50 protein-coding genes and 2 pseudogenes (1 of these 52 running past the window's edge) are annotated in these 56,126 nt (G+C 71.6%); 21 read left to right on the top strand and 31 right to left on the bottom strand.

What is annotated here, in order from left to right:
• From ACZ4TV_RS19875 to ACZ4TV_RS19825, 11 genes are all read right to left on the bottom strand, one after another.
• Positions 1 to 340: the 5' portion of a polysaccharide pyruvyl transferase family protein gene (locus tag ACZ4TV_RS19875; protein ID WP_468135986.1), read on the bottom strand. 905 nt of this gene lie to the left of the window's left edge; 340 of the gene's 1,245 nt are visible here — the first part of the coding sequence; its start codon is at positions 338 to 340; the stop codon falls past the left edge of the window.
• Complete coding sequence (locus ACZ4TV_RS19870; protein ID WP_468135985.1) at positions 337 to 1,716, bottom strand: lipopolysaccharide biosynthesis protein; 1,380 nt, start codon at positions 1,714 to 1,716, stop codon at positions 337 to 339. The genes ACZ4TV_RS19875 and ACZ4TV_RS19870 overlap by 4 nt, the downstream gene beginning before the upstream one ends.
• On the bottom strand, positions 1,709 to 2,890 hold the full coding sequence (locus ACZ4TV_RS19865; RefSeq protein WP_468135984.1) for a glycosyltransferase family 4 protein: 1,182 nt from the start codon (positions 2,888 to 2,890) through the stop codon (positions 1,709 to 1,711). Before ACZ4TV_RS19865 ends, ACZ4TV_RS19870 begins: the two co-directional genes overlap by 8 nt.
• Positions 2,887 to 5,178 carry a DUF2206 domain-containing protein gene (locus ACZ4TV_RS19860; RefSeq protein ID WP_468135983.1) on the bottom strand — a complete coding sequence of 764 codons (2,292 nt, stop codon included), beginning with the start codon at positions 5,176 to 5,178 and terminating at the stop codon, positions 2,887 to 2,889. The genes ACZ4TV_RS19865 and ACZ4TV_RS19860 overlap by 4 nt, the downstream gene beginning before the upstream one ends.
• Positions 5,175 to 6,293, bottom strand: a complete 1,119-nt coding sequence (locus ACZ4TV_RS19855) for a glycosyltransferase family 4 protein (RefSeq protein ID WP_468135982.1) — start codon at positions 6,291 to 6,293, stop codon at positions 5,175 to 5,177. Before ACZ4TV_RS19855 ends, ACZ4TV_RS19860 begins: the two co-directional genes overlap by 4 nt.
• A complete protein-coding gene (locus ACZ4TV_RS19850) occupies positions 6,293 to 6,718 on the bottom strand; it encodes a hypothetical protein (protein WP_468135981.1) in 426 nt (141 codons plus the stop codon). The genes ACZ4TV_RS19855 and ACZ4TV_RS19850 overlap by 1 nt, the downstream gene beginning before the upstream one ends.
• Positions 6,715 to 7,431 carry a glycosyltransferase family 2 protein gene (locus tag ACZ4TV_RS19845; protein WP_468135980.1) on the bottom strand — a complete coding sequence of 239 codons (717 nt, stop codon included), beginning with the start codon at positions 7,429 to 7,431 and terminating at the stop codon, positions 6,715 to 6,717. The genes ACZ4TV_RS19850 and ACZ4TV_RS19845 overlap by 4 nt, the downstream gene beginning before the upstream one ends.
• Before the next feature lie 310 nt (positions 7,432 to 7,741).
• A complete protein-coding gene (locus ACZ4TV_RS19840; protein WP_468135979.1) occupies positions 7,742 to 8,851 on the bottom strand; it encodes a LamG domain-containing protein in 1,110 nt (369 codons plus the stop codon).
• Positions 8,852 to 9,009: 158 nt separating this feature from the next.
• Positions 9,010 to 10,350: a ricin-type beta-trefoil lectin domain protein gene (locus ACZ4TV_RS19835; RefSeq protein ID WP_468135978.1), complete on the bottom strand. Its 1,341-nt coding sequence runs from the start codon at positions 10,348 to 10,350 to the stop codon at positions 9,010 to 9,012.
• A 196-nt stretch (positions 10,351 to 10,546) separates the two neighbouring features.
• Entirely contained in the window at positions 10,547 to 11,914 is a 1,368-nt protein-coding gene (locus ACZ4TV_RS19830; protein ID WP_468135977.1) for a pyridoxal phosphate-dependent decarboxylase family protein, read from the bottom strand.
• Positions 11,915 to 12,264: 350 nt separating this feature from the next.
• On the bottom strand, positions 12,265 to 12,849 hold the full coding sequence (locus ACZ4TV_RS19825; protein ID WP_468135976.1) for a TetR/AcrR family transcriptional regulator: 585 nt from the start codon (positions 12,847 to 12,849) through the stop codon (positions 12,265 to 12,267).
• A 99-nt stretch (positions 12,850 to 12,948) separates the two neighbouring features.
• On the opposite strand from ACZ4TV_RS19825, the gene ACZ4TV_RS19820 reads away from it, so the two are divergent.
• The 3 genes from ACZ4TV_RS19820 (at position 12,949) to ACZ4TV_RS19810 (ending at position 16,204) form a co-directional block, all read left to right on the top strand.
• The gene (locus ACZ4TV_RS19820; protein ID WP_468135975.1) at positions 12,949 to 13,932 is read left to right on the top strand and encodes an aldo/keto reductase; all 984 of its coding nucleotides are present in this window, start codon (positions 12,949 to 12,951) and stop codon (positions 13,930 to 13,932) included.
• Between the two features lie 40 nt (positions 13,933 to 13,972).
• Entirely contained in the window at positions 13,973 to 14,440 is a 468-nt protein-coding gene (locus ACZ4TV_RS19815) for a hypothetical protein (protein WP_468135974.1), read from the top strand.
• A 324-nt stretch (positions 14,441 to 14,764) separates the two neighbouring features.
• A complete protein-coding gene (locus tag ACZ4TV_RS19810) occupies positions 14,765 to 16,204 on the top strand; it encodes an alpha/beta hydrolase family protein (RefSeq protein WP_468135973.1) in 1,440 nt (479 codons plus the stop codon).
• Positions 16,205 to 16,397: 193 nt separating this feature from the next.
• Here ACZ4TV_RS19810 and ACZ4TV_RS19805 read toward each other — a convergent pair whose 3' ends face one another.
• Together ACZ4TV_RS19805 and ACZ4TV_RS19800 are read right to left on the bottom strand one after the other, a co-directional pair.
• Positions 16,398 to 17,159, bottom strand: coding sequence for a GNAT family N-acetyltransferase (locus ACZ4TV_RS19805; protein WP_468135972.1), 762 nt, complete (start codon positions 17,157 to 17,159; stop codon positions 16,398 to 16,400).
• 162 nt (positions 17,160 to 17,321) lie between these two features.
• Positions 17,322 to 17,933: a DUF4232 domain-containing protein gene (locus tag ACZ4TV_RS19800; RefSeq protein ID WP_468135971.1), complete on the bottom strand. Its 612-nt coding sequence runs from the start codon at positions 17,931 to 17,933 to the stop codon at positions 17,322 to 17,324.
• A 358-nt stretch (positions 17,934 to 18,291) separates the two neighbouring features.
• Here ACZ4TV_RS19800 and ACZ4TV_RS19795 point away from each other — a divergent pair, with 358 nt between their 5' ends.
• Both ACZ4TV_RS19795 and ACZ4TV_RS19790 read left to right on the top strand, forming a co-directional pair.
• Positions 18,292 to 18,822, top strand: coding sequence for a GNAT family N-acetyltransferase (locus ACZ4TV_RS19795; protein WP_468135970.1), 531 nt, complete (start codon positions 18,292 to 18,294; stop codon positions 18,820 to 18,822).
• A 162-nt stretch (positions 18,823 to 18,984) separates the two neighbouring features.
• The gene (locus ACZ4TV_RS19790) at positions 18,985 to 20,403 is read left to right on the top strand and encodes an IS4 family transposase (protein ID WP_468135969.1); all 1,419 of its coding nucleotides are present in this window, start codon (positions 18,985 to 18,987) and stop codon (positions 20,401 to 20,403) included.
• A gap of 34 nt (positions 20,404 to 20,437) precedes the next feature.
• Here the strand turns inward: ACZ4TV_RS19790 and ACZ4TV_RS19785 are convergent, their stop codons facing one another.
• Positions 20,438 to 20,902 (bottom strand): DUF4262 domain-containing protein, encoded by a 465-nt coding sequence (locus ACZ4TV_RS19785; protein WP_468136017.1) that lies wholly within the window; start codon positions 20,900 to 20,902, stop codon positions 20,438 to 20,440.
• Positions 20,903 to 21,467: 565 nt separating this feature from the next.
• Here ACZ4TV_RS19785 and ACZ4TV_RS19780 point away from each other — a divergent pair.
• Positions 21,468 to 22,337 carry a hypothetical protein gene (locus tag ACZ4TV_RS19780; RefSeq protein WP_468135968.1) on the top strand — a complete coding sequence of 290 codons (870 nt, stop codon included), beginning with the start codon at positions 21,468 to 21,470 and terminating at the stop codon, positions 22,335 to 22,337.
• A gap of 13 nt (positions 22,338 to 22,350) precedes the next feature.
• Here ACZ4TV_RS19780 and ACZ4TV_RS19775 read toward each other — a convergent pair whose 3' ends face one another.
• The 4 genes from ACZ4TV_RS19775 to ACZ4TV_RS19760 all read right to left on the bottom strand — a co-directional run bounded on the left by ACZ4TV_RS19775 (position 22,351) and on the right by ACZ4TV_RS19760 (position 28,256).
• Positions 22,351 to 22,587, bottom strand: coding sequence for a hypothetical protein (locus ACZ4TV_RS19775; RefSeq protein WP_468135967.1), 237 nt, complete (start codon positions 22,585 to 22,587; stop codon positions 22,351 to 22,353).
• A 254-nt stretch (positions 22,588 to 22,841) separates the two neighbouring features.
• Positions 22,842 to 23,342, bottom strand: coding sequence for a hypothetical protein (locus ACZ4TV_RS19770; RefSeq protein ID WP_468135966.1), 501 nt, complete (start codon positions 23,340 to 23,342; stop codon positions 22,842 to 22,844).
• Between the two features lie 101 nt (positions 23,343 to 23,443).
• Complete coding sequence (locus ACZ4TV_RS19765; RefSeq protein ID WP_468135965.1) at positions 23,444 to 26,134, bottom strand: SpoIIE family protein phosphatase; 2,691 nt, start codon at positions 26,132 to 26,134, stop codon at positions 23,444 to 23,446.
• Positions 26,135 to 26,309: 175 nt separating this feature from the next.
• Entirely contained in the window at positions 26,310 to 28,256 is a 1,947-nt protein-coding gene (locus ACZ4TV_RS19760; RefSeq protein ID WP_468135964.1) for a VanW family protein, read from the bottom strand.
• Between the two features lie 197 nt (positions 28,257 to 28,453).
• On the opposite strand from ACZ4TV_RS19760, the gene ACZ4TV_RS19755 reads away from it, so the two are divergent.
• On the top strand, positions 28,454 to 29,149 hold the full coding sequence (locus ACZ4TV_RS19755) for a DUF4389 domain-containing protein (RefSeq protein ID WP_468135963.1): 696 nt from the start codon (positions 28,454 to 28,456) through the stop codon (positions 29,147 to 29,149).
• Between the two features lie 53 nt (positions 29,150 to 29,202).
• Here ACZ4TV_RS19755 and ACZ4TV_RS19750 read toward each other — a convergent pair whose 3' ends face one another.
• Together ACZ4TV_RS19750 and ACZ4TV_RS19745 are read right to left on the bottom strand one after the other, a co-directional pair.
• A complete protein-coding gene (locus ACZ4TV_RS19750; RefSeq protein WP_468135962.1) occupies positions 29,203 to 29,556 on the bottom strand; it encodes an ArsR/SmtB family transcription factor in 354 nt (117 codons plus the stop codon).
• 106 nt (positions 29,557 to 29,662) lie between these two features.
• Positions 29,663 to 30,037 carry a roadblock/LC7 domain-containing protein gene (locus ACZ4TV_RS19745; protein WP_468135961.1) on the bottom strand — a complete coding sequence of 125 codons (375 nt, stop codon included), beginning with the start codon at positions 30,035 to 30,037 and terminating at the stop codon, positions 29,663 to 29,665.
• Positions 30,038 to 30,351: 314 nt separating this feature from the next.
• Here ACZ4TV_RS19745 and ACZ4TV_RS19740 point away from each other — a divergent pair.
• Positions 30,352 to 30,771, top strand: a pseudogene (locus tag ACZ4TV_RS19740) (GlxA family transcriptional regulator); the annotation flags it as partial.
• A 25-nt stretch (positions 30,772 to 30,796) separates the two neighbouring features.
• On the opposite strand, the gene ACZ4TV_RS19735 reads toward ACZ4TV_RS19740, so the two are convergent.
• Together ACZ4TV_RS19735 and ACZ4TV_RS19730 are read right to left on the bottom strand one after the other, a co-directional pair.
• Positions 30,797 to 32,251 carry an alpha/beta hydrolase gene (locus ACZ4TV_RS19735; protein ID WP_468135960.1) on the bottom strand — a complete coding sequence of 485 codons (1,455 nt, stop codon included), beginning with the start codon at positions 32,249 to 32,251 and terminating at the stop codon, positions 30,797 to 30,799.
• Positions 32,252 to 32,262: 11 nt separating this feature from the next.
• Positions 32,263 to 34,422, bottom strand: coding sequence for a CHAT domain-containing protein (locus tag ACZ4TV_RS19730; RefSeq protein ID WP_468135959.1), 2,160 nt, complete (start codon positions 34,420 to 34,422; stop codon positions 32,263 to 32,265).
• A 264-nt stretch (positions 34,423 to 34,686) separates the two neighbouring features.
• Between ACZ4TV_RS19730 and ACZ4TV_RS19725 the strand changes: the two genes are divergently transcribed.
• Entirely contained in the window at positions 34,687 to 36,522 is a 1,836-nt protein-coding gene (locus ACZ4TV_RS19725) for a serine/threonine-protein kinase (protein WP_468135958.1), read from the top strand.
• On the opposite strand, the gene ACZ4TV_RS19720 is transcribed toward ACZ4TV_RS19725, so the two are convergent.
• The 3 genes from ACZ4TV_RS19720 to ACZ4TV_RS19710 all read right to left on the bottom strand — a co-directional run bounded on the left by ACZ4TV_RS19720 (position 36,519) and on the right by ACZ4TV_RS19710 (position 42,440).
• On the bottom strand, positions 36,519 to 37,847 hold the full coding sequence (locus tag ACZ4TV_RS19720) for a M1 family metallopeptidase (protein WP_468135957.1): 1,329 nt from the start codon (positions 37,845 to 37,847) through the stop codon (positions 36,519 to 36,521). The two genes, ACZ4TV_RS19725 and ACZ4TV_RS19720, sit on opposite strands and share 4 nt — an antisense overlap.
• 35 nt (positions 37,848 to 37,882) lie before the next feature.
• Positions 37,883 to 41,800, bottom strand: a complete 3,918-nt coding sequence (locus ACZ4TV_RS19715) for a Pls/PosA family non-ribosomal peptide synthetase (protein ID WP_468135956.1) — start codon at positions 41,798 to 41,800, stop codon at positions 37,883 to 37,885.
• 157 nt (positions 41,801 to 41,957) lie between these two features.
• Positions 41,958 to 42,440, bottom strand: coding sequence for a DUF6328 family protein (locus ACZ4TV_RS19710; protein ID WP_468135955.1), 483 nt, complete (start codon positions 42,438 to 42,440; stop codon positions 41,958 to 41,960).
• A gap of 140 nt (positions 42,441 to 42,580) precedes the next feature.
• Between ACZ4TV_RS19710 and ACZ4TV_RS19705 the strand changes: the two genes are divergently transcribed.
• Positions 42,581 to 43,387, top strand: a complete 807-nt coding sequence (locus ACZ4TV_RS19705) for a ribonuclease BN (RefSeq protein WP_468135954.1) — start codon at positions 42,581 to 42,583, stop codon at positions 43,385 to 43,387.
• A 32-nt stretch (positions 43,388 to 43,419) separates the two neighbouring features.
• Here ACZ4TV_RS19705 and ACZ4TV_RS19700 read toward each other — a convergent pair whose 3' ends face one another.
• The gene (locus ACZ4TV_RS19700; protein ID WP_468135953.1) at positions 43,420 to 44,127 is read right to left on the bottom strand and encodes an HAD family hydrolase; all 708 of its coding nucleotides are present in this window, start codon (positions 44,125 to 44,127) and stop codon (positions 43,420 to 43,422) included.
• A gap of 185 nt (positions 44,128 to 44,312) precedes the next feature.
• Between ACZ4TV_RS19700 and ACZ4TV_RS19695 the strand changes: the two genes are divergently transcribed.
• From ACZ4TV_RS19695 to ACZ4TV_RS19655, 9 genes and pseudogenes are all read left to right on the top strand, one after another.
• Positions 44,313 to 44,966, top strand: coding sequence for a nucleotidyltransferase family protein (locus ACZ4TV_RS19695; RefSeq protein ID WP_468135952.1), 654 nt, complete (start codon positions 44,313 to 44,315; stop codon positions 44,964 to 44,966).
• The gene (locus ACZ4TV_RS19690) at positions 44,963 to 45,217 is read left to right on the top strand and encodes a hypothetical protein (protein ID WP_468135951.1); all 255 of its coding nucleotides are present in this window, start codon (positions 44,963 to 44,965) and stop codon (positions 45,215 to 45,217) included. The genes ACZ4TV_RS19695 and ACZ4TV_RS19690 overlap by 4 nt, the downstream gene beginning before the upstream one ends.
• Positions 45,214 to 45,960, top strand: coding sequence for a metallophosphoesterase family protein (locus ACZ4TV_RS19685; protein ID WP_468135950.1), 747 nt, complete (start codon positions 45,214 to 45,216; stop codon positions 45,958 to 45,960). Before ACZ4TV_RS19690 ends, ACZ4TV_RS19685 begins: the two co-directional genes overlap by 4 nt.
• Before the next feature lie 104 nt (positions 45,961 to 46,064).
• Positions 46,065 to 46,751, top strand: a complete 687-nt coding sequence (locus tag ACZ4TV_RS19680) for a HemK2/MTQ2 family protein methyltransferase (RefSeq protein ID WP_468135949.1) — start codon at positions 46,065 to 46,067, stop codon at positions 46,749 to 46,751.
• Positions 46,735 to 46,968, top strand: a pseudogene (locus tag ACZ4TV_RS19675) (CDGSH iron-sulfur domain-containing protein); the annotation flags it as partial. The gene ACZ4TV_RS19680 and the pseudogene ACZ4TV_RS19675, both read left to right, overlap by 17 nt.
• A gap of 116 nt (positions 46,969 to 47,084) precedes the next feature.
• Positions 47,085 to 48,032, top strand: coding sequence for an iron-containing redox enzyme family protein (locus ACZ4TV_RS19670; protein ID WP_468135948.1), 948 nt, complete (start codon positions 47,085 to 47,087; stop codon positions 48,030 to 48,032).
• A gap of 76 nt (positions 48,033 to 48,108) precedes the next feature.
• Positions 48,109 to 48,282, top strand: coding sequence for a CsbD family protein (locus ACZ4TV_RS19665; protein ID WP_468135947.1), 174 nt, complete (start codon positions 48,109 to 48,111; stop codon positions 48,280 to 48,282).
• A 136-nt stretch (positions 48,283 to 48,418) separates the two neighbouring features.
• Entirely contained in the window at positions 48,419 to 48,622 is a 204-nt protein-coding gene (locus ACZ4TV_RS19660; protein WP_468135946.1) for a hypothetical protein, read from the top strand.
• 107 nt (positions 48,623 to 48,729) lie between these two features.
• A complete protein-coding gene (locus tag ACZ4TV_RS19655; RefSeq protein WP_468135945.1) occupies positions 48,730 to 49,605 on the top strand; it encodes a SigB/SigF/SigG family RNA polymerase sigma factor in 876 nt (291 codons plus the stop codon).
• 38 nt (positions 49,606 to 49,643) lie between these two features.
• On the opposite strand, the gene ACZ4TV_RS19650 is transcribed toward ACZ4TV_RS19655, so the two are convergent.
• The 3 genes from ACZ4TV_RS19650 to ACZ4TV_RS19640 all read right to left on the bottom strand — a co-directional run bounded on the left by ACZ4TV_RS19650 (position 49,644) and on the right by ACZ4TV_RS19640 (position 51,075).
• The gene (locus ACZ4TV_RS19650; protein ID WP_468135944.1) at positions 49,644 to 50,090 is read right to left on the bottom strand and encodes an ATP-binding protein; all 447 of its coding nucleotides are present in this window, start codon (positions 50,088 to 50,090) and stop codon (positions 49,644 to 49,646) included.
• 13 nt (positions 50,091 to 50,103) lie between these two features.
• Positions 50,104 to 50,472, bottom strand: coding sequence for an STAS domain-containing protein (locus ACZ4TV_RS19645; RefSeq protein ID WP_468135943.1), 369 nt, complete (start codon positions 50,470 to 50,472; stop codon positions 50,104 to 50,106).
• Positions 50,473 to 50,625: 153 nt separating this feature from the next.
• Positions 50,626 to 51,075, bottom strand: coding sequence for a Fur family transcriptional regulator (locus tag ACZ4TV_RS19640; RefSeq protein WP_468135942.1), 450 nt, complete (start codon positions 51,073 to 51,075; stop codon positions 50,626 to 50,628).
• A gap of 265 nt (positions 51,076 to 51,340) precedes the next feature.
• Here ACZ4TV_RS19640 and katG point away from each other — a divergent pair, with 265 nt between their 5' ends.
• Positions 51,341 to 53,572 carry a catalase/peroxidase HPI gene (gene katG / locus ACZ4TV_RS19635; RefSeq protein ID WP_468135941.1) on the top strand — a complete coding sequence of 744 codons (2,232 nt, stop codon included), beginning with the start codon at positions 51,341 to 51,343 and terminating at the stop codon, positions 53,570 to 53,572.
• 110 nt (positions 53,573 to 53,682) lie between these two features.
• Here the strand turns inward: katG and ACZ4TV_RS19630 are convergent, their stop codons facing one another.
• Entirely contained in the window at positions 53,683 to 54,108 is a 426-nt protein-coding gene (locus ACZ4TV_RS19630) for a YjbQ family protein (protein WP_468135940.1), read from the bottom strand.
• A 127-nt stretch (positions 54,109 to 54,235) separates the two neighbouring features.
• On the opposite strand from ACZ4TV_RS19630, the gene ACZ4TV_RS19625 reads away from it, so the two are divergent.
• On the top strand, positions 54,236 to 55,180 hold the full coding sequence (locus tag ACZ4TV_RS19625; protein ID WP_468135939.1) for a hypothetical protein: 945 nt from the start codon (positions 54,236 to 54,238) through the stop codon (positions 55,178 to 55,180).
• Here the strand turns inward: ACZ4TV_RS19625 and ACZ4TV_RS19620 are convergent.
• A complete protein-coding gene (locus ACZ4TV_RS19620; protein WP_468135938.1) occupies positions 55,146 to 55,985 on the bottom strand; it encodes a PaaX family transcriptional regulator in 840 nt (279 codons plus the stop codon). The two genes, ACZ4TV_RS19625 and ACZ4TV_RS19620, sit on opposite strands and share 35 nt — an antisense overlap.
• Positions 55,986 to 56,126 lie beyond the last annotated feature (141 nt).

Raw genomic sequence — 56,126 nt, 5'->3', positions numbered from 1 at the left:
CCAGGGCGTCCGCCTCACGTCGGGCCTCGGCGGGCAGGGTCCGTCGCAGGAGGACGGCCGCGGCGCGGGGAAGCAGGAGCAGCCCGGCGCCGACCGCGCCGACGTGCAGCTTGCGCAGGAGACGGCGGGTCAGGGAGACCGTGCCGTCGGCGACGTGACGGCGGATGGAGCCGAGGTTGGGGGCGCCCTCGAAGGTGGGGTGCACGGCGGGGTCCTCCATTCCCGCGACGCAGACGGCGGCGCCCGGGAAGGCCTGGCGGATCTGGCGCAGGCAGACGGACAGCAGCGCGGCGTCGCCGGCGTTCTCCCGGACGTAGGCGTTGATCACCACGATCTTCACGGGCGGTACCTCTCGGCAGTCGATACGGCGGGTGTCGGGGCGGTCGCCGGGCCGGGGAGGCGGACGGCGCGCAGTTGGAGAGTGTCGACCGGGGACCAGCCGGGCCCGGGGTCGACGTCCGGCTCCGGAGGACGGGGCGCGGAGGGCCGGCCGCGCAGCAGGGCGGCCGCGGCGAACAGGCCGGCGGCCAGGTTCCCCAGGCCCCAGGCGCATCCGACCCAGATCAGCCCGCGCGGTGCCCACAGCGCGGCCAGGCCGATGGTGGTGCAGGCGAGGATGACGTTGGCGGTGATCAGTTGTTTCATCCGCTGGGCGAGCTTCAGCCCGAAGCAGGCCCAGGTGTTGAGGGCGACGGCGAGCGCCGCGACGGCCAGCACGCTCAGCAGGCCCCGCGCGGCGGACGCGTAGCCGGCCCCGAACATGAGCAGGAGCAGCCCGCTGCCGGCGGCGACGACGGTGACGGCGGGGACCTGAACGGCGGCGATGATCTTCCCTGACCGGCGCAGCAGCTCGCCGAAGCGGGACTCGTCCGAGGACACCTCGGCGAAGACGGCCTCCCCCACGGCGGTGGAGACGGAGTTCAGCAGCGCGGCGATCTGGAACGCGACGAAGTAGTAACCGGCCTCCGAGGCCCCCAGCTTCTGCAGCACGATCAGTGGGGTGATCAGCACGGGAGCCAGATTGATCAGGCTGGAGACGTAGCTGGCGACGGAGAAACGGAGCTGTTCGCGCAGCCGGGTGCCACGGCTGCGGAAGTCGAACCGGAAGCCCAGGCGGCGCCGGAGCAGGAGCAACGCCGCCACCACGGCCACGACGTAGCCGATGCCCGCCGAGCCGACGATGCCGACCGCGCCGAAGCCGACGAGGGCGATGGGCGCGGCGATCTTGGCGAGGCCTTGGAGGACGCCGTCGAAGAGCACGTTGTACTGCGCCATGCGGGCGCTGATGAAGACGGCCTTGACGAGCAGGTTCACCGCGGCGCAGGCGCAGAACAGCGCGAAGAGGACTGCCAGTTGGGGCTGGTCCCGGATGAACAGCAGTTTGTGCCCGTACCAGGGCAGCCCCAGCAGGTAGACGCCGGCGGCGGCGCAGGACACCAGCACCACCAGGGCCATGGACTGCGTGATCTGCCCGTCGCGGGCCGCTTCGTTCGCGGGGAAGCGGATCAGGGTGCTGTTCAGGCCGAACATGCTGAGGTAGGCCAGCAGCGAGGTCGCCGAGATCAGCGAGGTGGCCAGCCCGACCTGCTCGGGAGGGTAGAAGCGGGCGACGACCACCCAGAACAGGAAGCTCAGCCCTGCCGTCGTCACCGTCGACGCCAGCAGGAAGAAGGAGCTCCGGAACATCTGGTCCGCCGGGCGGGCGTGCCTACCCACGGATGGCGTCCCGGTAGTGACCGAGCAGCGCGGTCACGTGCCGCTCCCAGCCGAAGGAGTCCACGGCCAGCGCACGCGCGGCGGCGCCCATCGCGGCCCGGCGCGGGGGGTCCGCGGCGAGGGCGTCCAGCGCGGCGCGCAGGGCCGGCGTCTCACGGGGCACCAGCAGCGCGACATCCTGGTCCAGGCCGTAGGGCGCGTATCCGGGATCGTCGGTGGTGATGACGGGCATCCCGGAGGCCATGGCCTCCTGAACGGTCAGCGGGAAGCCTTCGGCGGTGGAGGGCAGCGCGAACACGTCGCACGCCCTGTAGACCTCGGCGAGGTCCTCGGCGGACAGGGCGCCGAGGTGGTGGACGCCGGTCCGGCCGGCCAGCGCGGGACCATCGCCGCCGCCGTCCCCGGCGAACACCAGGTCGTACGCGGGTTGGTAGCCGGCTTCGGACGCGGCTTCGGACGCGTGCGCCTCCAGGAGCAGCGCGTAGCCCTTCTTGGGAACGAGCCGGCCCGCGAACAGCACCAGGGTGCGCTCGGCGGGCAGGCCGAACCGCGCGCGGGCCGCCGCCCGCTGCGCGGGACCCGTCGACGGCCGGAACAGCTCCGTGTCGACCCCGTTGGCGAGATGGCGGTGGGCGTCGGCGGGGGCGCCGAGGGCCCGGACGAACGCGGCGACGTCCGCGTTGACGGTGAACACCCGGCGGGCGCGTCGCAGCTGGGGCCGGCCGGCGAGGGCGTAGACGACGCGCTGCACCGCGCGCACCGGCGCCGAGGGGTGCGCGACCAGGCCGACGTGCTGCGTGACCACGGTCGGGGTCCGGGTGGCGGCCGCGGCCAGTCCGGCCGCCCAGGACGAGGCGTACAGGCAGTCGTGGACGTGGACGACGTCGGCGCGGCGGGCCCAGCGCAGAGCGGCGGACAGCAGTGTGGGGGCGAACAGCGGGAAGGGTACGCCGGCCCGGCGCTCCACCGCGTTCGACGCGGCGACGCGCACGACGCGGACGCCGTCGTCCTCGCGCGTCGCGCCGCGGTCCCCGCTGGTGAGGACGGTGACGTCGGCGCCCTGGCGGGCCAGGTACAGGGCCTCGTTGCGGACGACGTTCTCGATGCCGCCCACGTGCGGCGGGTAGTAGTGGCTGACGAGAAGGACCCGCGGCTGCCGCTGTGTCCGGTTCACCGGTAGATCACGGCCCCTTCGTTGCTGTAGATGAGGTTGCGGGTCGCATCGAGCAGGTTCCGCGGATACCGGTACGTCACCAGGTCGCCCCGGAAGAAGAGGGTGACCTCGTCCTTGCGGGCCGGGGTGTCGCCGAGCAGTACGTAGGACTGGGAGCGCAGCAGGGCGGGGTGGATGCTGTCCTGCGTGCGCACGGTGAACAGGGTCTGGAGCCGGCTGAAGGAGTACCGGTCGGTCTGCACGACGACGTCGTCGCCGCCCGCCCGCCGGTTGAGCCACATCGCGGCCCGTCGGTCCTCGGCGTGCGGATAGTAGATGTCGTAGGCGGGGCCGGAGTTGCTGAGGGAGAGCTGCGCCGGGTAGCCGCCGAGTGCCTTGGGCACCACGCCGGTCAGGTCGAGCATCAGCCCCGCGACGAGCACGCACAGGAGGGGAACGGCCCGGCGTCCCGCCCAGCGGACCGCCCAGAGCGCGCCGGCGGCGATGAAGGGCGCGAAGAACAGCAGTCCCTGCTGGAAGGCGCGCAGCACGCTGTAGTCCACCGACAGCTGCGGCACCAGCGTGAACAGGGCCAGCATCGTCAACGCGCCGGCGGTCAGGGTGATCTGGTCCCGGGCGGGTGCGAACGGACTGGTGCGGCCCCGCACCGCGACCACGAACCCGACCAGGACCAGGACCTGGAGCAGCAGGGCCGCGGCCTGACGCAGGACCCCGTTCAGCCCCGGCACGCTCACGCCGAGGGAATCGAGGGCCCGTCCGACGGCGGTGAGCGGCAGGTTCTCCTTCTCGGCGACGGGCGTCGGGTACTTCGAGATGCCCTCCAGGGGCGGGTACTTGCCTTCGGCGCGATCGGCCCGTGTGTGTCCGACGGTGTCCTCGCGGTACTCGGCGAGCCGCTGTTGGGGGGTGACGCCGCCGCCGCCGAAGAGGCTGTGGCGGGTGTCGGAGGAGCCTCCCTGGGCGCCGCCCGTACCGAACAGATCGCTCGCTACGACCCTCAGCGTGCTCTCCAGCTGGCCGCCCGTGTGGGTGATCGGGCCCGCCCACAGCAGCGCGAGCGCGGCCGGGAGGGCCACGATCCACCAGGTCAGGAAGGAGGGGACGGGCTCCTGTCCGCGTTTGTGCCGCGCTCCGCGGCCGCCCGGGCGCAAGACCCGTCGCCCGGCCTTGTCCACGGCGAAGGCCGTCGCCAGCGTGCCGACGACCACGTAGATCGTCGAGTAGTGCGACAGGACCACTCCGGCCAGGAGCACCGTGAACACCACGCGCCGCACGCGCAGCGGCCGCCGGACGTCCGTCAGTACGAGCATCGCGCAGCCCAGCAGCAGGAAGGCGATCGCCTGCCGGCCGAGGAAGGGCATGTCCGTGAAGAACGTCGGGAACGCCATGAAGAACACGGCGGAGAGCAGCGCCACGAGGGGGGAGGCCACGTTGCGCACCGCGCGGTGGACCAGCACCGGGGTCAGCGCGAACAGCAGCGGGAGGACGGCCTTGAAGACGTAGATGTCCTCGATCCCGGTGAGCCGGAAGAGGCTCACCGGGAGCAGGGTGATGCTCAGGCAGGCGTTGTACGGGTCGCTGTAGGCGGAGATGTCCCAGAACTCGCCGCCGAGGGTGAGCCGGAAGTAGAGGTACTCCCGCTGGATGTCGTGCCCGGTGATGTACCAGCCGCGCAGCGAGGTCAGCAGGAGCAGGGCGGCGGAGGCCGCGTAGATCCCCGCCTCGAGCACGGGCGGGGCGTACCGGTGGCGGCGCAGCAGCAGGAGGACGAGCAGCGCGGTGACGGCGACCAGGGCGGCGGTGGCGACCGCCCCGCCCAGACCGTTGTTGAGGCGGATCGGGCCGGCCACGGAGAGCAGCAGCGCCGCTCCGGCCGTCCACGCCACCGGGCGGGCGCCGCGACGGGGCCCGCCGCGCAGCAGCGGCCGCTTCGGCTCGGGCGCGAAGACGCCGAGGAGGAGGAGTACGGCGGTGGTCGCGGCGGCCAGCACCAGCCGGGTCAGCGGCCGTTCCACTCCGACGACCGGCAGCAGCGTGTTCGCGGCCAGTGCCACCAGGATGTCCAGGACGACGGCGAGACCGGCCGCCAGCAGGACCGAGCCGCTCCGGGTGGAGACCACTCGGTCGGTGAGACCGCGCAGCAGCAGGACGGGAGCGACGAGGAGCAGCCACAGTCCTACGGGAGCCAGCAGGAGCCCGGGAACGCCGGGCAGTGTTTCGACGGCGCATGCGGGGCCGAGGCTCAGCAGGATGCCGAGCCGCCCCCGCAGCCAGGGGGAGACGGTCATATGCCGGCCCTCCGGTAGACGTCCTCCACCTGCCGCGCCACTTCCTCCCAGGTGTGTCGGCGGGCCCGCTCGGCGCTGCGCCCGGCCAGCTCGCGGCGCAGCGCGGGGTCCGCCGCGAGGCGGTCCACCGCGGCGGCGAGCGCGGCGGGTTCGGGCGCGGCCAGCAGGCCGACGCCGCCGAGCAGCTCCGTGTTGCCCGGCACGTCGGTCGCGAGCACCGGCAGCCTGGAGGCCATCGCCTCCAGCGCGGACAGGGGCATGCCCTCGCGGTCCGAGGGAAGGACGAAGGCGTCGGCGTCCCCGTACGCGGCGAGGAGTTCCTCGCCGTGCAGGGGGCCGGTGAACTCGACGTACGGGTCCAGTCCGAGCCGGGCAGCCCGCGCGCGCAGCTCGCCGCCGAGTTCGCCGTCGCCGACGATGCGCAGTCGGACCGGTGCGCGGACGAGGCTCATCGCGTCGAGCAACCGTGCCACGTTCTTCTGGGCGCTGAGCCGGCCGACGTAGAGCAGGTGCAGCGGACGGGGGGCGGGCGCGGACGCTTCGCCGGGGGACGCGGACGCGGCGGGACGGAAGAACTCCGGGCCGACGCCGTTGGGCACCACGTGCACGCGAGAGGCCGGTACCCGGTAGGCGTCCCGTACGAAGCGGGCCTGCTGCCCGGTCAGCACGATGATCGCGGCGGCGGCGCGCGCGACCCGGCCGAAGACGTGCTTCTTGTACGCGGGCAGGAGTCCGCCGAGGCGCCCGCTGGCGTCCACGTCGAGGTGGAAGTGGAGCAGGAACGGCTGCCGCCGGAGGCGTGCGGCGAGCGCCACCGTCTCCGGCAGCAGGGCGTGTGCGCAGTGCGCGTGCAGGATGGCGCCGCGCGGCGCGGCCAGCAGGGAGAGGAGCATTCCGGGGGCGATCGCGGTGTGGGCGACCTCGGTGGCGCGGTGCCGTCGTACGGCCACGCCGTCCTGCCGTGCGCGCCGCGGCGCGCCGCCGGAGCCGAGGCCGGTGGTGACGACGCGCACGTCGTGGCGTTCGGCGAGCCGGCGCGACAGGTGCAGCACGACGCGTTCGAGGCCGCCGAGGTGCGGTGGGTAGTACGGGGTGATCTGGAGAACGGTGCGCATCAGAGTTCCGGGGGCTGGCCGAAGCGGAAGTGGAGGGTTTGGGGGTGGCCGACCAGGGAAAGCCGGATCATGTCGACTTCGGCCCCTTTGGCGCGTACCCGGGCGGTCACCGTGACGGCCGCGCCCTGGTGGGGCTCGACGGTGTACGTCTCGGTGGCCAGCACCTTGCCGTCCTTGGCCTCCACGGTGAGGGTGACGAGCAGCGTGCGGGCCCCCGAGCCGTGGTCGTTCAGGGCGAAGGGCGCGAGCACGCTGGCCCCGTCGAACCGCGGGTTCTCGGTGAAGTAGAGCTCGATGAACGAGGACTGTTGACGCGTGAACGATTCCAGAAGTACCGTCCGCACCGGGGGCAGGGCCCAGGCGCCCGCACACAGTCCGGTGCCCAGGACGAGTGCCAGGGCGGCCCGGATCAGACGCTTCCTCATACCGTCGTGTGCCGCCGCTCGTGGATCGGACGCCCTCGGCCGTCGGCGCTGCGGCGGAAGCGGTGCTCGAAGAGCTGGCGCAGATTGGCCATGCCGTCGGGCAGTGCGTTGAGCTTCACCTCGCCCTGGCGGTTGCGGTACTCGATCGGCACTTCGAGGTACCGGAAGCCCGCGCGGGTCGCGGCGTTCTTGATCTCCTGGGAGAAGGCCATGCCGGTCGACAGCACGTCGACGCCGTCCCAGACGTAGCGCCGGAAGAGCCACATCCCGGATTGCGAGTCGCGCAGCCCGTTGCGGAACAGGGCCCGGCTCAGGGCGCTCAAGGCGTGGTTGGCGATGGTGTGGGACCTCTTCATCGCCGAGCGGTTCTCGCGGCGCAGCCGGTCGGTCGTCATGAACTCGACGTCGTGCTCGGTCAGCGTGATCAGCAGCTCCGGCAACGCGTCGAAAGGATAGGTGCAGTCGGCGTCGCCGGTGGCTATGACGTCGCCCTTCGCCGCGCGGAAGCCGGCGTGGTAGGCGTTTCCGTAGCCCCGCGCCGGCTGGGACACGACCGTGGCGCCGAGTGAGGCGGCCACTGCGGCCGTGTCATCGGTGGAGGCGTTGTCGACGACTATGACCTCGGTCTCCCAGCCCATGGCCTTGAGCTCCGCGGTGGGTACCGAATCCACCACGGTGGGCAGATTGGGTGCCTCGTTGAGCGCGGGAATCACGATGGAAAGCGTATTCAATGCATCCCCCGGTGCCAGACGAGAACGACGGCTCAGGAGTGCCTGGGCACGTGAGGAGCCTTCACGTCGTGGAGTCTTGGCCCGCACGCCCGAGTCGGGCGGTCTGTTAGGTGTTCTGCCGTACGGACATGGCCCGCGGTCAGGGGGCCAGCCGAGACCTTAGCCGAATCGCGCGGCGCCCATCCACCGCCGCGATCCGGGCATGATGATCAAACAGGGTCGAATCCGGGCGGAAAGGTCGACCGATTGCGCCAGTTCGACCGATTGCGCCAGCTCGACCGATTGCGTCAGCTCAACCGACCAGCCAAGAAGCGACCGGCTTGATCTCCTTGTCCAATTTTCCGCCCTTGAGCGCGAGCACCTGATCCGCCGTCAGCGGCTTGTCCCACACCAGCACGTGACCGATGACGCCGGCCCAGGGTCCGCTCCAGATCCCGTGGTGACGGGAGCGACCCATCTGCAACGGCCCCTGGCCGGCCCAGGCCTGGGCCACGGGAGCGCGACCGGCCTCCTTGCCGTCCACGTACAGCGTCAGCGTCTTGCCCTGGGCGTCGTACACGCCGGTCAGCAGGGCCCAGGTGCGGACCGTTTGATAGCCCTCGGAGAACGCGGCGACGGCGGTGGACGCGGCGCCCTTTTCGTCCGTCTGCATCCGGAACACCCAGGCCTTCTTGCCGTTGCTGTCCTCACGGCCCAACTCGAAGGAGTAGGAGGCGCCGTCGCCCTGGCTTATGGCGAACCGCGATCCGCCCTCGGCCTCGTTGTAGACCCATGCCGAGACGGTGAAGCTCTTGGAGGCGTCCACGACGGGCTCGGCCGCCTGCGCGTACGAGTTGCCGTTGCTGCGCAGGCGCAGCACGTTGCCGTTGTCCACCTTGCCGATCACGGCGTCCGGGCTGAGCGCGACGTTGATCTGGCCGGACCGGTCGCGGAGCAGGTTCGGCTCGCCGGGCACGGTGGGCGAGTTGGCGTCCGCACTGCCCTGGGCGGGGCCGCTGGGCGCCGCCTGGGAGGTGCCGGGTCCGGGCTCGTCCCCGCCGTTGCCGGTCCGGTCGAGGATGAGGAAACCCGCGCCGATGCCAAGGCCGCACGCCACCAGCCCGATGCCGGCCATCCACATGCGCTTGCGCGTGCGCTTCTGCGCCTCCGTACGGTCGGCCAGCGCCTGCCAGTCGGGCTGCGGCGACGGCGTGAAGGCGACCGGGGGCGCGGGCGGCTGATGCGGCTGATGCGGCGGCAGGCCGGCCGACCCCGGCTGGGGCAGGGGCTGCTGATACGGATTCGGCTGCCCCGGCTGGGGGAAACCGTAGCCACCGGGCTGTCCCTGGGGGTAGCCGTAGCCACCGTGCCCCGCACCGGGATCCTGCTGGGGGTTGTTCGTCTGATCCGCACCGTCCGTCATGGGACGGATCGTAAAACATGACGGGTGGGGCGCTGTCGGACGGGACGTCACGAGACGGACTCGGCCCGTCTCTGGGCGCGTAGCCCGCCCGTTGCGCCCCGTGGAGCTGGTTCCGTGCGCCGTACCGGACCCGGTACGGCGCACGGAAGCCGGCCGGGCTACTTCGGGGTGACCCAGACCTGGCGCTTGTTCGTGTTGGCCGTGTAGAGCTGGACGACGGTGCCGTTGGCGGTAGCGCCGCCGGTCACGTCGAGGACCTTGCCCGACGCCACGTGGACGATCTGGCCCTTGGCGTTGACCGACCAGCGCTGCGCCGGGGAGCCGTTGCAGTCGTAGAGGCTGATCTTGTTGCCGTTGGTGCTCGCGTTGCGCGCGTTGTCCAGGCACTTGCCGAACGCGCGGAAGGTACCGTCCTTGCCCAGGATCCACGACTGCGCCGCGGAGCCGTTGCACGTGTAGAGCTGGATCTGCGTGCCGTTGGCCGCCTTTCCGCCCTTGACGTCCAGGCACTTCGCGCCGATTCCGGTCACTCTGCCCTGGGGGGACAGCGAGGCGCCGGCGCCGGCGGCGAGGCGGCGCAGGCCCTGGACGTCGAACTGCTGGACGTAGGTGCCCGCCCGCTTGTCCTGGTAGGCGTACGCGGGCGAGCACATGACCGGGAACTGCCCGGAGTCGGTCCCCTTGACGCAGTCGCTCCTGGTCAGGCTGCGGTTGGCGTGCGTCAGGCCCAGCGTGTGTCCGAGCTCGTGGCTGATGTGGTTGCGCATGTACGTCTCGCCCATGGCGGCTGTCGGCTTGCCGGCGGAGGTGAAGAACTCGCTGTCGATGTAGGCGTGTCCGCTGGTCACGGTTTCGGCCACGGAGGAGTTGGTGAAGCCGCAGCTGAGGTTCGCGCTGCCGGACCCGTCGCGTACGACCTTCCAGCCGGTGCTGCCCATGCTGCCTTCTCCGGCCGGCGGGAGGCACGGGCGGTGCAGGACGCCGACGATGACCTCGCCCTTGGGCCTGACGTAGTCCCAGCCGACCGGCTTCGTGTCGACGGTGACCGGCAGGTTCGTGATGCGCTGGAGGTCCGCGGCGGAGGCCCGTACGTACGGGGCCAGCCAGTCTGCGGACTTCTGGTCGTAGAACTTGATCGTGTAGCCGGTCTGCAGCCACTTGGTCGCGCCGCTCAGCTTCCACCCTTCGCCCTGGGGCGGGGCCGGGGCGGCGGCCGGGGCGGCGGCCGCGGCCGATCTCGTCGCGGGCCGGGGGGCCTCCGAGCCGAGCGACATGACGCCGTCCTTGAAGGCCGTGTGGTCGCTGCTGTGGATGGCGGAGTCCTCCGCGTGGGAGTCGAGTGCCTCGGCGGCCGGCGGAGCCGCCTGGGAGCCGGCCGCCTCCGCCGCGGTCGCCCCGGTGTCCTCCGTGCCGAACGCGCTGGAGGGGAGTTGCAGAGTTCCCACGATCGCCGCCGCGGCCGCCGCGGCAACGATGGATATTCGGTGCTTGCCTGTCAATCGCAAGTGCTCGTTGCCCTCTCATCGAGAATCACTTCCCGCCGGGCCGAGCGGTGTCAAGGGCTCGACGGGAATCGAATAGATGGTAGGCCAATGAGCCAAAGACCCATGCGGGGAGGGGAGTTAGCGGCCGGCGGCAGACTCGTACGGGCTCGGAGGTCAGGCGGTCGGCATCGGCCGAATCACCGGGAGAGTTCTAGGAGCTGATGGCTGCGCGGCGTATCGCGTCGAGCGTGCGCGTCACGTCCTCGTCGGTCGTCGACCAGTTGCTCACCGAGATGCGCATGACGCGTCGGCCGCGCCAAGTGGAGCCGCTGATCCAGGCCGTGCCGTCGTCGAGCAGCCGGGTGAGTACCCGGTCCGTGCGTTCGTCGTTGCCGAAGTGGGCGCAGACCTGGGTGAACACCACTTCGTTGAGGACTGTCGCACCGTCGATCTCCGCGATGCCGGCGGCGAAGGCCGAAGCGTATCGGCACAGCCGATCGACGAGGTCGGCCACACCTGATCGGCCGAGGGATCTGAGCGCGGCCCACACGGTGAAGGCCCGGCCGCGCCGGGAGAGTTCGGGGACCTTGTCGATGGGGTCGCCGTGTTCGTCCTGGATGAGGTAGTCGCCGTGCAGGCCCATCGCCGCCCGTAGCGCGGACGGGTCGCGCACGATGGCGAGGCCGCAGTCGTAGGGGACGTTGAGGGTCTTGTGGGCGTCCGTCGCCCATGAATCCGCGTGTGTGCAGCCCGCCATCAGGTGTGCGTACGCCGGGGAGGCGGCGGCCCACAGTCCGAAGGCGCCGTCGACGTGCACCCAGGCGTCTGCCTCGCGAGCGGCACGGATCGTCTCGGGGAAGGGATCGAAGGCGCCGGAGTGGATGTCCCCGGCCTGGAGGATCAGGATCGTGGGGCTCTGCCCGCCGGCCGCCAGGGTGTGCCGCAGGGCCTCGGGCTCGATGCGCCCTTGATCGTCCGCCTTCACCAGTTCGGGTTGGCCGAGCCCCAGGTAGCGCAGCGCCAGGTCGATGGCCATGTGCCGGTCCTCGCCGGCGATGACACGTACAGCCGGCCCGCCTGCAAGTCCATCGCGGGCGGTGTTCCAGCCGGAGCGCCGCAGCACCGCGTCGCGCCCGGCGGCGAGGCAGGTGAAGTTGGCCATCGTGGCACCTGTGGTGAAGCCGACGGCGCTGTCGCTCGGCAGGCCGATCAGATCGAGCGACCACGCGCCGGCGATCTCTTCCGCCGCCGCGTACGCGGGCGATACGGCGCGCATCACGCAGTTCTGGTCCCAGGCACTGACCAGCCAGTCCGCGGCCAGCGCGGCCGGTTCCGTACCCCCGACCACGAAGCCGTAGAAGCGGCCGCTGGGAAACGCGGTGAGCCCCGGCTCACTGGCCGTGGCCAGGAGGTCGACGACGTCGGCGGGCGGGCTGGGAGCATCGGGCAGTTCGACACCGAGCGCGCGCACGATCTCGTCGACCGAGGCGCGGGCGGGAACCCGGCGGTCGGACAGGCTCGCCAGCCAGCGGACGGCGTGGTCGTGTGCCTGCCGGAGCGCCGCCTCGCGCGCGTCCATACCTCGGACTATGAGACAGCCGCGGCCACCGCGCAAGGCACGCCTCACACGGTCACTCCCCCCGGCTTCCCGAACCGGCCGACACCGGATCAGCCCGGCGCGGGCGGCTCCCGGAGCCCATGACCTGGAACGGGCGGTCTCGTGAAGGCCAGGTCACCGGGGGCGGCCTCGTGAAGGCCAGGTCACCGGGGCGGTCTCCCGGCTGACGAGGCTCCTCGGCACCTGCGCACACGGGCGGCGCGAAACCGCTGCCCCGAGAACCGCGGCCGGTCACCGCCGACCGCGCGCGGCCCGGTCGACCCGCGGCGCCGCACCGTAGCAGGGCGGCGTCGCTCCCCGTACCGCCTCCGTCACCGGTCGCTGTGGGGGCGCGTGATCCGGCGTACGGACTCCACCACCGCCGCCCGGTGGCGGGCGAGCCGCTCGGGCGCCCAGTCGCCGCCCGTCTCGCCGGCCGCCGGACCGCCCACCGCGCCGAACCACGCCTGCGACGTGGCCATCACCAGCGTCAGCACGTCGGCGGCGTCCATCCCGGCGTCGATCCTGCCCGCCTCCTGCGCCTGCCGCACTGCCGCGATCTTGCCCTGGTACGACGCCGCCTCCGCGTCCGTGCTCCCCGGCCGCTCCAGCTGCTTCCACAGCACCAGACGCATCAGCGACGGCCGCTCGACGAGGTGGTCGAAGACGGCGCCCGCGTATCCGGCCAGGTCGTCGGCGTCGAACGGCACGGACTCCGAGCCCGTCTCCAGCGCCCGCTGCAGCACGGCGTCGAAGAGCTGTTCCTTGTTGCCGTAGTAGACGTAGATGAGCCGCTTGTTCGCCTGCGCGGCCTCGGCGATGCGGTCGACCCGCGCACCGGCGATGCCGTAGGCCGCGAACTCGGAGAAGGCCGCGTCGAGGAGGCGGGCCTTGGTCGCGCTGGAATCCCGTGCCATGGTCCGCAGCCTAGCAAGTAACTATCTGGTTATTGACATCGACCACAGGCGCCGGGCATGCTCAATCTATCCAGTTAGTTACTTACCTAGGAGACGACGATGGAGATCCGCACACTGGGCAGCCAGGGACTGACGGTCGGAGCCGAGGGGCTCGGGCTGATGGGCATGAGCGCCCACTACGGAGCCACCGATGACACCGAGTCCCTCGCCACCATCGATCGCGCCCTGGAGCTCGGCGTCACCCTGCTCGACACCGCCGAGGGCTACGGCCCCTTCCACAACGAACAGCTCCTCGGCAAGGCCCTGGCCGGCCGCCGCGACGCCGCCGTGATCGCCACGAAGACCGGCATCGAGTTCACCGACGAAGGCGCCTTCCGCGGCCACAACGCGACCCCCGAGTACATCCGCCGCGCGGCCGACCGTTCCCTGCGCCACCTGGGCACCGACCACATCGACCTCTACTACCTGCACCGCATCGACCCGAACGTGCCCGTAGAGGAGAGCGTGGGCGCCCTGGCCGAGCTCGTCGCCGCGGGCAAGGTCCGCCACATCGGCCTGTGCGAGGCCGCGGCCCCCACCATCGCCCGCGCCCACGCCGTCCACCCCCTGGCCGCCGTGCAAACCGAGTACAGCCTCTTCGAGCGCGGCATCGAACACGACGGCGTGCTCGACACCCTGCGCGCGCTCGGCATCGGACTCGTCGCCTACTCCCCGCTGGGCCGGGGATTCCTGTCCGGCGCCCTCACCAGCCCGGACGACTTCGCCGCCGACGACTTCCGCCGCACGGACCCCCGTTTCCAGGGCGAGAACTTCCACCGCAACCTGGCCGTCGTCGACCAGGTGCGACGCCTCGCCGCCGAGAAGGGGGTCACGCCCTCGCAGCTCGCGCTGGCCTGGACCCTGCACCAGGGCGCGGTGCCCATCCCGGGCACCAAGCGCCGCCGCTACCTGGAGGAGAACATCGCCGCTACCGCTGTCACGATCAGTGACGCGGACCTGGCCGCCATCGACGCCGTGGCCCCGCACGGCGTGGCCTCGGGCGACCGCTACGCCCCGGAGCTGATGAAGTCGCTGAACGGCTGATGCACTGTACGGGCGTACGCGCGCGTGGTGAGATGTCGGCGTGGAGGTCCTGCTGGCCAGCTTGATCGCTGTCTCCGGAACCCTGTTGGGGTCGGTCATCACCTTTGCCTTCCAGCGCCGTACCAGTGCGCGAGCCGAGGCCTTCGCCCGCGCTCAGCATCTGCGCCAGGAGCGTCTGACGACTTACAGCGCCTATGCAGGGGCTGTTACGGCACTCAAGCAAGCGACGGTGGCCCTCTGGATCCGGCTGCAGGAAGCGCCCGACAGCCCCGAGACTCGGCAGGCCTTCACGGAATGCGACCGACTCGGCGCCGCCGCGGAGAACGCGCAGTTCCGAGTCCGGCTCCTCGCCGAAGACGGAACGCTCGTCGCTCTTGCCGCCGCAGCCTTCGACGCCGTCAGCCCCCTTCGTGGTGCGTCGACAAGAACGGAGCTGGCCGAACGCGAACAAGACCTGCAGAACGCCCTCGACGCCTTCATCAGCGCCGCCGCCGTCCAGGTCCATTGACCCGCAGGAGGCGGCATCGCGGCGCGCCCAGAATCGCGTTGCATCCGAACTTCCCTAGGCCGCCTGTGTAGATCGCCAACCTGCTCCGTCGAGCCTGCTTGGTGGGCAGAACACACCGAAGCATGCTGCTGACGCCACTTTCGTCACTGATGAGCACAGTGCGAGGGCGGCGGGACGTGATCCATACGCAGCAGCCGGTCAGGAGATGGGATGCACACCAGTCCAGCGAGTCCCAAGCGCGCGTCGGGGGACGCGAAACGCAGATCGAAGCGGTTGTCGCGGCGGCGGCACGCGTGGATGGTGGCTGCCCTGTCAATCAGCCTGATGACGGGCGTCTTCGGCTCGGGCGCCTCGGTGGCCGCCGGCGACATCCAGGCTTCGGCCACGCGCTGTGACAAGGCTCCGACAGGCATCAGGGCCGAGGATTACTGGCTGAAGTTCAGGGTTCCGCCCGGTCTGATGCCCGACCCGCAGTTCGACGGCCGCCGGGCGAGGCTCCATGTCCACCGTATCCGCCCGGTGTACGCCCACGGCAAGTGCGAGAACGTGACCAGGAAGGCCGCGGTACTGGTCCACGGCCGCACCATCCCCGGCCCCGCGGTGTTCGACCTGCGACATCCCGCTCCCGGCGGGGGACACCTCAGCGTCCAGAAGAGGCTCGCCCAGGCGGGAATCGACACCTTCGCCCCGAGCCTTCTCGGCTACGGCCGCTCAACGCGCTTCGATGACGGCCTCAACGACCCCGGGAACGCGAGCCTCCGCCCGTATCTCCCAGACGGCTCCTGTCCGTACCCGGAGGGGTGCGACCGCACCCACAATCCGCTCTTCCGGCTCGACCAGCAGGGAACGCTGCTCCTGAACAACCCGCTCGACGGAGAGCGGCGCCCGCACTCCAGCAACCACCGCTTCGCACGCACGGATGTCTGGGTGCGTGACATCCGCCAGGTCATCGACGACGCCATCGCCCGCGCCAAGCCGACGGACGGCAAGGTCACCCTGCTCAGCTACTCGCTCGGTGCCCAGCACGTCGGGCGGACGCTGTACGCCGCCAACCCGGTCCTTCCCGGAAGCGCCGCCGTCATCGCCAAGGTCAATCGTGTCGTGTTCCTGTCGCCGTTCTTCGGCGGACCCACCGAGGAGACGGAGCCACCGACGGGATTCGTCACCTTCCCGCTGACGCTCGTGACCCGTGAGGGACAGGCTTCCGGCTGGACGATTCCCCCGGAGCGCGAGGCCGCCTGCACCGGTCATATCGTGCCGAGCAGCCAGGACCAACTGTGGGAACAGACCCTGCAACAGGACAGGTTGGGGCGTAGCTGGGGAGGGGAGCCCGGCAACCCGGTCGGCCTGAGCCGGGCACCGACGTTCTCGACCTATGGCTGGAACGCCGCCGTCGCCGGGCAGCTGACACCGCCCACGCTGGTCATGGCAGGTGTCGAGGACCTCGGGGTGCCCCCGGGATCAGCCGCCGCGATCTTCAACGCCCTCCCGGCAGCAATGACGAACAAGGTGCTGGTGCAGGTACAGTGCGCGAGCCACCTGATGCATCTCGAGGGCTGTTCCGGTCCCCGTTGTACGCCGGAGTCGGGAACGCCGTACGGCGGGCGTCCCGGCCGGCCGTGGGCAGGCCCCCATGCCACGGTCCAGGCAGCCGTGATCGAGTGGATCAAGAACGGGACCTTCAACGGCGCCGAGAGCGGACGGTTCGTCGTTGACGAGAGCGGCGTGGCCCGAGCCGCAACAGCGACCAAATCCACCAGGTGATGTCGCCTCCGGGTCACGTGACGGGTGCATGAGCGGCTCAGCGGCCAGTGCCCGGTCGCCTCGGTGCGGGGCCGGCAGCGGGCTTCCAACTGGGTTCGAAGCGCCGGTAGACCGTCTGCCGGCTCGGGATCAGGTCGTGAGAAGCGCGTTTTGAAACGGGTAGGTGCGGGTTTCGACGGTGCGGCCGTGGCGATCAGTCGCGTTCGAAGCAGTGTGAGCGGCCGACGACGCAGAAGCCTCGGCGCTCGTACCAATGGCGTGGCCAGTCCGTGGCGTCGGCGGTCAAGAAGCGGACATCGCAGTCCTGGTCGACGGCCAGGCGCAAGGCGGTGGTCAGGACGGCGTCGGCGTAACCCCGGCCCAGGTGCGCCTCGGACGTGACGAGATCCTCGATCTGGGCCGTGCCGGTGGCCGGGTCGAGGTAGAGGTCGGCCCATGAGGCGACCTCGCCTTCCTCCGTGCGGGCACCGATGAAGTGCACGGCGTCCGCCCCGCGCCGGCGCGCCTCACGCCGGTCGACGAGGTGGCGTAGGACCTCGTCGTCGACGTCCGGGAGGAAGCTCCGCCAGCGCCGGGTCAGCGGGATGCGTATCGCGTCGAGGTCCACCTCCTGCGCGGGGCCGCCGGCCGGCACGGAGCCTTCGTGCAGCATGACGAGGTAGGTGGAGTGGGTGTATCCGGCCCGGATCAGCGGCGCTGCGCACGCCAATCCGGCTTCGTGGTCCAGGACGGAGATCAGTCGGTGTGGCAGGTGCCCCAGTACGTCGTCCGCGAGGGCGGGCAGAGCCTCGGGATCGACGGCCGTGTCGATGACCACCTGGTTGTTCGCGCGGGAATGGGCGAAGTCGTCGTCATATACGGCGAATCCGCCGGGGAGGTCGACGGTGCGCGCGGCCTGGCGGCGGGCGAAGGCGGACAGGAAGGCGTTGATCCGCTGCATTTCTGGGCGTGGCATAGGCGGAGCCTATGCAGCCGTGGGCCGCGCCCGCCTTCGAATTGTCCCCGGAAGCGGGGCGGCGTCTTCCGGGGACCTGCGGGACGGGGTAACGGGGTGCGGGAGTGACGGGGTGCCGGAGTGACGGGGTGCCGGAGTGACGGGGTGCCGGACCGGTGGCGCCTACAGGCTGAGCGCGTCCTCCGCGTTGCTCACCCACGCGGTCACGGAATTCTTGTCTGGCGAGACGTACAGGCCGGGAGTCGACGCCTTGAGCGGTGTCTGCGCCAGGTCGGACTCGGTGTTCATGGTCAGCGCGATCGAGTTGACGGTCTTCCCCTTGCCGTCGTTGGCGCCGCCCATGAGCCCCGCGTAGGCCGACTCGCCCGGATCGAGCCTGAGCGCGTTCTCGATACCGGGGGCCTTGCCCCGCTCCGTGGCCTGCCCGTCCAGGTCACCGAAGGTCACGACCGGATGGCCCAGTGCCTTGCACGCCTTGGTGCCCTTGTTGGTGATCTTGAGGAGGTAGCTGCTGGTCGTGGGTTCCGCCAGGGTCGCGGTGAACTTCACGTCGAACGTGCTGCACGGGAAGACGTCGTAGTCGGAGTCGGGTGACGCGCCCTTGTCGGCAGATGCCGACGGCTTCGCCGGCTTCGAGGACGTCGCGGACTTCGTCGCACTCGCGGTCGGCCCCTCGGGCCCGCTCGCGGCGTCGTCTTCGGTGGGCCCACAGGCGGTCAGGGCCAGTGCGGATACGGCGGCGAGGACGACGACTGCTCTGCGTACGGTGCTCATGGTGTTCCCCCCGAATGAGGAGCGCGAGGTGCGCCGGGCTGAGCACAAGCGTCCCGCTGAAGTTTCACAGCTTGGTGACGGAGTCTTCCCGGGTCCACCACGGTTGCCGGCGCGGAGGGGAGTCCAAGGACGGCGTGCGCTGACGGTGAGCCCGGCCAGGGCGGGGATCATCCAGCCGTGGGGCACGCGAAGGCGACCGTGGGTGAGATGGCGGTCCAGAGGATGCGACGGCAGTCGCGGGCGGGGCCCGGAGGCCGGACTCGCGCTGACGAGCGGGGGCCATCACGGCCTGAGTGCGGCGCGCGCGCACGCAGGCCTTGACTTCGCCTGTCCGTCCGACCATGCCTAAGCTCTCGCCGTGAACGACACCACACATGACATACGGATCCGGCCAGGCGGCCCGGCCGACGCGCCGGCCATTCTGGGCATGCTCGACTCCGCGGTGGTCTGGATGAACGCCCGCGGCAACACCGAGCAGTGGGGTACGACACCGTATTCGAAGAAGCCCGGCGGGCCGGCGCGGGTCGAGCGGTACACGACCGAGAATACCCCGTACATCGCGGAGTTGGACGGAACCCCTGTCGGGGCCCTGGTGTTGGACTCCGGGCCCAGCCCGCAGATGCCGATCGCGCCGGCCGGGGAACCCGAGCGGTACGTCCGGCTGCTGGTCTCGGACCGACGGTACGCCGGTCTGGGCATCGGGGCGGCGCTGCTGACCCATGCCGCCGAGGAGACCCGGCGGGCCGGCGTGGATCTGCTGCGGGTCGACTGCTGGGCGGGCGGCGGGGGCGAACTGGTCGCGTTCTACGAGCGGAACGGATTCCTCCGCACCGACCGCTTCCTGTCCGATGCCTGGCCGGGACAGATACTGGCCCGGCGGGTCGCCTGACGGCACGGGCTTCGGGGACGAAGGCGACGCGCCTCGATTCGCCTCGACGCGCCGCAGGTCCTGGCCGGGCGATCTCCGTGGATCAGCCTGCGGCGTCGGGTGCATGGGGTCTCCCCAGGCCAATGCAGTTGCTTTTGAGCTGCGGAGATCGTTGCCTCGCGTGTGACGGGGTGGGGTGCGGGCCAGCGGGTGCGGATCGGGATCCTGACGAAGGTGTTCACGGCTGAGTTGGTGGACGCGGCGATAGCCAAGCACGACCGAGCTGAGCAGCGCCGTCGTCTCCTGTCGGCTCGGCTGGTCGTCTACTTCGTCTTGGCCCTGTGTCTGTTCGCGCGGGAGTCGTACGAGGAGGTGCTGCGTGTGCTGACCAGCGGCATCCCGGGCAGCCGGGCCCTCACGCGGGTGAACCGGTCGTCGCTGTGTCGGGCTCGCGTCCGGCTCGGGGAGGACGTGCTGGAGACCGTGTTCCGCCAGGTGGCTGGCCCGCTCGCCACCGGGGACACGCCCGGCGCATGGTGGCGAGGTCTGCGGCTCCTCGCCCTGGACGGCACCCAGTTCGATCTTCCGGATTCCACGAGCAACGGCGACACCTTCGACGGCCCCTCCACCACCGGCGGCGTCCCCTTCGGCTTCCCCCAGGTCAGAGCGGTGGTCCTCGCCGAGATCGGAACGCACGGAGTCCTCGATGCCCGCCTCGGCGGCTACCGCGACGGCGAGCGCAGCCTCGCCTATCCGCTGGCCGGCTCCACCGGCCTCGGAGACCTGGTCATCGCCGACCGCGGCTTCTGGTCGGTCGAGTTCGCTCACGTCTTCACTTTGGCAGGCGCGGATGTACTGGTCAGGCTCCAGTCCAACCACCTCGGCACCGCCCAGGAAGAACCTCCGGACGGCTCATACCTGTCGATGGCACGACCGGGCAAGGACGTCCGGCTCCGAGCCGCGCGAGAGGGCCGAACGCTGCCCAAGCACGTGAACTACCGGGTCATCACCTTCGCCAAGGGCGACAAGGTCGCCTACCTGGGCACCACGCTGCTGGACCCCGAGCAGTACCCGGCCGCCGAACTGGTCGCGCTCTACCGGGAACGTTGGGAGATCGAGCTCGCCTTCGACGAGATCAAGAACCACCTCGGCCCTGGCGGGCCGATCAGGTCGCGGACACCGGAGGGCGTCCGGCAGGAATTGTGGGCATACCTCGCGGTCCACCACGCGATCCGCCAGTTCGCCCACACAGCCGCCCTTGCCCGTCCGGCCGTGGACACCGACCGTGTCTCCTACTTGAAGTGCGTCCGCATCGTCCGCCGCAGCATCCCTTCCCAGCTCGGAGCGACCGCCACCAAGCTCACCCGTTCCTTCACCGAGGCCGGGTGGGAGGCACGTGCACGCCTCCTGCCGGCCCGGCGCGGCCGGGACTGCCCACGCGCGATCAAGAAGCCGAACCGCTGGCCCGTCCTGAGGACCCGGGCCAGACGAGACACGGTCCAGCCCGGCCGCTGGGCGCACAACCAGACCACGAAGCCGAAGAGCAACCGCCGAGCCGGAAGACCGGTACTCAGGGGAACCCAAGCCCCGACACCGCCGTAGAGGCCTAGCGTCCGCCCCGTCGGCTCGCATCCGCTCACTGCTCGGCTGCCTCCTCGGTCCAGACTCCGGTCGGGTGCTCGTCGACCGGAAGCCACAGACTGGGCTGCGCGCGGCAGCCCGGGCTGGCCTGCTCGTCCGACGGCCAGCGGTGATCCCGGTCAGGCCAGACGAGCTGGACGACGGGGACCGGGGTCTGGCGATAGAAGCCGAGGGCCGTGCCCAGCAGAGGGCGGTGCCAGCTGACGTCCACCGGTTGGACCTGGATCTCGTACCCCTCGATGACACCTGAGAGCAGCGTGCCGGGCTCTGCCGCAGCCCCATCACGCAGCTCGGCGGCCCCGTCATTGACCCAGTGCATCAGCCCTTGAAGCTCCAGACCGAACATGGCGACCTCTGGGATCCGATAGGAATGCCACAGGCCAACGGTGAACGACCAGTCAGGGATGTCCCCACCGCCGACACCCACCACGTGCCAGCCATGCTTACGGACGTCCGCCATCTCCCGGGACCAGTGCTTCTTCCGCTGTCGACGTGCCCTGAGGGTCGCCGAGGCAGCGGGATCACACAGCACACAAGAGCACGATGAGGACACGGTCTGGTCAGTCACCCGCGCATCCAAGCAGATCAGGATCGACACCCCGCTGGTCGGGGTGTCACGTGGGCCATGGCGCTACGGCAACTGCATTGGTCTCCCCAGGCCCCCGGTTTAGGGGAGCATCGCGAGGCGGAGGAGCGCAGCTCGTACTTGGCCGTACGCCCGCGATCCGACAACGCGGGCGAAGCACCGAGCCGTGCCCGGGGGCCCTCCCAGCAGTAGCTGGAGGAGCCGCGGGCCCGCGAAGCCCGCCGGACACCCCTAGTGCTGTGGCCGGAAAGGTTTGCCGGGGCGCGGCGTCCGGTGCATGGGGTCTCCCCAGGCCCGCAGGGCCTAGGGGAAGCATCGCAAGGCGGAGGATCGCGGCTCGTACTGGACGTACTTGCGCGGTCCGACAACGCCGCGAGGTGCCGTGCCGGGCGCCGTGACCCGGTGAACCTTTCCGGTCACAGCACTAGCATCGGGCTCCATGGTGGGATCCGAGGAGAACGGCCGTGTCACAGGGGAGTCCTCCGACGCCTGGCGCGTCACCGTCCTGAAGCGGCACCGGAGTGCCGGCAGGCCATCGCGCGAAGCGTCCCCTCCCGAGGGTCAGCCGCTCGCCCGCCGGGAGGGCGTGCGCGTGCACGGCAGCCCCGGGAAGATCAGCTGCATCGACGTCTCGGGCCGCACCCTCTGGACCACTGCCTGTTCCGGCCTCCCCAACGCCGCGCACCTTTCCGGCGGCCGGGTCCTGGTCACGACGGACTCCCCCGAGTACACCGCCTGGGGCCACCTCGGCCCGGCCCTGTTGCTCGACCTGGCCGACGGCACACGGATCGCCGAACTGCGCGGAGAACGCGGCGCGGCCCTGCGGGACGGCCGTTTCCTGCTCGGCCTGGAGGGCTATGACGCCTTCGACACTTGGGAGTACGACGGCGACGGCACCGTGGTCGACTCCTGGCGCAGTTACGGCCACTACGTCATCGGTACGGGCATCCGCGTCGTCGAGACCGATCGCAATCTCCCCACCCGCAGCCGGGTGGTACGGCTGCTGCCCGGCGGCGTCGTCGAACGCGGACCGTCGCTCGCCGACCCGCAGACGCCGCGGCCGCTCGTCCTGGTGGACGGCACCATCCTGATCCTCGACGCCGGAGTACTACGCGCCGTCGGCCGCCGGCTCGAGGAGACGGTCCTCGCCGAGCTGCTTCCCGTCGAGCCCGACCAAGTGTGGCGCTACGACGGGGCCCTTCGTCGCACCGGCGACGAGCTCAGCGTGACCCTCACCGAACAACACCCCGACCACCCCGGCAAGCACACCGTCCACGCCTGGACCCTCGCCCTCCACCGGCGCAGATGACCACGACCTGGCGTCAGTTCGTCACGACGGTCAGTACGGCGGAGACGACCGTGACCGCGGACGCGGCCACCATCCAGTCCCGGGCTCTCCCCGACAGTACCGGGATCGAGTCGGCGTCGGCCTGCTCGGGCTCGTCTCCTGCCCCGTGCGGCCGGGGACACGACGCGCACGCCGGATCGTGTACCAGGGTGTCGAGCCAGACCACGCCATCGAGCGGCGCCCGAGCGAACAGCGTCCCGTCAGATTCCATAACCGGACAACGCCATGATCCGCATCAAGCCACTGGTGGCAGCAGGACCGAGGCCCAAACGTTGTCGACCAGCCGATCAGACAATCATCCGGCCCGGCCGGCGAGCGTAACCAAATCCAGGGTGAATCGTTTCTCTAACTGTCGCAGATACACACCGCGTCCCCCGCGGCATCCGCGGCGCGAGGGTCCGGGGAGGTCCATCACTCTCCGGGCCCTCGAGCTCCCGGGGCGCGTCCGACCCGCGAGGGCTGGGGTCACCGGCCGCCGCGGTTGTCGTAGACCGTCATGCACAGCGCCCGCATCGCCGTCTCCGCCCGCTTGGCGTCCAGGCCCTGATCGATGGCTTCGAGGGCGGCGGCCGCCGAAGTCTGTACCGGGTGCGGGAGTCCCTCGTAGGCGGCGATCCGGTAGGCCATCGTGCGGCGGGCCTCCCGCTCGGCCTCGTTCACCCCGTCAGGGGTCAGGGGAAAGACCGCTGCCTGGTACGTCGCGATGCACACGAGGGTCGCGTCGGCGAGGCCCTCGGCGTAGCCGTCGGCGGGAACGACCTCCCGGTCGGGCCGGAAGAGGGCAAAGACCTGGCGGCGGGAGAGGAACGACCCGATCCCCGCGCCCAGAGCCGCCACACCCGCGAAGACCAGGGCCATCAGCCGGCCGGACAGCAGAAGCCCGAGGCAGGCTCCCCCGACCGCACCGCACGTCACGAGCACGAAGGTGATCATCAGGTGGATGCGCAGGGCGGGCGGGGACTTCATGGCAGCAGTATGCACAGGATGCACAGCGCCACCGAGGCCGCCCGGCCCGGCCTGGGCCCGGCCCGGCAACCCGTCATCCAACACCCGTCACCCGACACCCGTCAGAGGGGATCCACGTCCAGGAAGGCCGCGAGGGCGGGTTCCGCGTCGCCCTGCGAACCGGGCAGTAGCGCCTGTTCCGCCCAGATGACCTTGCCCTCGGGTGTGTACCGGGTGCCCCAGTGGTCGCTGAGCTGCGCGACCAGGAACAGCCCGCGCCCTCCCTCGTCCGTGGTGGCGGCGTACCGCAGGTGGGGGGCGGTGCTGCTGCCGTCCCACACCTCGCAGGTCAGGTTCTGGTCGTGGAGCAGCCGCACCCGCACCGGCTCGCTGCCGTGCCGCATGGCGTTGGTGATCAGCTCGCTGAGGATCAGTTCCGTGGCGAAGCCGAGTTCCGTCAGGCCCCACTCGTCGAGCTTCTTCGCCGCGACGTTCCGCATGGCGCCGACCGCGCTCGGCTGGAACGGTACGTCCCACTGCGCGACCCGGTCCGGCCCCAGGGTCCGCGTCCGCGCGATGAGCAGGGCCACGTCGTCGGTCGGCCGGGGCGGCAGGAGCATGGCGAGCACGGCCCGGCAGCTCTCGTGCGGGTCCCGGTCGGGATGGCTCAGTGCCGCGCGCAGCAGTTCCAGCCCCTCGCCGATGTCCCGGGTCCGCTCCTCGACCAGCCCGTCCGTATAGAGGACGAGCTGGCTGCCTTCCGCCAGGTACAGTTCCGCCGTTTCGAACGGCATGCCGCCCAGCCCCAGCGGGGGTCCGGCCGGCAGTTCGACGATCTCCGTCGTGCCGTCGGGAGCGACCACCAGGGGCGGCAAATGCCCCGCCCGCGCCATCGTGCAGCGTTGGGACACCGGGTCGTAGACGGCGTACAGGCAGGTCGCGCCCAGTACGCCGCCGTCCCCTCCGTCCCCGTCCCCCTCGTGGTCGATGCGCTGTACGAGGTCGTCCAGACGGGCGAGGATCTCGTCGGGCGGCAGGTCGAGGGAGGAGAAGTTGTGCACCGCCGTACGCAGTCGACCCATGGTGGCCGCGGCGTGCAGGCCGTGCCCGACGACGTCTCCGACGACCAGCGCGACCCGGCTGCCCGGCAGCGGGATCACGTCGAACCAGTCCCCGCCGACCCCGGACTGGGCGGGCAGGTAGAAGTGCGCGACGTCCATGGCGCTCTGCAGGGGCAGGGCGCGCGGCAGCAGGCTGCGCTGGAGCGTCACGGCGAGGGCGTGTTCACGGGTGTAGCGGCGGGCGTTGTCCATGCTGACCGCGGCCCGGGCGACGAGTTCCTCGGCCAGCGACAGCTCGTCCTCGTCGAAGGGCTCCTGCTTCTGCGACCGCCAGAAGTTGGCCACCCCGAGCACCACGCCCCGGGCCATCAGCGGGGCCGCGATCAGGGAGTGGATCCCGTAGTCGACGATGGCCTTCGCGCGCGGCGGGTCCTGCGCCTGCCAGCCGGGCGCGTCGGCCAGGTCGGGCACCAGCTCGGCCCGCCCGGTGCCGTAACCGCGTGCCTGAGGGGTGGACGGCAGGAAGTCGATCAGCTCGCCGACGGGATAGAGCGGATGGTCGGAGCGGATGCCGCTGACGGCCGTGCGCCGCATGTCGGCGCCCGGGCCGGGCTCGTCGCCGTTGAGCACCGGGTCCGCCAGGTCGACCGTGACGAAGTCCGCGAACCGGGGGACGGCGACGGCGGCGAGTTCCTCGGCCGTCCGCACCACGTCGAGGGTGGTGCCGATGTCCCCGCCGGCGTCGTACAGCAGCTTGAGGCGTCTGCGGGCCGTTTCCGCCCGGCTGGTCAGGAGCTGCATCTCGGTGGAGTCGCGGATGGTGACCGCGCTGCCCTCCGGCCGTCCCCGGGGGTGGGTGGGCCGCTGGTTGACCACGAGGAGCCGGTCTCCGGTCTCCAGCACCTCGTCGGTGGCCTCCCGTCCGGACAGCAGTAGATCCGCCATCCGGCGGTTCAGGGCCGGTACGTCCCCGATGTGACGTCCCTCGGCGTCCTCGGGCAGGTCCAGCAGGCGTTTGGCCTCGTCGTTCGCCAGCAGCAGCCGCCCGTCACCGTCGGTGATCAGCACCCCTTCGCGGACGGCGTGGAGCACCGCGTCGTGGTGCTCGTACATGCGGGTCATCTCCTGCGTGCCGAGCCCGTGGGTCTGGCGACGCAGCCGCCGGCTGATCAGCGCCGTGCCTACGGTCGCCAGGGCCAGGCCGGTGGCGATGGCGAGGAGGATCACGGGGAGCTGGCGGTCGACGACGCCGGTCACGTTCTCCACCGTCAGGCCCGCCGACACCAGCGCGACGACCTTGCCGTCGGCCGAGGTGACCGGCACCACCGCCTGGATCTCCTTGCCGAGGGGACCCTGCACGCTCTCGGTGTGGACCCGCCCGGCGAGCGAGGGCTCGATCGTGCCGACGAACCGCTTTCCGATGCGGTCGGGCTGGGGATGGCTGTAGCGGATGCCGTTGGTGTCCATCACCACGATGAAGTCCACCCCGGCGGCCTTGCGCGTCGTCTCGGCGAGCGGTTGCAGGATGGCGGACGGGTCGGGCGTCTTCAGCGCGTCCTGCAGGCCCAGGGAGTGGGCGAAGGTCTCGGCCACGGACACCGACCGGTTGCGTGCCTCACGGTCGATGTCGTGCCGCGACTGGAGTACGAGGGCCAGCAGGGCGCCGGCGGCGAGCAACACCACGATCGCCACCTGGAGGACGAATACCTGTCCGGCGACGGTCCTGAATCTGGCGCCTACGGGTGACCGCACCGACGTGCCCGGCACGGGTGGCGAGGAATGGTCACGAACCCAGTTGTAGCACTTCCGGGCGCCCGTGGCTCCCGTGAAGGGCACTACGCGCCCGGATTGTCACACGCCGTCCGTCCTACGCCGTCCGTCCTACAGGCCGGTCGGTGCGACGGTCAGCCGACGGGCGGTCCGGCGGTCAGTCCGACGGGCGGTCGGCCGGGGCGCGGGGGCCGTCCGCGGCCGCGACGGAGCGGGTCTGCGAGGGAGGCGAGGCCAGCGGGGTGGCCGAGGCCTGCGGGGCCTCTGAGGCCTGCGTAGTCTCCGGGACCTCCGGGACCTTCGGGACCTCCGGGACCTCCGGGACCTGCGGGAGACCCGCAGACGCCGCGGTACCCGGGGTCTCGGGGCTGCCCGTCGTCTCGGGCGTCTCCGGTACGCAGGTGACCTCGTCGCGCGGCGTGTAGTGGGTCTTGAACTCCTCGCGCCTGATCTCACTCCCGCCTTGGACGAATATCCGGCCCACGGACACGTCGAAGCCCTCGAGCGGGGTCTGGACCTCGCACATCGGTCCGCTGCCCGTCCGCTTGGCGGGCTGCGTGATGTTGGTCCGCGGGCCCTTGGTCGCGCGTATCTCGTCGTACTTCTTCGTGCCGAGGAGGGTGATGGTCAGCGACGTGTCCGTGGATTCGGCATGGATGTAGAGGGGGTGGCCGGAGTCGTTGATCCACCGCAGGTCGAGGGTGCCCCAGGCGACGGTGGCCTCCCGGCCCTCCGGGTAGCGCTCGATGTAGAAGGAGTGGGCGCCGTACTCGACGGGCTTGAGGCCCGCGAAGAACACTGCGTTGAACATGGTGGTGGCGACCGCCGAGACGCCGCCGCCGGGCGATTTGACGTACTGACCGTCATTGATCATGAGGCCGTCGACGAAGCCGTTCTCCGCGGTGCGCTCGCCGACCGTGCGGTTGAAGCTCCACTCCTCCCCCGGCATGACCACCGAGCCGTTGATGAGCTCCACGGCTCGGCCGATGTTCGTGGTCCGGTACGGGGCGGGCGGGAAGGCGACGGTGAAGGAGGAGACCTTCTCCTTGATGCCGAGGCGCCGCGCTTCCTCGCTCGTGAGGTCCGGCTGGACGGCCACGGTGGCGAGCTCGCCGCTGCGGGCCGCGCCCGAGCGGGTCAGCAGGGGCAGCACGGCTCGGCCGAGCGCCGCCTCCGTGACCTCGCGTCCCGGACGGCTCGGGTCGCCGAGGACCACACGGCCGTCCGCGCCGAGACCGGGCGCGGCGTCGCGTGGCGCGCGGGTCACCTCGTCGATCGGCCGGGCCACGGCGGGGGCGGCGAGCAGGCCCTTGGAGTCGAGGGACGGCACCAGACGGCCCTCGCTGTCGGGCCGCATCTTCAGGTGCTCGCCCAGCACGGCGGGGCTGATGGACATGCGCCGGCCGGCGACGGTGAGGGTGACGGGCCCCGACATCGCCGGCTGCGCGAACTGCCGCATGGCCCGTCCGGTCTCCTCGGCTCCGATGCGCGGCTGGGTGTGCACGACCGGCATCACGACGGGGCCGGAATCAGCCCGCAGGTAGGCGGCCCGGAGGGTGTCGAGGGCCTGCTCCTCGACCAGGTCGACGCCGGGCAGCGGGGCGACGGCCTTCGCCGTGCCCTGGTCGAACGCGATCGACCCGTCGCGGGCCTGCCGACCGGTGGTCGCGCCGATACGGTCGAGCGCGGCGCGGCCGGTCCGCTCGTCCATGCGGATCACGGGCTCGACGTCCCGGTCGTCGGAGGTGAAGAGCCGGCCGATGACGGCGGCCGGACCGTAGCCCGTGCGTACGGCGCGCTCGACGGTCGCGGCGATGTCCAGTGAGAGTCCGAGCTCGGCGGGATCGGCCTTCTCGACGTGGTCGCCGATCTTCATCGCGACCGGCGCCGCGGCGCTGGGGCCGAGCTCCCGGGCCAGCGCCTGCCGCGCCTGCGACCGGGTCATCGCGCCGATGTCCACCCCGCGGACCCGCGTGCCCCGGTCGATGTCGCCGCCGGCCACGAGCCCGGTGACGTAGAGCCCGCCCAGCCCCAGTACGACGGCTCCGCCTGCCAGTGGCAGAGCGATCCGCCGGTTACCCGTCCAGCTGCCCGCGCGTCCCATGTCTCTCCCCGTGGCGCCGACCGGTCAATCGGGTGGCGCGGGCCGCGACGGCAGCCCATATACGACAATTCCGCGAATAATGATTCCTCCTAAGCGTGCGTTTGGGTCCGGAATGTAATGGTTGTCACGTGGCGTGCGCCCAGCCCGGATGCCCCGGATGATGGGAAGGGGCGCAGTGAGCCGATGAGGTGAACGCCATGACGATGCCCACGCCCATGCCCATGCGGCCCTCGTATCGACCGGTCAGGGTGACGGCCACGCTGGACGCCCCGCTCTCGCGCTGGCTGTGGCTGGTCAAGTGGATCCTGGCCCTGCCGCACTACATCGTGCTGGCGTTCCTCTGGCTGGCCTTCCTCGTGGTCAGCGTCATCGCGTTCTTCGCCATCCTCTTCACCGAGCGCTACCCGCGGCCGCTCTTCGACTTCAACCTCGGCGTGCTCCGCTGGTCCTGGCGGGTCTCGTACTACGCCTACGGCGCGCTGGGGACGGACCGGTACCCGCCGTTCAGCCTCGGCCCCGAACCCGACTACCCCGCCCGGCTCGACATCGCCTACCCCGAGCGCCTCTCCCGGTGGCTGGTCCTGGTGAAGTGGTGGCTGCTGGCCATCCCGCACTACCTCGTGATCGGCTTCTTCACCGGTTCCGGGAAAGGCGGCTGGTGCGTCGGCCTGATCGGCCTGCTCGCGCTGATCGCCGTCGTCACCCTGGCCTTCACGGAGCGGTACCCGCGCGACCTGTTCGACCTGGTGATCGGGCTGAACCGGTGGGTGCTGCGCGTGAGCGCGTACGCCGCGCTCATGACGGACGAGTACCCGCCGTTCCGCCTCGACATGGGAGGCGACGAGCCGGGCGACGGGCTGCCGGGCGCGGGGCCGGCGGCCGGCACGGCCTGAACCAAGGGCCAGCCGATCGCGATCACGGCCACGGTGACGCTCACGCGCACCGCTCAGTCGTGCCCGGCGCCCCCGTGCGACTCCACCGCTCGAAGTTCGGCCAGCAGGTCGCTCTGCCCGGCGAGCAGCTCGGTCAGGATGCGGCGGGCCGCGCGGAGCAGGTCCGCCACGTCACCGCCGGCGAGCGCGTAACTCACCGTCGAGCCCTCGCGGATGGAGACGACGATGCCCGATCGGCGCAGAACGGCCAACTGCTGCGAGAAATTGGAGGGCTCGACGTCGATCTCGTTGAGCAGGCCGCGCACGGAGACGGGCCCGTTCTGGAGGAGTTCGAGGACGCGAATGCGCACCGGGTGTCCGAGCATGCGGAAGAACTCCGCCTTTGCCTGGTACAGGGGTACCTGCATCGTGAGAACGCTCCTACCGGATGTGTACTTGACCGGATTCGGATGTGGCGACTTGAAGAACTCTTCAAGTCGTGGGCGCGCGGGGTCCAGGAGCGATCGTCAGACGTCAGAGTTCCAGTTCGGACTCGATGCGCTTGAGCTGGTGGCGGGCCATGGCCAGGTTCGCGTTGCGCTTGTCGAGGACGAGATAGAGGAAGAGCCCGTCGACGCCTCGCCCCTTGATCAGCCGGATGAGGTGGTACTGGCTGCCGAGCGTGATCAGTACGTCCTCGATCTCGTCCTTCAGCCCGAGGTGTTCCATGGTGCGCGCCTTGGCCCTGATGACATCGGTGTTGCCTGCGGCGGCGACGTTCACGTCGAAGTCCTTGCCACCCCCGATCGTTCCCAGCGCCATGCCGCTCGTGTAGTCGACCAGCGCGGCAGCGACACTCCCCTCGATCGAGGCCATGGTCTCCTTGAGGCAGGTTTCCACGTTCGCCATCAGCTCTCGCTCCTCATCAATCAATCGGCTCGTCGTCACCGCATGCGCACGGCCCGACCGTCCTGTCACCGGGACGCTACTCACCGCTCGGACTGCTTTGGGCGGAAAGATGCATATCAGCCACAGGCCATGGGGGTTTGTGTACTATGCCGCGCCGCCGCTGCCGCCGCCCACCGGGTCACCGGGCCCAGTGCGTACGACGCCGTCAGGAACAGGGCGCCGAGCAGCAGCCAGCCGACCGCGCCCATCTCCACCAGCAGCGCGGTGAGCAGCAGCGGCCCCAGGGTGCGTGCGACGGTGACGCCGGTGCCGAAGAATTCGCCAACCGCGTGGCCCGGCTCTGCGTCGTACCCCCCTGGCGGGAGGGCGGCCAGGCGCAGTACATCGACCGCCCGGTCCCGGAACCGGCCGCCGCCACCACGGCCGCCACCCGTGACTGGGCCCAGCGGCAGTTGCACCGTCCGCTCTCACTGGCCGAGCTCGCCGCGCACGCCGGGATGAGCGTGCGGACGTTCTGCCGGCGGTTCGGTGCGGAAGTGGGCATGCCGCCCGGCCAGTGGCTCGCCCGGCAACGGGTGGAACACGCGCGCCGGCTGCTGGAGACCACCGACCTGTCCGTGGATCACGTCGCCGCCCGCGCCGGCTTCGGAACGGCGGCGTCACTGCGCCAGCACCTCGCCCACACCATCGGCGTCTCCCCCACGGCCTACCGGCAGGCGTTTCGCGTCGGCTGACGGGCCGGGGAACGCGCCCGGCTCCTCAGGGGGTCGGGCCGTCCGTACCTTCCGGGCCGGCGACGAGGAAGACGTCGGCGAGCGGCGCGGTGTCGGCGCTCGCGCTGATCAGCAGGTCGTACGTGCCGGGGGGCAGCAGGCCGATCTCGAACCGCTGGCGCTCCCGGGGGACCGTGACGGCGCGGTCGACCACCGGCAGGCCGGTGGACCGGCCGGTCACCGTGAGGCGGGCCCGGACCTCTGGCAGTTCGCTCTCGCTGAGGGCGCTGTTGGCGCCGATCTCGCAGACGACGGGTTCGCCGGCGAGGTAGAGGTCGTCACCGAGGTAACTGAACCAGGAGGTCACGGCGGCGCGCAGGTCGTCGATGCGTATGTCGTGCAGGGACTGGAGGATCCCCTTCAGGTGGTCGAGCATCGCGTCCTGGTTCTGCAGGCTCGCGTGCCGCTGCGGGACGAAGGTGCGGGCGTCCTCGGTCCCGGAGAGGGCCGCGGAGAGCTTCGGCACCGTTCCGTCGCCCCCTTCGTCCAGATCCCCGCGGGTCATCAGGGTCTCGACCTTCTCGACCTTCTCGGCCTTCTCGGCCTGGTGGTCGGCGAGCCGGGCCGACTGTCTGGTGGGCTGGTCCATGCCGACGATGGGGTGGTAGACCACCTGGTTGGCTTCCCAGGCGGGGTCCCGCCGGTTGTCGGTGGCCGCGGATTCCATCTCGCCGAAGAAGTCGGTGAGATGGCTGCTCCACTGCGGCTGCCAGCCGGGCAGCCCGGCCTTCGCCGGGGTGGATGCCAGGCCGTCCGCCCCGTACACGCACTTGTAGACGGGCACGAGCTGGTGCAGGGCGGTGAGGGAGCGCAGGAGGCGGGTGAGGTCCTGTTCGAAGGGGCCGATCCGCTTGCGGAAGCCGTTGCACAGGAAATCCACGGCGTTGAGCGAGCCGTAGTAGGGGGTGCCGAAGGTCACGATGGCGCGGGTGTTCTTCCAGCCGCCCAGTACCTCGACGAAGTAGCGGGAGACGAGTCCGCCCATCGAGTGCCCGATCAGGACGAGTTGGGCGGTGGCGTTGCCGCTCGCCTCGCGCCAGTTCCGCAGCCAGGTGGTGCTCTGTTCGGCGAGTCTGCGGGCGGCGGCCCGGTTGTCCCGCCGCCAGTCGTACGGGAAGGGGAAGTAGTTCTGGCCCTCCTTCAGATCGAACTGCGCCAGCAGGAACCTCTCGATCGCCGTGTAGCCGTCGATCTTCCACAGGCCGGGCAGGGTGTGGAGGTCGGGCACCAGCCGGTCGGCGACCACGCCGTCGCCGAGATCGTCCACGCGCCAGTCGTCCTCCCCGAGTTCGAGGGATCTCAGTGAGCCGCCCAGACTCGCCAGCGCGCCCAGTACCGCCGAGGCTGAGGGCGCCCATACGTCCTTGCCGTTCCTGGTCAGTACGCTCCCGGTGATGCCGGGGAGCAGTACGACGACGTCGGCCATCGGGATCCTGGCCATGTGCGGACCTCCTAGCTGCCCCCTGGTCGGTCGAACGGCTCGGGGCGGACGAACGGGTCGGCCGCGTCCCCGTAATGCTGGTAGGCGGCCCAGGAACTCCACCGCTGGGGGCTCGGCGCGGTGTCCGGCCGCCGGCGCCCCGCGGCGCGCAGCTCGTAGAGCCTCTTGCGCGCCGCGCGGACGGCGCCGCCCACCGTCGGCGGCGCCTCACCGGACCCGCCCTCGAACAGGCGCGTGTAGAACTGCTCGGCGAAGGAGATCCCCTGGTCGTCGGGGATCCGCCAGGCCGCCCCGATGTAGTGCCCGACGCCCAGGCGGAGGAATTCGTCGGCGAGGCTCGGTACCAGCGCGGCCTGCGGGTTGCCCCACGGGCTCTGGTCCGCCACGCCGGGCGGTCCGGCCTGCGTACCGGGACCGGTCGCGCCGCCGAGCCGGGCCGTGTAGCAGGCGTTGGCCACGACGATCATGGGCGGCCGTTCGAGCAGTGCCAGCTCCTGGGCGGTCAGCAGGCCGTCCGCGAAGACCCAGCCCGAGCGCCGGCCCGTCCCGGAGACGTCGAAGTCGCTGTGGCCGCAGTAGTGGACGATGTGGTTGCCCCCGCACAGCAGGACCCGCAGGACGTCCAGACGTCTCGCCGGGTCGACGCCCGGATGCCGGGTGGAGTTGGCCGCGCCGACGAAGAGGCTGACCTTCGCCCCCAGGTTCTTGAGGAGGGTGGCCACCGCGAGGGCCTCGACGCGGGCGCCCGGCAACTGGAACCCCTTCTCCGGGTCTCCCGGGTCGCCGATCACCAGAGCGTGCAGCGGTCCGTCCGCCAGCGCCTCGGTCATCACGCGCGAGTAGGTCGTGCGCAGTTGCCGGGACAGCTGGGTGCGGATCGCCAGGGGATCGCGTTTCTCACCGCCGGCCTGCTGGATCTCGGCCAGGAACTCCCAGGGGACGGAGGCGGTGTCGCGGTCCAGTTCCAGCAGCACCGTCGCGTCGTCGGTGAGCAGCCGCTGGAAGTCGGGAGGCACCACGAACCGGGACAGCAGGTCGGGCAGTTCGCGCGCGTCCTCGACGCTCGGTTCGGTCAGCCGGTCCACGAGCTCCCGCAGCAGGTCCATGTCCACGGGGACGAGCCGTTCGGGTACGGTGGCCCGCCCGGTCAGCGCCGCCCAGCGCAGGCCTCCGACACCAGACTGTACGGACATCCGGACGGGCAACGAGGCGTCCGGGGCCTCCGTGGGGCCCCGTACCGTCAAGGTCAGGTCCGTGCGCTCCACTTCGGCCAGGTGGGCCAGCTGTTCGCGGACCTGTCCCTGGATGTGCGGGGCGAAGCCGGCCAGCACGGTGCGCAGGGCTTCCTCCCCGGCCGGCGGGTCCGGGCCGCCCGGCGTTCCGTCGCGGGCGGCCGCGCCCGCGGGCCCGGCGAGCCCGGCCAGCGCCGTCAGGGCGTACACCGCCGCCGAGGGTGCGAACAAGCGGCCGCCGCTCTCCTCGCGCAGCTCCGGGCCAATCCGCAGCTGTGGCAGTTTCGCGGCGGCGTTGGTCAGTGCGAGGCGAAGCTGCTCCGCCCGCAGCCGGTCGACCTCCACGACGAGTACCTCGGTGAGAGCGGGCGGCGGCGCCGGCGGGCCCAGCGACGCCAGGACGCCGGCGAATCCCCTGACGAGGGCACGGGCCGCCTGATGCACGGCCAGGTTGCCCGTACCCGAGCCGATGAGCACCGTCGCCATGGTCCCCACATGGCCGAGCGCGACCACTTCGCCCAGCAGCGAGGCGTACATCTGGACGGCGCGGCGTTCCGTCAGGGTGCCCATCGGTCCCATGCCGACGACGGCGGCGGATCGCACCGGGCCCGGTGTGCAGGGGAAGTACGTGACCTCGCCCAACTGGGCCTCGATCCAGCCGAGCTTGGTGTGCTCGGTGATGAGCGGGCGGGGTCCGCCGGATATGGCGCGGTCCAGTGCGAGTTCCGCGGCGGCGGGCACTACCGACTGGTAGTGCCCGGTGACGTGCAGATCGGCGGCGACCTGCACCAGGTCGCCCCACAGCACGGTGACGTCGAGGACGGGACCACCGGGGCGCGGTGGCTCGTCCGGGGGCGGAGCGGGAGGCGGTCCGGGAGGGTTGGAGGCCGTCGGTACGTCCTCCAGCAGATCAGCGATGCGAGCGGCGGGGGTGCTCACCACGCTCCTCCTTCGAGAGTCGCCCGAGCGTCTCGTTCCGGATGCGTCACCCTCTTCTCCATGATTATCCCACTGTTTCCGGAATGGGCCATGGGTTGCCGATCGACTGCGATCTGTGGTTTCCCGGTGACGCGCGGCTCACGACCGGCGGCGGGAGCGCCCGGCACCGAGGGAGCAAGTCGGGGTCGCACCCCGCGCGTTGCCGTCGAGGGATCATCGGGTTAGATTCCTAGAAACTGATTCTAATTCGAGCGGGGCAGACGCGTGTTAGAGCTGAGGGGGAGCGGGGCCGAGCCGCTGGAGGCGGAGGATCCGCCCCGGATCGGGTCGATTCCGCTGGCGGGCCGGCTCGGGGCCGGAGGCATGGGGCGGGTGTACCTCGGGGTCCACGAGGGCCGCTACGTCGCCGTGAAGCAGCTGCTGGCCTCCGTCGTCGGCGAGGACGAGGACTTCGTGCGCCGTTTCGGGCACGAGTTGGACAACATCGCACGGCTGCCCGCGGATGCCACCGCGCCGCTGCTCGCCAGCGACCGCACCGCGCGGCCCCCGTGGTTCGCCACCGCCTACATCCCCGGGCTCACGCTGCGGGAGGCGATCGGGCTGCACGGCGGCCCGCTGCCCGCGCCCGCCCTGTGGCTGCTGCTGCGGGAGGCGGCGGCGGGCCTGGCCGCGGTGCACGCGCTGGACATGGTGCACCGGGACCTCAAGCCGTCCAACGTCATGCTGACCCTCGACGGCCTCACCCTCATCGACTTCGGTGTCGCTCGCGCAGCCGAACAGAGCCAGCTGACCAGGACCGGCATGGTCGTGGGCACCCCCGCCTACATGGCGCCCGAACAGGCCTCGGGCACACGGCGGTTGAGCGGCGCCACCGACGTGTTCGCGCTGGGCTCGGTCCTCGCGTACGCGGCGTGCGGCCAGCCGCCGTTCGGCGACGAGTCGGGGCACGGTGTGCTGTACCGCATCGTCCACGAAGAGCCCGACCTGGAACCGTTGCGAGAGCTGGAGCCGGATCTCGCCGAGCTGGTCGCGGCCTGCCTCGCCAAGGACCCCGAGGGCCGTCCCACCGCCGCCGAGCTCCTCGAACGCGCCTCTCGGCACGGCCCGTTCAACGCCCCGCTGTGGCCGGCCGCCATCACGGAGCGGCTGACCGAGCGGGCCGCCTTCGCCGCGAACGTGCAGGAGATCGACGTACGAACGGTCCCGCTCGCGCGTGCGAAGCGGGAACCGGAACCGCAGGGGAAACCGGAGGGGAAACCGGCGGACCCGGCGCCGGATCCCACGCCCGCGGCCGCCTCCCGTCCGGAACGGCCCGAGCGCCGCCGCCGGACCCGTGTCTTCCTCGCCGTCGTCCCCGTCGTGGTGGTCGCGGGCGGAACGACCCTCGCCATCCAGCACCTGCCGTACGCGTCCTCGCCGCCGGCCGGGGCCCGGAGCACCCCGCCCTCCTCGGTCACGGCTCCGGCCGACCCGACGGCGTCGACTGCGGGCGCCGGCCCGTCGGGTACGGCGTCGCCCGCGCAGTCGCCCGCCCAGGACCAGGGGCAGGGAGGGACGGGCGGACCCCCGGTCGCGGCCGCCGGGGGCTCCGGAACCGGCCCCGGCGGCGGCCCGCAGACCGGCCCGGGCGGCTCGGGGAGCTCCGGAACCTCCGCGAACGCGGGCGGCACCGGCAGCGCGCGCCCCTCCGGCGGTACGACGTCCGCGGCCCCCACGCCGGCGCCCCCGGCGCCACCCGAATCGGGCACCTACCGCTACCGCAACGGCAACAACAGCAAATGCATCACCCAGGTCTACGGCTCTTCGGACTTCGGCTCGTGCTCCGACTCGACCGCCCGGTGGACTGTGAAGAGCACGTCGGACGGCAGCTTCAAGCTCGTCAACCAGCAGAGCGGCCAGTGTCTGTACTCCAACGGGCTCGGCCAGGCCGTCTTCGTGGGCGACTGCGCCCAGGACATCGGCCGGCTGTGGCGTACGGGGTCGGGCGGCAGCCTCCGCAGCGACTACGGCGGCGGCTGCCTCGACCTGGGCATGAGCAGCGGCCTGGTGACGAAGACCTGCGGCGGGGAGGCGTCGCAGCGCTGGACCCGGCAGACCTAGCTAGGGCGTGGCAGCGGCGGGAGGGACGGCTCGTACAGCCAGGCCGAGAACAGGTCGTCGACGGGCTCGGCCGCGTAGCGGGACACGTGGGCGGTGAAGCCGGCGGTGGTCACCACACCGTGGCGGTGCACGGTGGCCCACTCGCGCAGCATGCGGAAGAACGCACCGTCGCCCAGGGCGCAACGGATGGCGTGCACGGCGAGGCCCCCGCGCTGGTACAGGCGGTCGTCGAACATCAGCTTGCGGCCCGGGTCGGCCAGCCGCAGGTCCTGCGCCTGCGAGGCCAGCAGGCGGTGCGCGGTGGTCGCGAGCTCGTGCGCGGTGCGGCCGCCGGAGCGCTCCGACCAGAGCCATTCGGCGTACTTCGCGAAGCCCTCGTTCAGCCAGATGTGCCGCCAGTCGGCGATGGTCACGCTGTTGCCGAACCACTGGTGCGCGAGCTCATGGGCGATGAGGCGCTCCGAACCCCGTGCGCCGTCCACGTGGTTGGCGCCGAAGAGGGACAGGCCCTGGGCTTCCACCGGGACGTCCAGTTCCTCGTCGGTGACGACCACCGCGTACTCGCCGAAGGGATAGGGGCCGAACAGTTCCTCGAACAGCCGCATCATGGCGGGCTGTCGGGCGAAGTCTCGGGAGAACCGCGGCAGCAGGTGCGCCGGCACGTGGGCGCTCTGCGGCACGCCACCGAGCCCGGGGTCACCGAGCAGCACCGTCTGGTACATGCCGATGGAGAGGCCGACCAGGTAGCTGGAGGTCGGCGCGGACTGCTCGTACACCCAGGTGGTCGTGCTGGCCTTCGCCGTCCGGGTGAGCAGCCGGCCGCCGGCCACGACCGTGTAGGCGGACGGCGTGTTGACCGAGATGTGGTACGAGGCCTTGTCGGCGGGCCGGTCGTTGCACGGGTACCAGGAGGGCGCGCCGACCGGCTGGCTGGCCACCAGCGCGCCGTCGGTCAGTTCCTCCCAGCCGAGGCCGCCCCAGGGGCTGCGCACGGGCTTCGGGTTGCCCGCCCAGTGCACTTCCAGGGTGAAGGCGGCGCCGGCGGGCAGCGGCTTGGCCGGCCGGATCCGGAGCCTGCCGCCGCGGTGGGTGTAGTGCGGCGCCCGGCCGTCGACCAGGACGCGGCCTATTTTGAACTCGGCCAGGTTCAGGTGGAACTCGGTGAGCGGGGCCCGCCCGGCGATCGCACTGAGCCGGGCCGTCCCGGTCAGCCGGTTGGGGCCGGGGCGGTATTCCAGGGCGAGTTCGTACCGGTGCACGCGGTAACGGGGGTCGCCGTTGGCCGGAAAGTAGGGGTCCGATGCCGCTGTCTTCTGGCCGTTCACTGCCGCTTCCGCTCCCTGCGCCGTGCTCGTAGCGGCTACCGCCACGCCTCGATCGGATTGCCCAGCCAGCGGGTGTCGGCGGGGACGGATTCCCCGGCCATCACGAGAGAGGCGGGGCCCAGTGTGCTGCGGGCTCCGACCGTGCTCCCGGGCAGGACGATTCCACCCGGGCCCAGGGTGGCGCCCTCGCGGAGGACCACAGTATCCGTCCTCAAGATCCGGTCGTGGAAGAGGTGCGTCTGCAGCACACAGCCACGGTTCACGCTGACCCCGTCGCCCAGTACGACCAGGTCCGTCTCGGGCAGCCAGTAACTCTCGCACCACACGCCCCGGCCGATCCGGGCGCCGAGGCCGCGCAGCCACAGGGCCATCAGCGGCGTGCCGGGCACCGATCCGGCCAGCCACGGGACGGCCAGTACCTCGACGAAGGTGTCGGCCAGTTCGTTGCGCCACACGAAGCCGCTCCACAGCGGGTGCTCCCCCGCCCCGTGCCGGCCGACCAGGAGCCACTTCGCGGCCACCGCGACCACGCACGCGGCCACACCGGCGGCGAGCAGGGTCGCTCCGGACAGCAGCGCGGCTCCCCAGATCCCGAGCGCGCTCGCCGTGCTCAGCGCGCAGAGCGCCGCCAGGGTCAGTACGGCCAGCGCGGCCGAGCAGAACACCGGGACGAGCCGGCACAGCTCCACCAGGCCGCGCGCCCACAGCAGGCGCGCGGGCGGGTCGTAGGTCCGGCTCTGGTCGGCGTGCGCGGCGGACCGCGGCAGGCGGACCGGCGGCAGGCCCAGGTACGAGCTGCCCTTCTTGGCCTTCTTCGGAGTGGCGGACAGTACGCCGACCAGCCCGTCGTCCGGCACGGTGCGGCCCGGCGCGGTCATTCCGGAGTTGCCGAGGAACGCCCGGCGGCCGATCTCGGAGTGTCCGATCCGCATCCACCCGCCGCCGAGTTCGTAGGGCGCGGTCAGGGTGTCGTCGGCGAGGAACGCGCCTTCGCCGACGGTGGTGAGGCTCGGCAGCGCGAGCACGGTGGACACCTCCGCGCCCCGGCCGATCTTCATGCCGAGCAGCCGCAGCCAGACGGGGGTGATCAGCCCGGCGTACAGCGGGAAGAGCGTTTCCCGGGACAGGTCCATCAGCTGGGTGACCGTCCAGGCCTGCCAGCCGACCCGGCTGTGGGTCGGGTGGCTGCCCGTACGCAGCCCGAGGCTGAGCAGGCGTACCGAGACCAGCAGGAGCAGCGCGTACGCGCATCCGAAGGCGAGCGCCCCGGGCACCACGGCGAGCAGCGCTCCGCCCAGTGCCCCGGCGAGCCCGTCGCCGGCGGGCACGAACCGGCTGACCACGAACAGGGCGGGCAAGGTGGCGAGCACGGGCAGGGCCGTGAGCCCTAAGCCGGTCACCCCGTACGCGGCGCGCCAGTGGACGGAACGCGGCGGGCGCTCCTCGGGCCAGTTGTGCTTGGCCTTGCCGAGCTTGCCGGCGGGCGCTCCGGCCCAGCGTTGGCCGGTCGGGACCTGCCCGACGACGGCGGAGCCGGGGGCCACCTCGGACCGCTTGCCGACCCGCGCGCCCGGGAAGAGGATGCTGCGGGTGCCGACCACCGCGCCCGCACCGACCTTGACGGGGCCGATCTCGAGCCGGTCCCCGTCCAGCCAGTGCCCGGAGAGGTCCACCTCGGACTCCACGGCGCAGCCGCGGCCGAGCTTGAGCAGGCCCGTGACCGGCGGCAGCGAGTGCAGGTCCACCTCGGGGCCGATCTTGGCGCCGAGGGCCCGGCCGTAGCGCTGCAGCCAGGAGCCGGTGAGGGAGGTCGCGCCGGCGTACTCGGCCAGCCGCTCCGCCGTCCACAGCCGCAGATGGACGCTTCCGCCGCGCGGGTAGCGTCCTGCCTTCACCCCGCGCAGCAGCAGCCGGGCGCCGCCGGCCGCGATCGCGAGGCGGCCCGGCGGGCTGAAGAGCAGGACCGCGCCGGCGGCGACGAGCCACCAGGAGGCGGTCGGCGCCCACGGATAGGGCCCGAACCGGTGCAGGACGTTGCCCAGTGCCAGCAGGGCCACCGTCCAGCGCAGGCCGACCAGGGTGAACAGCGGGAGCAGCAGGAGCGACTGCGTCACCTGGGTGCGGAGCGGAACCGGCGCGACGGTCCGGGCCGGGCCGTCGTCCCGTACGGACTTCTCCAGCCGGCGGGCCAGCTTGCGCAGGGTGGGCTGCTGGTAGATGTCGAGGACGGCCGCGCTCGGGTAGCGGGTGCGCAGCCGGGTGGTGAGCTGGGCGGCGGCGAGGCTGTTGCCGCCGATCGCGAAGAAGTCGTCGGCTGCGCCGGTGACGGCCACTGCGAGGGTCTCGCTCCACTGCTCGGCGAGCCAGGCCTCGGTGCCGTAGAGCTGTTCGGTGGGGCCGGTGGTCTCCGGTTCGGGCAGCGGCCAGGGCAGCGCGTCCCGGTCCACCTTGCCGGAGGTACGGGTCGGCAGCTCGTCGACCGGTGCGAGCAGGGGCACGAGCGCCGCGGGCAGCTCGGCGCGCAGCCGCTCGACCGCCGCCGCGTGGTCCCAGCCCTCCTGGGTGACCAGGTAGCCGACGAGCAGCTGGTTGCCGCTGCGCGCGGTGCGTACGGCGGCGGCTGCGCCGGCGACGCCGGGCAGGGCCTGCAGTGCGGCGTCCACCTCGCCCAGCTCGATCCGGCGGCCGCCGAGCTTGATCTGCTCGTCGGCGCGGCCGAGGAAGACGAGCCCCTCCGGTTCCGCGCGGACGAGGTCACCGCTGCGGTAGGCGCGCTGCCAGCCGAGTGATTCCAGGGGGGCGTACTTCTCGGCGTCCTTCTCGGGGTCGAGGTAGCGGGCCAGGCCGACGCCGCCGATCACGAGCTGGCCGCTGCCGCCCATCGGCACCGGCTCACCGGACTCGTCGACCACGGCCAGTTCCCAGCCGTTCAGGGGAAGGCCGATCCGGATCGGTTCCTCACCGGTGAGGAGTGAGGCGCAGGCGACGACGGTGGCTTCCGTGGGGCCGTACGTGTTCCAGACCTCTCGCCCCTCGGTGACCAGGCGCTGGGTCAGCTCGGGCGGACAGGCCTCGCCGCCGAAGATCAGCAGCCGGACCTCGCCGAGGTCCTCGGGCTCCCACAGCGCGGCCAGGGTCGGGACGGTGGAGACCACGGTGATCTCCTGTTCCACCAGCCAGGCGCCGAGGTCGGCGCCGCTGCGCACCTGGGAGCGCGGGACGGGCACGAGACAGGCGCCGTAACGCCAGGCCAGCCACATCTCCTCGCAGGAGGCGTCGAAGGCGACGGACAGTCCGGCCATGACCCGGTCGCCGGGTCCGATCGGCTCCTCGGCGAGGAACAGCGCGGCCTCGGCGTCCACGAAGGCGGCGGCGCTGCGGTGGCTGACGGCGACGCCCTTGGGCTTGCCGGTGGATCCGGAGGTGAAGATGATCCACGCGTCGTGCTCGGGGCCGGGGCGCGCGGCGGAGGTCCGGACGTCCGCGACGCCGGTGACGTCGACGCCGGTGACGTCGACGCGCCGCCCGGCGCCCAGCACCGCCCGCACCCCGGCCTCGCCGAAGACCAGCTCGGCCCGCTCGTCCGGGTCCTCGGCGTCGACCGGTACGTAGGCGGCGCCCGCCGCGAGTACGGCCAGGACGGCCACGTACAGCTCGTTGGTCCCGGAAGGCACGCGTACGCCGACCCGGTCACCGAGTCCCACTCCGGCGGCCGCGAGGGCGCGCCGCCAACGCTCGACCTCGGCGGCCAGTGCCCGGTAGGTCAGCGGGGAGGTGCCGTCGTCCAGGGCGAGTTCGTCGGGGTACGCCCGTACGGAGGCCTCCAGGATGTCGACGAGGGTGCGGGCCGGGGCGGCGGGTCCGGCGGAGAAACGGGCGGATTTGCCGGAGTCCTCGGGCATCTCCCCGTCGTCGAGCAGAGTGGGTTCACCGCGCTCAGGTGTGGCTGCCATCGGCCCTCGCGTCTCGTTCCCGGCAACGTCCGGGTCGCCGGCGGAGCCCGGGTGTGCCCGGGTTGTTCCGGCCCAGCGCCAAACAACCCGCCAGTCTAGTGCGCCATCAAGGGTTTTCTCATTGAAGACTTGCGCGTGGCCGGGAACGGACGGCCGCTCAGTGCTCCGCGGTGTAACGGATCCTCGCCCACACCGGGAGCACGAACCAGCACAGGAGGTACCAGGCCAGGACTCCGGCCACCAGCCATGGCACGAGTGTGTCGTCGGCGGCCACCCGCAGGATGAGGAGGAGGGCCGCGGTGGAGGTGGCCAGCAGCAGGACGAGGCCCACGAAGGTGAGGCGCGAGGCCCATGCCACCGCCTCGGGTTTGATGCGGCGGCCGGAGACGATGCGGTGGAAGGCCACGGGCCCGATGAGGGCACCGGTGGCCAGGGCGCCGAGCACGACGGTGACGGTGTAGATCGTTCTGTCGGTTTGCGGAAGCTCGTGGAAGAGGGGGGTGAAGGCCACCGTCAGCAGGAAGCCGAAAAGGATCTGCACGCCCATCTGGGCGACACGGATCTCCTGGATCAGCTCCTGCCACTGCCGGTCCGCGCGCTCTTCCGCGCTCTCGTTTCGTCCGTCGCGAGCGTCAGACATGCCATCTCCCTGGGATCGTGTCCACATGGTGCCCGCCCCCGTACCACTGCGCACCTTCCCCGGGTGGGCGCTGCGACGCGTGGTGGCTTCCGCGTCAGGGCAGTCCTACCGTGGAGGCACAACAGACCCTGGAGCGCGCCATGCGACTGTCTCCGTTCGGGCGGCTGCGCAGTGCGATCCGCCGCTCGCGGGCCGGGCGCCGGTGGGGCCGGGTCCGTGAGCTTGCGCTGTGGCAGCGTTCGCTGGGATTCGCGGCGCTCGGGTTCCTGACGCTGGTCCCGCTGCTGATCGTCATCTCCGCGGCTGACGCGGGCGGTGAGAAGGGGTTCGCGCAGTGGCTGGGGGACGGGCTCGGCGTCTCGGCGCCCGCCAGGCAGGAGATCGAGCGGTTGTTCGCCCTGCCGGGCGAGGTGTTGCGGACGACGACGGCGTTCGGCCTCGCCGTCCTCGCCGTGTTCGGCCTCACCTTCGGCGCGGTGCTGCAGAGCGGCTACGAGAGGATCTGGGACCTGCCCCCGGCCCGCTGGTGGGCCCGGTGGAGGCACGTGGTGTGGCTCGCCGTCCTGATGGGGGTCCTCTACCTCTCCGCGCTCACGCCCCTGTGGCGCGAGCACCCGGCCCGCGGCGGCGTCACGTGGCTGAGCGGCACCCTGTTCTTCTGGTGGTCCCAGCGGATCCTGCTCGGCGGCCGGGTCGCGTGGGCCGCCCTGCTGCCCGGGGCGGTGTCCACCATGCTGGGGCTGCTCGCGCTCAGGATCTTCTCCCGGCTCGTCTTCTCTCCGCTGATCGCCTCCAGCGCCGTCACCTACGGCCCGTTCGGAACGGTCCTCGTCATCGAGTCATGGCTCGTCGGCGTGGGCGTCGTCGTGTTCGGAGGCGCGCTGGCGGGCCGGCTGCTCCACGACGAACTGCTCCGCGTGGCGCACGAGCTGAAACGGCGGGCGTGAGGCCGAAGCCCGTCGAGCGCGCCGGTCCGGTGCTACGTCCCGGTGCGCCCCGTGCGGGAGGCGGGAGCCGCACTCCCCGGGACGTCGGCGAACGGGCTGTCGTCGAGGTTGCTCAGCAGGTCGGCCGGGTTCCGGTACACGGCGCGGGCCCCGGCTTCCTCGAGGTCCCGTTGCGGGATTCCACCGCAGAGCAGGGCCACGGACACGACCTCGGCCCTGGTGGCGGCCTTCATGTCCCACACCGTGTCGCCGACGAAGACGGCGTCGCGCGCGGCCGCGCCGACGAGGTCGAGGGCATGGGCCACCGGATCCGGCGCCGGTTTGCCCTCGCTGACGTCGTCGGAACTCGCGGTCGCCGTGATGGCGTCGTCGGCGCCGATGGCCCTTCTCAGTGCGCTGAGCTCGGTACTGCCCGCGGAGGTGACCAGCACCACGCGCCAGCCCCGGCGGTCGAGCTCGCGCAGCAGATCGGCGGCGGAGTCCAGGCTGGGCAGCCGATCGAAGTAGGTGCCGTAGAGCGTGTCGTGCGCCGCGCTGAGCGTGCCGTCCGCCTCCGGGTCACGGTCGTCCCCCAGCAGATGGGCGATCAAGTCCTCACCCGGAAGGCCGATCGCCCGGTGGATGTCATGCATCGCCACCGCGTGGTCGGCTTGCCGCAAGGCCTCCCACCAGCACGTGACGTGCAAGTGGTTGGTGTCGGCGAGGGTCCCATCGACGTCGAACAGAGCGGCGCGGATCATCTCGGCCTCCACCGGGGTCGGACGTTCTTACCAGCGCTCCACGTGTGCGGCGCCTACCCGCGCTGCTCGCGCCCACTCCCGCGCCTCCTGGAGGAGGTTTCGACGGGCGCCGGACGGGTTAGGGGTCTCCCGTAATGGAGGGGATCCCGGCCGAGAGCCGCCGGAGCGAATGAGCGAGGTCCTCCGTGAACAATTCCCCTGCCGATACGGTCGGCGGACTCCCTCCACCGGAAAACCTGAGCCCGCCCACGATCACCGACGGACACCTCCCGAAGGACCACACGCAGGCGATTCTGGAGGTCACGAAACGCGTCGCGGCACTGCTGAAGCAGTCCGGGCAGCCGTTCGCCCTCGCCGGCAGTGTGGCGGCGTTCGCGCACGGCGTGCCGGCCCGCTTCCAGCACGACACGGACTTCTGCGTGCGGCCCGAGGACGCCGAGGCGGTGATCGAGGCCCTGGAAGCCGGCGGCATCAGCATGCGCAGGGCCCCGGAGGACTGGCTGGTCAAGGGCAGCACCGGCGGGGAGGTGATCGACCTGATCTTCGAGCTCGCCCGGCGACCGGTCAGCAAGGAGCTGTTGGAGCGGGCGAGCGTGAAGGCAGTGGACTCCGTCTGGATGCCGGTCCTCTCCCCCACCGACCTCATGGACAGTCGCCTGGCCGCGCTGTGCGAGCACTACTGTGACTTCGGCGATCTGCTGCCGATGGCCCGGATGCTGCGCGAGCAGATCGACTGGGACCGCCTGGACCGGGCACACCGGGACGCCCCGCTGCCCGACGCCTTCCTGTACCTGCTCGAACGGCTTCGCGTCATCGACAGCAGGAAGGTGACGTCATGACGTCCGTGGAGCACATCGAGTACCGCCTCGCGCACCTGCGCGACCGGCTGGCGCGCGAGGACATCGCCGAGCTCGGTGTACGGACCGAGGCGCGCGGCTCCTGGGCGATGATCTGGGGCAGCGTCACCAGCGCCGAATCCCGGGAGGTCATCCTGCGGATCGTCGAGGAGGAACTGGCGGGCGTCCCCTGGCACGAGGACCTGACCGTGAACAGTACCGGCCCCCCCGATCACGCAGAGGAGCTGTCGTGATCCGCATCGCGGCTGTCGGAGACATCCACCTCGGACCCGGCAGTGCGGGCACGCTGCGACCGGCCTTCGACACGCTCGGGGACTGCGCGGACCTGCTGTTGCTGGCCGGTGACCTGACCCGGCACGGCACCGAGGAGGAGGCGCGGGTGGTGGCCGGCGAAGTCGCCGGGTTGCCGGTTCCGGTCGTCGCCGTCCTCGGCAACCACGACTACCAGAGCGACCTGCCGGACGTCGTCACCCGCGAACTGGTCGAGAAGGGCGTCCACGTCCTCGAGGGCGACGGCGTCATGCTCGACGTCCGTGGGACCACGGTGGGCGTCGCCGGTACCAAGGGGTTCTGCGGAGGCTTCGCCGGTCGCAGTGGGAGCGAGTTCGGGGAGCCGCAGATGAAGGCGTTCATCCAGTACTCCCGGGCCTGCGCGGACGGGCTGGGCCGGAGCCTGCGTGAGCTGGGCGACGGGGGAAGCGCGCTGCGGGTGGCGCTCACGCACTTCTCCCCGGTGCCGGACACTCTCGCGGGTGAGCCCCTGGAGATCTATCCCTTCCTCGGCAGCTACCTCCTCGCGGAGGCCATCGACGGTGCGGGAGCGGACCTCGCCGTGCACGGGCACGCCCACCTCGGCACGGAACACGGGATGACGGCCGGCGGGGTGCGCGTGCGTAACGTCGCCATGCCCGTCATCGACCGTGCCTTCGCCATCTACCACCTCTCCCCGGAGGCCACCGCCCCCTCGGAACCGTGATCGGCGGGGTGACGGATAGAACGACCCGGCCGGGGTAGCCGCCTCTTGACCCCAGCCACACCGTGCCCGGCCTTCACGAGCACGGTCCATCCGGGAGGTAGCGGATGCCCACTGCGGCCCTGACCACGGGAACGACCCCGGCGAAGCTGTTCGTACCGCCGGGCGTCTACCGCCCCCAGGCGGACACCAGGCTGCTCGCCGAGGCCCTCTCGCGCGAGGAACTGGAACCGGGCACGGACGTGATGGACATCGGCACCGGGACCGGCGCGCTCGCACTCCTCGCCGCGGCCAAGGGAGCCCGGGTCACCGCGGTCGACGTCTCCTGGACCGCGGTCCTCGCGGCCCGCGTGAACAGCGTCCTGCGGCGCCTGCCGCTTCGAGTCCTCCACGGCGATTTCGCGGCCCGCACTGGTGGCCGGCGCTTCGACATGGTCCTGGCCAACCCGCCGTACGTCCCCTCACCGCACTCCGGCCTGCCGGCGCACGGCGCCGAGCGCGCCTGGGAGGGCGGCCTTGCCGGTCGCCAGGTCATCGACCGGATCTGCGCGGGGGCCTCGGCCCTGCTGCGCCCCGGCGGAGTCCTGCTGATGGTGCACTCGGCCATGTGCGGGGCCCAGACCACGGTGGAGCACCTGGAAGGGGCCGGTCTCCCGGCCCGGGTGACGGCACGGGCCCGCGTTCCCTGGGGTCCGGTGCTGCGCTCGCGCCGCGCCTGGCTGGAGGAACAGGGCCTCGCCGACGACGGCGAGGGCTGGGAGGAACTGGTGATCGTCCGTGCCGAGCACCCCTAGCTCCACCGAGGGCCCTGGTGCCCCGCGCTCCGCGTGCCGCTCCGCCCGGCGGGTCGTCGTGGACCCGGAAGGCCCCGTCCTGGTCGAGGGTCCGGTGGAGGTCGTCCTGGAGGACGGCACGGTAGCCCGCTCGGACCGCTTCCTCGTCGCGCTGTGCACCTGCCGCCGCAGCCGCGCCTACCCCTGGTGCGACACCAGCCACCGCCCCCGCGAACGGCCCGCCCCCGAGGACAGGAATTTCCGAGGACCGCGCCCGCCCAGGCCGCGCCCGCCCAGGCCGCCACCTCCCCCGGCCCCGCACTCGTCCAGGGACGGGGCGAACTCTCCTCTGCCGTGGTGGAGGCCCTGCGGACCGGCCGGCCGCCCGCCCGCACCACCGGATCCGTCCTGAAGGCCGATCCATGGGACGAGGACCTCCAGCTCGCCCTCTATCTGCTGTACGAACTCCACTACCGGGGCTTCGAGGGCGTCGACGACGACCTGGAATGGGATCCGGACCTGCTGCGGCTGCGCCAGGCACTGGAGACGCGGATGCTCCACGCCCTGCGGACGGACCTGGGAGACGCGCCGCGGTCCGTCGACGACGCCCTCGCGCCCCTCCTCGTCGAGCCCGTCGACCTGACACAGAGCCTGAGCCGCTACCTCGAGACCGACGGCGAGCTCTGGCAGCTGCGCGAGTACGCGGCCCTGCGGTCCCTCTACCACCTCAAGGAGGCCGATCCCCACGCCTGGGTCATCCCCCGCCTGTCCGGCCGGGCCAAGGCGGGCATGGTGGCCATCGAGTACGACGAGTTCGGCGCCGGCCGCGCCGCCGACATCCACGCGCGGCTCTTCGCCGACCTCATGGCCGACCTCGGCCTGGACACCACGTACGGCCACTACCTCGACCACGCCCCCGCGCCCCTGCTGGCCACCGTCAACCTGATGTCGCTCTTCGGCCTGCACCGGTCCTTGCGCGGGGCGCTCGTGGGTCACTTCGCCTGCGTCGAGGTCACCTCCTCGCCCGGCTCGCGCCGTCTCGCCAAGGCGATGCGGCGGTGCGGGGCGGGGCCCGCGGCCGAGCACTTCTACGCGGAGCACGTGGAGGCCGACGCCGTGCACGAACAGGTCGTCCGCCACGAGGTGATCGGCGGCCTCCTCGCCGACGAGCCGGCGCTGGAGCCCGACGTCGCGTTCGGCTGCGCGGCGACGGTCCTGCTGGAGGACCGGCTGAGCGCCCGTATCCGTGGGGCGTGGGAGCGGGGGCGATCCGTACTGCGCTCGCCTCTGCCGGCCCGGTGACGCGCCGCCCGGCCTGCGGATGCCCGCGGACAGCGGCAAGCTGGTGTGTGAACTGTCACAGAAAGGACTGAACGTCATGAGCAAGGCGAAGGCGAAGGCGAAACAGGTCAAGGGCAAGATCAAGGAAACCACCGGCGAGGCCATGGACGACCAGCGCATGAAGGCGGAAGGCACCGCCGATCGCCTGGCGGGCAAGGCCGAGGAAACGGCGGAGAAGGCCGCGGACCGCCTGAAGAGGTCCAAGCGCTGAACCGGCCGACGTCACCGGCGCCCGGGGGCGGTGCGAACGCGACCACCCCCGGGTGCGCCCATGTGCCCGTACCGGGCCGGACACCGGAACACGAACGCATGCTCGAATGCACGCATGCACGCACGGAGGTGCCCGCATGACCGAACCGATCGAACCGACCCAGCCGGCCGAACCGGGCGAACCGATCGAACCGGCCGCGCCGGAGCCGGAGGGACCCGGTCCCGTCCCCTCGATGCCGGATCCGGTCCCCCGCGACCCGCAGCCGCCCGAACCGGTCGAGAGGCCGCCCGCCCCCGGCCCGGACCCCGGCCAGGAACCGGTACCGGAGCCGCCCGACTAGCCTGGGAGGGTCAGGGCACGGCGACCGGGTACACACCGGGCGGGAACCACGACGGCCCCGCCGCGCCGCTCGCCGTTCGCACAGCCCCCATCCGTCGGAGGACACTCATGGCACGCAGGACGCGTGATACCGCGGACCCCTTCCATACGAAGTCCCTCGTGGACACATTCGAGATTCCCGACGATCCGCTCGGAGTCAGCACCTCCGACGCCCGGACCCTGTCGGTCGTGCTCTTCAGGCGCCTGAACACCTTGACCGAGGGCACGCCGGAGTACTCGTACGTACGCAACACGCTCGTGGAGCTGAACCTCAGCCTGGTGAAGTACGCGGCCAGGCGGTTCCGCAGCCGCAGCGAACCCCTTGAGGACATCGTCCAGGCCGGCACGATCGGCCTGATCAAGGCCATCAACCGGTACGACGTGGAGCGCGGGGTCGAGTTCGCCACCTTCGCCGTGCCGACCATCACCGGCGAGATGAAGCGGTTCTTCCGGGACACCAGCTGGTCCGTGAAGGTCCCGCGCCGCCTCCAGGAGCTCCGGCTGGACATCGCGAAGTCCGGCGAGGCGATGGAGCAGCGGCTGGGCCGGACGCCGACCGAGCACGAGCTCGCCCAAGGCCTCGGCATCACCGATGCCACGCTGGCCGAGGGCCGGCAGGCCGCCAACGGGTACGTCGCCGGGTCCCTCAGCGCCCCCGTCGACCAGGAGGCCGAAAGCGGCGCGCTGACGCGCTCGCTGGGCGCGGAGGAGGAGGCGTACGAGCGCATCGAGGACCTCGCAACCCTGAAGCCCCTCATCAGCGCCCTCGGCGACCGCGAGCGGCGGGTCCTCTCGCTGCGCTTCGGCGAGGAGCTCACCCAGGCGGAGATCGGCGACCGCCTCGGCATCTCGCAGATGCACGTGTCGCGGCTGCTCGGCCGGATCATGAGCAGACTGCGCGCCGGGCTGCTGGAGGACGCCGACGGCGGCGCCGTCGACCGATAGTCCCTGCCCGCTACGACGCCCGCTCGCCCGCTCGCCCGCTACGACGACACGGACTGCGGTCCCCGGCTCTCCGGGGACCGCGGTGGCGAGTCGACTTCCAGCCACACGCACTTGCCGTCCTCGGTCGGCACCGAGCCCCAGCCCCGGGCGAGCTTCTCCACGATCAGCAGCCCGTGGCCGCCGGGCCGGGCCGGGTCGGACCCGGGCCGGGGCGCGGGGGCGACCGGGTTGCCGTCGGCGACCTCGATGCGCAGCCTCTCGTCCGTGCAGTCCAGCAACAACGTGCGCGGTCCGCCCGCGTGCAGGCAGGCGTTGGCCACAAGCTCCGACACCAGGAGCAGGACGTCTTCCGCGTGCTCGCGGGCGGTCGACATCCAGTGCCATTCGCTCAGCGCCTCACGGGTGAAATCACGGCAGCGGGTGACGACGTCCGTCGTGTCACGCAGCAGGAGGCGCCGGATCTGGTCGGGAGGCCGTGGCTTCATGTGCGTCCCTCCGTCACGCGTGCCGCTGGTCGGCCAGCGCGTGTGCCACATCGGTGTGCACGGGGAAGATCTCGTCCGCGCCGGTGATGCGGAACATGCGGGCGACGGGCCGGCGCAGGCCGGCCAGCTCTAGGCGGCCACCCGCCTCACGGACCGCGAGGCGACTGTGCAGGAGCACGTTCAGCCCCGTGGAGTCACAGAACCGCAGGCCGGAGAAGTCCACCAGTAGTCTTCGGGCCCCTGCGGAGAGGGCCGCGTCGAGCGCGGCTCGCAACGGTTCGGCGGTGTCGTGGTCGAGCTCTCCGCTCAGCGCGAGGACGACCACGTCGTCCACGGGTCGCACGTCGACGGCGAATCGGCCGCCGTCCGGCGGTGAGGCCATCGGGAACCACCCCTTCTCGGCTCGCGGTGGACGCGCCTCGTGAGGCATCCCACGTCCGCGGCGCTGTACGTGTGCCCATCGGGTTCCTCGACCCGGGACCGGTGCCGGCCGCTTCGGCCGGCTCCGCACGGCGCCTACCCGGACGCGTAGGGCTCAATCCGGCCCGTCGGACCCGGTGCCCACGGCGGGGAGGCCGGCGCAGGCCGGGCACAGGCCGCGATAGGTGACCTCCACCTCGGACACCGTGAAGCCGAACCGGCCCTCCGCCGGGAGGCCGGCCAGCGGATTGCCGGTCGGGTGGACATCGCGGATGAGGCCGCAGCCGGAACACACGAGGTGCTGGTGGGGGTGGTGCGCGTTGGGGTCGTAGCGCTTCGCGCGGCCGTCGGTGGTGACCTCCAGGACCTCGCCGAGGGCGACCAGCTCGCCCAGCGCGTTGTAGACGGTGGCCCGGGAGATCTCCGGCAACCGCTGAGCCGCGCGGGCGTGCACCTCGTCGGCCGTGAGGTGCACGTGGTCGCCGTCGAGGACCTCGGCGACCACCCGCCGCTGGGACGTCATCCGCCAGCCACGTCCTCGCAACCGGTCGAGCAGGTCACTCATGTCGGCTCACCTCTTCAGGTTCGACGGCGGGTACTCGAAGTTTATCGGCCGACATCCGGAATCCGATTGATTATCGGCTTAGTGTCCTTCTTGACTTGGATTCCGTCCATCGTAGGATCGGTGGCGCTGACGACCCGTCCGGGACGGTGACCAACTCGGCGCCGCGGAGACCGACGACGCCGAGCCCATGCACGGGAGTCTCGCCCCGACTGTTCCACCGCATTGAGTTCCTGCACCGCGATCCGCCTGGTACGGAAGGATTCCCATGTCCGAGAACCATGATGCAATCGTCGTAGACGCGAAGTCCGAGGGCGGAGGTGGCTGCCCGGTCGCGCACGAGCGTGCCCCGCACCCGACGCAGGGCGGTGGAAATCGCCAGTGGTGGCCGGAGCGGCTCAACCTGAAGATCCTCGCCAAGAACCCCGCCGTCGCCAATCCGCTGGGTGAGGAGTTCGACTACGCCGCTGCGTTCAAGAGCCTCGACCTCCCGGCGGTGAAACGGGACATAGCGGAGGTGCTGACGACCTCCCAGGACTGGTGGCCCGCCGACTTCGGCCACTACGGCCCGTTCATGATCCGGATGGCGTGGCACAGCGCGGGCACCTACCGGATCAGCGACGGCCGCGGTGGCGCCGGGGCGGGCCAGCAGCGCTTCGCCCCCCTCAACAGCTGGCCGGACAACGGCAACCTCGACAAGGCTCGCCGCCTGCTGTGGCCGGTCAAGAAGAAGTACGGCCAGAGCATCTCCTGGGCCGACCTGATGATCCTCGCCGGCAACGTCGCCCTGGAGTCGATGGGCTTCGAGACCTTCGGCTTCGGTGGCGGTCGTGCGGACGTCTGGGAGCCCGACGAGGACGTCTACTGGGGTCCCGAGACCACCTGGCTCGACGACGCGCGCTACACCGGCGACCGGGAGCTGGAGAACCCCCTCGGCGCGGTCCAGATGGGCCTCATCTACGTCAACCCCGAGGGCCCGAACGGCACCCCGGACCCGCTCGCAGCGGCGCGCGACATCCGTGAGACGTTCCGCCGGATGGCGATGAACGACGAGGAGACGGTCGCCCTGATCGCCGGCGGCCACACCTTCGGCAAGACCCACGGCGCGGGCCCCGCGGAGAACGTCGGCCCCGACCCCGAGGCCGCCCCGCTCGAGGCGCAGGGCCTCGGCTGGAGCAATTCCTTCGGCACCGGCAAGGGTGGTGACGCGATCACCAGCGGTCTCGAGGGAATCTGGACGAACACCCCGATCACCTGGGACAACAGCTTCTTCGACATCCTCTTCGGCTACGAGTGGGAGCTGTTCAAGAGCCCCGCCGGCGCACACCAGTGGCGGCCGAAGGAAGGCGCCGGGGCGGGCACCGTGCCCGACGCCCACGACCCGTCGAAGAGCCACGCCCCGACGATGCTGACGACCGACCTCTCGCTGCGGTTCGACCCGGCCTACGAGCAGATCTCCCGGCGCTTCCACGAGAACCCGGCCGAGTTCGCCGACGCCTTCGCGCGCGCCTGGTTCAAGCTGACCCACCGCGACATGGGCCCGGTCGTGCGCTACCTCGGCCCGGAGGTGCCGGCCGAGACGCTGCTGTGGCAGGACCCCCTCCCCGAGGTCACGCACGAGCTCGTCGACGCCGCGGACATCGCCTCCCTCAAGGGCCGGGTCCTCGCCTCCGACCTGACGGTCTCCCAGCTCGTGTCCACCGCGTGGGCGGCGGCCTCGTCCTTCCGCGGCAGCGACAAGCGCGGCGGTGCCAACGGCGCGCGCATCCGCCTCCAGCCGCAGAGCGGGTGGGAGGTCAACGAGCCCGACCAGCTGGCGACGGTGCTCCGCGTCCTGACGGGGATCCAGGAGTCCTTCAACTCCGCCCAGAGCGGCGGCAAGCGGATCTCCCTCGCCGACCTGATCGTGCTCGCCGGCGCGGCCGCCGTCGAGCAGGCCGCCAAGGACGCCGGTTTCGACGTCCAGGTCCCCTTCACGCCGGGCCGCGCGGACGCGTCGCAGGAGCAGACCGACGTGGAGTCGTTCGCGGCGCTGGAGCCGACCGCCGACGGGTTCCGCAACTACCTCGGCAAGGGCAACCGCCTGCCGGCCGAGTACCTGCTGCTCGACCGGGCGAACCTGCTGACCCTGAGCGCCCCCGAGCTGACGGTCCTCGTCGGTGGCCTCCGCGTCCTCGGCGCGAACCACCAGCAGTCGTCGCTCGGCGTCCTCACCACGACCCCCGGGTCCCTGACGAACGACTTCTTCGTCAACCTGCTCGACCTGGGCACGACGTGGACGGCGACGTCCGAGGACGCGAACGCGTTCGAGGGCCGCGACGCCGCCACCGGCGAGGTCAAGTGGACCGGCAGCCGCGCCGACCTCGTCTTCGGATCGAACTCGGAGCTGCGCGCCCTCGCGGAGGTCTACGCGAGCGACGACGCGAAGGAGAAGTTCGTGAAGGACTTCGTCGCCGCGTGGGACAAGGTCATGAACCTCGACCGGTTCGACCTCGTCTGATCCTGACGTCCAGGTCCGGGTCGGCCCGCATCGGCCGACCTGGACGTTCTGCCTGGGCCAGCACGCCCAGAAGTGACGGAGTGATCCGCCGGCCGGGCGGGGGCGGCGGGTCAGTGGCCGAGGAAGGTCAGTCGGACCTGGCGGCGGGGGTTGTCCCGGTTGGTGTCCACCAGGGTGACCGACTGCCAGGTTCCCAGCTCCAGCGTTCCGTCGATCACCGGAAGCGTCGCGTGGGGCGGGACGATCGCGGGCAGTACGTGGTCCCGCCCGTGCCCCGGGGACCCGTGCCGGTGGCGCCAGCGGTCATCGGCCGGCAGCAGGGACCCCAGGGCCGTCAGGAGGTCGTCGTCGCTGCCCGCCCCCGTCTCGATGACGGCGAGGCCCGCGGTCGCGTGCGGTGTGAAGAGGTTGAGCAGTCCACTGCGGCCCCGCGCCACTTCCCCGAGGAAGGCGGCGCAGGCGTCGGTCAGATCGTGGACGGTCTCCCGGTCCCCGGTCGTCACGTCGATGGTGCGCGAAACGAAGGTGTCGGCCATGGCTCCATCCTCGTGCCGGGGCTCCCCGCAGGCGCGCAACCACGGCCGGTGTCGGCCGGCCCGGCCCGTCCCGGCCCGGCCCGCCTACGATGATCACGGTGTGAGGATCGGTGAGGGGGAACCAGCGGTGCCCGACCTTTCGGTGGTCGAGGTGAAGGCCTTGACGGAGAAGCTCGTCGCACTCGATGTGTCGGCCGGGGCGCGATGGGCGGTGGGAGCGGCCCTGGCGGCGGTTCGCACGGCCGGCCGCAGCCGCCCGGTGCGCGGGGGCGAGGAGCGGGCCGCGCTCGCCGAGCTGTTCCAGGTCGCCGCGTGGATCGCTTTCGACGCCGAACGGCACGGCGTCTCTCAACGGCTCCACCTGCGGGCCCTGGAACTGGCCCGAGGAGGCCGGGCGGTCGAACCGGCCGCCGTGGAACCCCTCGTCCTCGCGGTGCTGGCGATGCAGGAGGAGCATCTGGGCCGGCCCGGGAATTCGCTGCGGATCGCCTCCTCCGTGCTGGCCCGCGAAGGACTTCCCGGCCGCGTCGCGGCGATCTTCCACGTGCGCGCGGGGCGGGCCCTCGCCCGCCTGGGGCGGGGACCGCAGGCCGGGCGGGCCCTGCGCACCGCCGCCGAGCTCCTCGCCGACCGGCCCACGGACCGGGACCCGTCCTGGGCCTGGTGGTTCGACCAGCCGGAACTGGACGGCCACCACGGTCTGGCGCGGGCCGCGCTGGGGGACCTGGAGGTGGCGGCCGCCCTCCTCCACGGCGCGGCGCACGCCGATGGTGACGGCCCCGCCTACCGTGTGCTGTTCGCCGCGGAGCTCGCCCGGGTCCTGGCCCGGGCAGGTGACTGGCAGGAGGCCGACACGGCCATGTCCACCCTGGTGGAGGCCGTCCCCGCCGTCGGATCCGTACGTGCGCTGCGGGCGATGGACCGGGCGGCCCGGCTCGTCGGACACGGCCGCCGTGTGCCACGCCGTACCCGCGACACCGCCCGGCACCTCGCCCTGGCGGTGCGCGACACCGCTGCCGCCTGCGCCGCTGCCCGCCCTACGCCTCCGGTGCCGCCCCGGTCAGGCCCGTGACGTCCTGTACGTGCCGCAGGCCGGGCACGGCGAGTACGTCGTTCAGCTGCTGGAAGATCTGCCGTGCGGCGACGGCGTTCCAGTCGGCGGGGAGCAGCTCGGCGGGCAGGCCGGGGTCGAGGTAGGGCAGGCGGCGCCACTGGGTGAGCATCGGGACGTAGTGGCGGAACGCCTCGGCGCCGTCGATGTCGCGCTCTTGCGTCAGTCCCGCGGCGACGGGTCCGTACGCGTGGGTGAATCCGGCGTACTGCTCCTCGATCGCCGGGAAGTCCCACCACGAGCTGACCGTCTCGGGCAGCTCGCTGAAGGCGGCGTAGTCGGCGGCGAAGAGGTGCACGTAGTCGCTCAGTCCGAGCCGCACGAGCATGTCGCGGGCGTCACCGAGGAGGCGGCCGGGCGCCAGCCACACGCCGGGGGCGATGTTGCCGAATCCCAGCCAGGTCAGCCGGGTGCGCAGCTGGTAGCGGTAGGAACGCTCGGACTCCGGTACGGAAAACACGGCCATCGCCCAGCCGTCGCTCAGCTTCGCCGGTTCCAGGCTGCCGAAGATGCGCCGGTCGCCCTCGTCGAAGACGGGTCGTGCGGCTGCGCTGAGCCGGTAGCCGGTGGCGCCGCGGCGCTCCGGTTCGAGGACGCCCTTCTTCTTGAGCCGGGAGATCGCCGAGCGCGCCGCCGGGCCGTCGACCTCCAGTTCGGACATCAGGGTGATCAGGTCGGCGACGGAGATCCAGCCCCCGAGGCGGCGCAGGAACGCCCCGTACACCGTGTTGATCAACGAGCTGGGCCTGAGGGGACTGTCCGCCATGATCGCCTTCCGTCGTACGCGGTGGCGATCCTACCGAGGCGGGTGAACGCGGCTCCGTCCAGGTCGGCGTGGGGGGGGGGGGGGGGGGGGGGGGGGGGGGGGGGGGGGGAGGGTGCGGGGGGGGAGGATGTTTTCGTATTG

It is taken from the genome of Streptomyces sp. NPDC028910, assembly GCF_055564955.1.
This window is presented reverse-complemented; position numbering and strand designations above follow the sequence as displayed.

Coding starts and splice junctions, on each gene's coding strand:
- ACZ4TV_RS19830 (WP_468135977.1), bottom strand. CDS start 11,914: ATGGACGCGCGCGAGGCGGCGCTCCGGCAGGCACACGACCACGCCGTC.
- ACZ4TV_RS19775 (WP_468135967.1), bottom strand. CDS start 22,587: ATGGAATCTGACGGGACGCTGTTCGCTCGGGCGCCGCTCGATGGCGTG.
- ACZ4TV_RS19710 (WP_468135955.1), bottom strand. CDS start 42,440: ATGTCTGACGCTCGCGACGGACGAAACGAGAGCGCGGAAGAGCGCGCG.
- ACZ4TV_RS19755 (WP_468135963.1), top strand. CDS start 28,454: ATGACGATGCCCACGCCCATGCCCATGCGGCCCTCGTATCGACCGGTC.
- ACZ4TV_RS19805 (WP_468135972.1), bottom strand. CDS start 17,159: ATGCCACGCCCAGAAATGCAGCGGATCAACGCCTTCCTGTCCGCCTTC.
- ACZ4TV_RS19855 (WP_468135982.1), bottom strand. CDS start 6,293: ATGCGCACCGTTCTCCAGATCACCCCGTACTACCCACCGCACCTCGGC.
- ACZ4TV_RS19770 (WP_468135966.1), bottom strand. CDS start 23,342: ATGAAGTCCCCGCCCGCCCTGCGCATCCACCTGATGATCACCTTCGTG.
- ACZ4TV_RS19850 (WP_468135981.1), bottom strand. CDS start 6,718: ATGAGGAAGCGTCTGATCCGGGCCGCCCTGGCACTCGTCCTGGGCACC.
- ACZ4TV_RS19640 (WP_468135942.1), bottom strand. CDS start 51,075: ATGAGTGACCTGCTCGACCGGTTGCGAGGACGTGGCTGGCGGATGACG.
- ACZ4TV_RS19650 (WP_468135944.1), bottom strand. CDS start 50,090: ATGAAGCCACGGCCTCCCGACCAGATCCGGCGCCTCCTGCTGCGTGAC.
- ACZ4TV_RS19630 (WP_468135940.1), bottom strand. CDS start 54,108: ATGGCCGACACCTTCGTTTCGCGCACCATCGACGTGACGACCGGGGAC.
- ACZ4TV_RS19745 (WP_468135961.1), bottom strand. CDS start 30,037: ATGGCGAACGTGGAAACCTGCCTCAAGGAGACCATGGCCTCGATCGAG.
- ACZ4TV_RS19660 (WP_468135946.1), top strand. CDS start 48,419: ATGACCGAACCGATCGAACCGACCCAGCCGGCCGAACCGGGCGAACCG.
- ACZ4TV_RS19780 (WP_468135968.1), top strand. CDS start 21,468: ATGGTGGGATCCGAGGAGAACGGCCGTGTCACAGGGGAGTCCTCCGAC.
- ACZ4TV_RS19700 (WP_468135953.1), bottom strand. CDS start 44,127: ATGATCCGCGCCGCTCTGTTCGACGTCGATGGGACCCTCGCCGACACC.
- ACZ4TV_RS19810 (WP_468135973.1), top strand. CDS start 14,765: ATGACGGGCGTCTTCGGCTCGGGCGCCTCGGTGGCCGCCGGCGACATC.
- ACZ4TV_RS19655 (WP_468135945.1), top strand. CDS start 48,730: ATGGCACGCAGGACGCGTGATACCGCGGACCCCTTCCATACGAAGTCC.
- ACZ4TV_RS19825 (WP_468135976.1), bottom strand. CDS start 12,849: ATGGCACGGGATTCCAGCGCGACCAAGGCCCGCCTCCTCGACGCGGCC.
- ACZ4TV_RS19785 (WP_468136017.1), bottom strand. CDS start 20,902: ATGGCGGACGTCCGTAAGCATGGCTGGCACGTGGTGGGTGTCGGCGGT.
- ACZ4TV_RS19750 (WP_468135962.1), bottom strand. CDS start 29,556: ATGCAGGTACCCCTGTACCAGGCAAAGGCGGAGTTCTTCCGCATGCTC.
- ACZ4TV_RS19665 (WP_468135947.1), top strand. CDS start 48,109: ATGAGCAAGGCGAAGGCGAAGGCGAAACAGGTCAAGGGCAAGATCAAG.
- ACZ4TV_RS19680 (WP_468135949.1), top strand. CDS start 46,065: ATGCCCACTGCGGCCCTGACCACGGGAACGACCCCGGCGAAGCTGTTC.
- ACZ4TV_RS19800 (WP_468135971.1), bottom strand. CDS start 17,933: ATGAGCACCGTACGCAGAGCAGTCGTCGTCCTCGCCGCCGTATCCGCA.
- ACZ4TV_RS19840 (WP_468135979.1), bottom strand. CDS start 8,851: ATGACGGACGGTGCGGATCAGACGAACAACCCCCAGCAGGATCCCGGT.
- ACZ4TV_RS19715 (WP_468135956.1), bottom strand. CDS start 41,800: ATGGCAGCCACACCTGAGCGCGGTGAACCCACTCTGCTCGACGACGGG.
- ACZ4TV_RS19705 (WP_468135954.1), top strand. CDS start 42,581: ATGCGACTGTCTCCGTTCGGGCGGCTGCGCAGTGCGATCCGCCGCTCG.
- katG (WP_468135941.1), top strand. CDS start 51,341: ATGTCCGAGAACCATGATGCAATCGTCGTAGACGCGAAGTCCGAGGGC.
- ACZ4TV_RS19820 (WP_468135975.1), top strand. CDS start 12,949: ATGGAGATCCGCACACTGGGCAGCCAGGGACTGACGGTCGGAGCCGAG.
- ACZ4TV_RS19690 (WP_468135951.1), top strand. CDS start 44,963: ATGACGTCCGTGGAGCACATCGAGTACCGCCTCGCGCACCTGCGCGAC.
- ACZ4TV_RS19735 (WP_468135960.1), bottom strand. CDS start 32,251: ATGGCCAGGATCCCGATGGCCGACGTCGTCGTACTGCTCCCCGGCATC.
- ACZ4TV_RS19760 (WP_468135964.1), bottom strand. CDS start 28,256: ATGGGACGCGCGGGCAGCTGGACGGGTAACCGGCGGATCGCTCTGCCA.
- ACZ4TV_RS19645 (WP_468135943.1), bottom strand. CDS start 50,472: ATGGCCTCACCGCCGGACGGCGGCCGATTCGCCGTCGACGTGCGACCC.
- ACZ4TV_RS19620 (WP_468135938.1), bottom strand. CDS start 55,985: ATGGCGGACAGTCCCCTCAGGCCCAGCTCGTTGATCAACACGGTGTAC.
- ACZ4TV_RS19860 (WP_468135983.1), bottom strand. CDS start 5,178: ATGACCGTCTCCCCCTGGCTGCGGGGGCGGCTCGGCATCCTGCTGAGC.